This window comes from Parafrankia irregularis (assembly GCF_001536285.1).
Classification (GTDB): Bacteria; Actinomycetota; Actinomycetes; order Frankiales; family Frankiaceae; genus Parafrankia; species Parafrankia irregularis.
In genome coordinates, this window is record NZ_FAOZ01000027.1 from 1 (window position 1) to 57,241 (window position 57,241).

At 69.6% G+C, this 57,241-nt stretch carries 53 protein-coding genes (1 of these 53 cut by a window edge); 31 read left to right on the plus strand and 22 right to left on the minus strand.

Annotated features, from left to right (window positions below; all coding sequences use genetic code 11):
• From AWX74_RS29000 to AWX74_RS29010, 3 genes are all read left to right on the plus strand, one after another.
• Positions 1-427: HNH endonuclease (locus AWX74_RS29000; RefSeq protein WP_131799561.1), on the plus strand; the 427-nt coding region annotated here is incomplete at its 5' end.
• Between the two features lie 165 nt (positions 428-592).
• Complete coding sequence (locus tag AWX74_RS29005) at positions 593-1,342, plus strand: crotonase/enoyl-CoA hydratase family protein (RefSeq protein ID WP_091283526.1); 750 nt, start codon at positions 593-595, stop codon at positions 1,340-1,342.
• 67 nt (positions 1,343-1,409) lie between these two features.
• Entirely contained in the window at positions 1,410-3,053 is a 1,644-nt protein-coding gene (locus tag AWX74_RS29010) for an AMP-binding protein (protein ID WP_091283342.1), read from the plus strand.
• A 58-nt stretch (positions 3,054-3,111) separates the two neighbouring features.
• On the opposite strand, the gene AWX74_RS29015 is transcribed toward AWX74_RS29010, so the two are convergent.
• The 5 genes from AWX74_RS29015 to AWX74_RS29035 form a co-directional block, all read right to left on the minus strand.
• Positions 3,112-4,290 carry an acyl-CoA dehydrogenase family protein gene (locus tag AWX74_RS29015; protein ID WP_091283344.1) on the minus strand — a complete coding sequence of 393 codons (1,179 nt, stop codon included), beginning with the start codon at positions 4,288-4,290 and terminating at the stop codon, positions 3,112-3,114.
• Positions 4,280-5,458: an acyl-CoA dehydrogenase family protein gene (locus AWX74_RS29020; protein ID WP_226930931.1), complete on the minus strand. Its 1,179-nt coding sequence runs from the start codon at positions 5,456-5,458 to the stop codon at positions 4,280-4,282. Before AWX74_RS29020 ends, AWX74_RS29015 begins: the two co-directional genes overlap by 11 nt.
• 158 nt (positions 5,459-5,616) lie before the next feature.
• Positions 5,617-6,531 carry a cyclase family protein gene (locus AWX74_RS29025; RefSeq protein WP_091283349.1) on the minus strand — a complete coding sequence of 305 codons (915 nt, stop codon included), beginning with the start codon at positions 6,529-6,531 and terminating at the stop codon, positions 5,617-5,619.
• Positions 6,528-7,379, minus strand: coding sequence for an SDR family oxidoreductase (locus AWX74_RS29030; RefSeq protein WP_091283351.1), 852 nt, complete (start codon positions 7,377-7,379; stop codon positions 6,528-6,530). Before AWX74_RS29030 ends, AWX74_RS29025 begins: the two co-directional genes overlap by 4 nt.
• Before the next feature lie 90 nt (positions 7,380-7,469).
• Positions 7,470-8,027: a nuclear transport factor 2-like protein gene (locus AWX74_RS29035; protein WP_091283353.1), complete on the minus strand. Its 558-nt coding sequence runs from the start codon at positions 8,025-8,027 to the stop codon at positions 7,470-7,472.
• A 479-nt stretch (positions 8,028-8,506) separates the two neighbouring features.
• Here AWX74_RS29035 and AWX74_RS29040 point away from each other — a divergent pair, with 479 nt between their 5' ends.
• The 7 genes from AWX74_RS29040 (at position 8,507) to AWX74_RS29070 (ending at position 17,122) form a co-directional block, all read left to right on the plus strand.
• Positions 8,507-9,682, plus strand: a complete 1,176-nt coding sequence (locus AWX74_RS29040; RefSeq protein ID WP_091283354.1) for an Rv3169 family protein — start codon at positions 8,507-8,509, stop codon at positions 9,680-9,682.
• A complete protein-coding gene (locus AWX74_RS29045) occupies positions 9,679-10,896 on the plus strand; it encodes a cytochrome P450 (protein WP_091283356.1) in 1,218 nt (405 codons plus the stop codon). Before AWX74_RS29040 ends, AWX74_RS29045 begins: the two co-directional genes overlap by 4 nt.
• A 34-nt stretch (positions 10,897-10,930) precedes the next feature.
• The gene (locus AWX74_RS29050) at positions 10,931-12,034 is read left to right on the plus strand and encodes a phosphotransferase family protein (RefSeq protein WP_091283358.1); all 1,104 of its coding nucleotides are present in this window, start codon (positions 10,931-10,933) and stop codon (positions 12,032-12,034) included.
• A gap of 242 nt (positions 12,035-12,276) precedes the next feature.
• Entirely contained in the window at positions 12,277-13,884 is a 1,608-nt protein-coding gene (locus AWX74_RS29055) for a toll/interleukin-1 receptor domain-containing protein (protein WP_091283360.1), read from the plus strand.
• Between the two features lie 36 nt (positions 13,885-13,920).
• Positions 13,921-15,543, plus strand: a complete 1,623-nt coding sequence (locus tag AWX74_RS29060) for a toll/interleukin-1 receptor domain-containing protein (RefSeq protein WP_091283363.1) — start codon at positions 13,921-13,923, stop codon at positions 15,541-15,543.
• A gap of 199 nt (positions 15,544-15,742) precedes the next feature.
• Positions 15,743-16,333 carry a TetR/AcrR family transcriptional regulator gene (locus AWX74_RS29065; protein WP_091283366.1) on the plus strand — a complete coding sequence of 197 codons (591 nt, stop codon included), beginning with the start codon at positions 15,743-15,745 and terminating at the stop codon, positions 16,331-16,333.
• Between the two features lie 129 nt (positions 16,334-16,462).
• Complete coding sequence (locus AWX74_RS29070) at positions 16,463-17,122, plus strand: maleylpyruvate isomerase family mycothiol-dependent enzyme (RefSeq protein WP_091283368.1); 660 nt, start codon at positions 16,463-16,465, stop codon at positions 17,120-17,122.
• 92 nt (positions 17,123-17,214) lie between these two features.
• On the opposite strand, the gene fabG is transcribed toward AWX74_RS29070, so the two are convergent.
• Positions 17,215-18,000, minus strand: a complete 786-nt coding sequence (gene fabG, locus AWX74_RS29075; RefSeq protein WP_091283370.1) for a 3-oxoacyl-ACP reductase FabG — start codon at positions 17,998-18,000, stop codon at positions 17,215-17,217.
• A 340-nt stretch (positions 18,001-18,340) separates the two neighbouring features.
• On the opposite strand from fabG, the gene AWX74_RS29080 reads away from it, so the two are divergent.
• The 8 genes from AWX74_RS29080 (at position 18,341) to AWX74_RS29115 (ending at position 28,089) form a co-directional block, all read left to right on the plus strand.
• Positions 18,341-19,810 carry a coproporphyrinogen-III oxidase family protein gene (locus AWX74_RS29080; RefSeq protein WP_091283372.1) on the plus strand — a complete coding sequence of 490 codons (1,470 nt, stop codon included), beginning with the start codon at positions 18,341-18,343 and terminating at the stop codon, positions 19,808-19,810.
• 10 nt (positions 19,811-19,820) lie between these two features.
• The gene (locus AWX74_RS29085) at positions 19,821-20,300 is read left to right on the plus strand and encodes an SRPBCC family protein (protein ID WP_091283374.1); all 480 of its coding nucleotides are present in this window, start codon (positions 19,821-19,823) and stop codon (positions 20,298-20,300) included.
• Positions 20,301-20,311: 11 nt separating this feature from the next.
• On the plus strand, positions 20,312-21,883 hold the full coding sequence (locus AWX74_RS29090) for a class I adenylate-forming enzyme family protein (protein WP_165615816.1): 1,572 nt from the start codon (positions 20,312-20,314) through the stop codon (positions 21,881-21,883).
• A 122-nt stretch (positions 21,884-22,005) separates the two neighbouring features.
• Positions 22,006-23,499: an SRPBCC family protein gene (locus AWX74_RS29095; RefSeq protein ID WP_091283378.1), complete on the plus strand. Its 1,494-nt coding sequence runs from the start codon at positions 22,006-22,008 to the stop codon at positions 23,497-23,499.
• Between the two features lie 29 nt (positions 23,500-23,528).
• Positions 23,529-24,824 carry an alpha/beta hydrolase family protein gene (locus AWX74_RS29100; protein WP_242666468.1) on the plus strand — a complete coding sequence of 432 codons (1,296 nt, stop codon included), beginning with the start codon at positions 23,529-23,531 and terminating at the stop codon, positions 24,822-24,824.
• 91 nt (positions 24,825-24,915) lie between these two features.
• Entirely contained in the window at positions 24,916-25,917 is a 1,002-nt protein-coding gene (locus AWX74_RS29105) for a DNA-3-methyladenine glycosylase family protein (protein ID WP_131799562.1), read from the plus strand.
• A complete protein-coding gene (locus AWX74_RS29110; protein ID WP_091283385.1) occupies positions 25,914-26,606 on the plus strand; it encodes a nucleosidase in 693 nt (230 codons plus the stop codon). Before AWX74_RS29105 ends, AWX74_RS29110 begins: the two co-directional genes overlap by 4 nt.
• 736 nt (positions 26,607-27,342) lie before the next feature.
• Positions 27,343-28,089, plus strand: a complete 747-nt coding sequence (locus tag AWX74_RS29115) for an AfsR/SARP family transcriptional regulator (RefSeq protein ID WP_091283386.1) — start codon at positions 27,343-27,345, stop codon at positions 28,087-28,089.
• A 245-nt stretch (positions 28,090-28,334) separates the two neighbouring features.
• Here the strand turns inward: AWX74_RS29115 and AWX74_RS29120 are convergent, their stop codons facing one another.
• The 4 genes from AWX74_RS29120 to AWX74_RS29135 are packed head-to-tail and all read right to left on the minus strand — an operon-like array spanning position 28,335 to position 32,063.
• The gene (locus tag AWX74_RS29120; RefSeq protein ID WP_091283388.1) at positions 28,335-29,258 is read right to left on the minus strand and encodes an MBL fold metallo-hydrolase; all 924 of its coding nucleotides are present in this window, start codon (positions 29,256-29,258) and stop codon (positions 28,335-28,337) included.
• Positions 29,255-29,539, minus strand: coding sequence for an acyl carrier protein (locus tag AWX74_RS29125; protein WP_091283390.1), 285 nt, complete (start codon positions 29,537-29,539; stop codon positions 29,255-29,257). The genes AWX74_RS29120 and AWX74_RS29125 overlap by 4 nt, the downstream gene beginning before the upstream one ends.
• Before the next feature lie 20 nt (positions 29,540-29,559).
• The gene (locus tag AWX74_RS29130) at positions 29,560-30,798 is read right to left on the minus strand and encodes a ketosynthase chain-length factor (protein ID WP_091283392.1); all 1,239 of its coding nucleotides are present in this window, start codon (positions 30,796-30,798) and stop codon (positions 29,560-29,562) included.
• Entirely contained in the window at positions 30,795-32,063 is a 1,269-nt protein-coding gene (locus AWX74_RS29135; RefSeq protein WP_091283394.1) for a beta-ketoacyl-[acyl-carrier-protein] synthase family protein, read from the minus strand. The genes AWX74_RS29130 and AWX74_RS29135 overlap by 4 nt, the downstream gene beginning before the upstream one ends.
• A 289-nt stretch (positions 32,064-32,352) precedes the next feature.
• Between AWX74_RS29135 and AWX74_RS29140 the strand changes: the two genes are divergently transcribed.
• A complete protein-coding gene (locus tag AWX74_RS29140) occupies positions 32,353-33,879 on the plus strand; it encodes a DHA2 family efflux MFS transporter permease subunit (RefSeq protein ID WP_091283396.1) in 1,527 nt (508 codons plus the stop codon).
• 217 nt (positions 33,880-34,096) lie between these two features.
• On the opposite strand, the gene AWX74_RS29145 is transcribed toward AWX74_RS29140, so the two are convergent.
• The 3 genes from AWX74_RS29145 to AWX74_RS29155 are packed head-to-tail and all read right to left on the minus strand — an operon-like array spanning position 34,097 to position 35,851.
• Entirely contained in the window at positions 34,097-34,876 is a 780-nt protein-coding gene (locus AWX74_RS29145) for an SDR family NAD(P)-dependent oxidoreductase (RefSeq protein ID WP_165615817.1), read from the minus strand.
• Positions 34,877-34,904: 28 nt separating this feature from the next.
• Positions 34,905-35,408, minus strand: a complete 504-nt coding sequence (locus AWX74_RS29150; protein WP_091283400.1) for a MarR family winged helix-turn-helix transcriptional regulator — start codon at positions 35,406-35,408, stop codon at positions 34,905-34,907.
• Positions 35,405-35,851: an SRPBCC family protein gene (locus AWX74_RS29155; protein ID WP_091283401.1), complete on the minus strand. Its 447-nt coding sequence runs from the start codon at positions 35,849-35,851 to the stop codon at positions 35,405-35,407. Before AWX74_RS29155 ends, AWX74_RS29150 begins: the two co-directional genes overlap by 4 nt.
• 461 nt (positions 35,852-36,312) lie before the next feature.
• Here AWX74_RS29155 and AWX74_RS29160 point away from each other — a divergent pair, with 461 nt between their 5' ends.
• Together AWX74_RS29160 and AWX74_RS29165 are read left to right on the plus strand one after the other, a co-directional pair.
• Positions 36,313-36,498: a hypothetical protein gene (locus tag AWX74_RS29160; protein ID WP_091283403.1), complete on the plus strand. Its 186-nt coding sequence runs from the start codon at positions 36,313-36,315 to the stop codon at positions 36,496-36,498.
• A 6-nt stretch (positions 36,499-36,504) separates the two neighbouring features.
• Positions 36,505-36,846 (plus strand): hypothetical protein, encoded by a 342-nt coding sequence (locus AWX74_RS29165; RefSeq protein WP_091283405.1) that lies wholly within the window; start codon positions 36,505-36,507, stop codon positions 36,844-36,846.
• Between the two features lie 72 nt (positions 36,847-36,918).
• Here the strand turns inward: AWX74_RS29165 and AWX74_RS29170 are convergent, their stop codons facing one another.
• The 3 genes from AWX74_RS29170 to AWX74_RS29180 form a co-directional block, all read right to left on the minus strand.
• Complete coding sequence (locus tag AWX74_RS29170) at positions 36,919-37,743, minus strand: GOLPH3/VPS74 family protein (RefSeq protein WP_091283407.1); 825 nt, start codon at positions 37,741-37,743, stop codon at positions 36,919-36,921.
• Between the two features lie 191 nt (positions 37,744-37,934).
• The gene (locus AWX74_RS41635) at positions 37,935-38,243 is read right to left on the minus strand and encodes a type II toxin-antitoxin system antitoxin (protein WP_091283410.1); all 309 of its coding nucleotides are present in this window, start codon (positions 38,241-38,243) and stop codon (positions 37,935-37,937) included.
• 23 nt (positions 38,244-38,266) lie between these two features.
• Entirely contained in the window at positions 38,267-39,211 is a 945-nt protein-coding gene (locus AWX74_RS29180; RefSeq protein WP_091283412.1) for an SPFH domain-containing protein, read from the minus strand.
• A 1,167-nt stretch (positions 39,212-40,378) separates the two neighbouring features.
• On the opposite strand from AWX74_RS29180, the gene AWX74_RS29190 reads away from it, so the two are divergent.
• Positions 40,379-40,591 (plus strand): hypothetical protein, encoded by a 213-nt coding sequence (locus AWX74_RS29190; protein ID WP_091283414.1) that lies wholly within the window; start codon positions 40,379-40,381, stop codon positions 40,589-40,591.
• A gap of 200 nt (positions 40,592-40,791) precedes the next feature.
• Here the strand turns inward: AWX74_RS29190 and AWX74_RS29195 are convergent, their stop codons facing one another.
• Together AWX74_RS29195 and AWX74_RS41640 are read right to left on the minus strand one after the other, a co-directional pair.
• Entirely contained in the window at positions 40,792-41,883 is a 1,092-nt protein-coding gene (locus AWX74_RS29195) for a beta family protein (RefSeq protein WP_091283416.1), read from the minus strand.
• Positions 41,884-41,919: 36 nt separating this feature from the next.
• Positions 41,920-42,279: a YibE/F family protein gene (locus tag AWX74_RS41640; protein WP_278184663.1), complete on the minus strand. Its 360-nt coding sequence runs from the start codon at positions 42,277-42,279 to the stop codon at positions 41,920-41,922.
• Between the two features lie 430 nt (positions 42,280-42,709).
• On the opposite strand from AWX74_RS41640, the gene AWX74_RS29205 reads away from it, so the two are divergent.
• A complete protein-coding gene (locus AWX74_RS29205; protein ID WP_091283418.1) occupies positions 42,710-43,678 on the plus strand; it encodes an ATP-binding protein in 969 nt (322 codons plus the stop codon).
• A gap of 19 nt (positions 43,679-43,697) precedes the next feature.
• Here AWX74_RS29205 and AWX74_RS29210 read toward each other — a convergent pair whose 3' ends face one another.
• The 3 genes from AWX74_RS29210 to AWX74_RS29220 all read right to left on the minus strand — a co-directional run bounded on the left by AWX74_RS29210 (position 43,698) and on the right by AWX74_RS29220 (position 46,155).
• A complete protein-coding gene (locus tag AWX74_RS29210) occupies positions 43,698-44,951 on the minus strand; it encodes an MFS transporter (protein ID WP_207550437.1) in 1,254 nt (417 codons plus the stop codon).
• Between the two features lie 14 nt (positions 44,952-44,965).
• Positions 44,966-45,442 (minus strand): Chromate resistance protein ChrB, encoded by a 477-nt coding sequence (locus AWX74_RS29215; RefSeq protein WP_207550438.1) that lies wholly within the window; start codon positions 45,440-45,442, stop codon positions 44,966-44,968.
• 185 nt (positions 45,443-45,627) lie between these two features.
• Complete coding sequence (locus AWX74_RS29220) at positions 45,628-46,155, minus strand: hypothetical protein (protein WP_207550439.1); 528 nt, start codon at positions 46,153-46,155, stop codon at positions 45,628-45,630.
• Between the two features lie 162 nt (positions 46,156-46,317).
• Here AWX74_RS29220 and AWX74_RS29225 point away from each other — a divergent pair, with 162 nt between their 5' ends.
• The 3 genes from AWX74_RS29225 to AWX74_RS29235 are packed head-to-tail and all read left to right on the plus strand — an operon-like array spanning position 46,318 to position 47,512.
• Entirely contained in the window at positions 46,318-46,662 is a 345-nt protein-coding gene (locus tag AWX74_RS29225; RefSeq protein WP_091283421.1) for a hypothetical protein, read from the plus strand.
• Entirely contained in the window at positions 46,659-47,153 is a 495-nt protein-coding gene (locus tag AWX74_RS29230) for a MerR family transcriptional regulator (RefSeq protein WP_091283423.1), read from the plus strand. The genes AWX74_RS29225 and AWX74_RS29230 overlap by 4 nt, the downstream gene beginning before the upstream one ends.
• Complete coding sequence (locus AWX74_RS29235) at positions 47,150-47,512, plus strand: hypothetical protein (protein WP_091283425.1); 363 nt, start codon at positions 47,150-47,152, stop codon at positions 47,510-47,512. The genes AWX74_RS29230 and AWX74_RS29235 overlap by 4 nt, the downstream gene beginning before the upstream one ends.
• Positions 47,513-47,597: 85 nt before the next feature.
• Here the strand turns inward: AWX74_RS29235 and AWX74_RS29240 are convergent, their stop codons facing one another.
• The gene (locus AWX74_RS29240; RefSeq protein ID WP_091283427.1) at positions 47,598-50,243 is read right to left on the minus strand and encodes a sensor histidine kinase; all 2,646 of its coding nucleotides are present in this window, start codon (positions 50,241-50,243) and stop codon (positions 47,598-47,600) included.
• Positions 50,244-50,646: 403 nt separating this feature from the next.
• On the opposite strand from AWX74_RS29240, the gene kdpA reads away from it, so the two are divergent.
• The 5 genes from kdpA to AWX74_RS29270 all read left to right on the plus strand — a co-directional run.
• Positions 50,647-52,356 carry a potassium-transporting ATPase subunit KdpA gene (gene kdpA / locus AWX74_RS29250; RefSeq protein WP_091283429.1) on the plus strand — a complete coding sequence of 570 codons (1,710 nt, stop codon included), beginning with the start codon at positions 50,647-50,649 and terminating at the stop codon, positions 52,354-52,356.
• Complete coding sequence (kdpB, locus tag AWX74_RS29255) at positions 52,356-54,581, plus strand: potassium-transporting ATPase subunit KdpB (RefSeq protein WP_091283431.1); 2,226 nt, start codon at positions 52,356-52,358, stop codon at positions 54,579-54,581. Before kdpA ends, kdpB begins: the two co-directional genes overlap by 1 nt.
• A gap of 3 nt (positions 54,582-54,584) precedes the next feature.
• Positions 54,585-55,481, plus strand: a complete 897-nt coding sequence (locus AWX74_RS29260; protein WP_091283433.1) for a potassium-transporting ATPase subunit C — start codon at positions 54,585-54,587, stop codon at positions 55,479-55,481.
• A gap of 126 nt (positions 55,482-55,607) precedes the next feature.
• Positions 55,608-56,318 carry a response regulator gene (locus AWX74_RS29265; RefSeq protein WP_091283435.1) on the plus strand — a complete coding sequence of 237 codons (711 nt, stop codon included), beginning with the start codon at positions 55,608-55,610 and terminating at the stop codon, positions 56,316-56,318.
• A gap of 512 nt (positions 56,319-56,830) precedes the next feature.
• On the plus strand, positions 56,831-57,241 hold the 5' portion of the coding sequence (locus AWX74_RS29270; RefSeq protein WP_091283437.1) for a DUF6919 domain-containing protein. The gene runs 192 nt beyond the window's last position; only the first 411 of its 603 coding nucleotides appear in the window; it begins with the start codon at positions 56,831-56,833; its stop codon lies beyond the right edge, outside the window.

Genomic DNA, 57,241 nt, shown 5'->3' on the forward strand with positions numbered 1-57,241 from the left:
CGGCCGCCGCCACCGCTTCCCCACCAGCCGGCTACGCACCGCCGTCCACGCCCGTGACCACGGCACCTGTCAGTACCCGGGCTGCGACCACACCCGATGGCTGAACATCCACCACCTCACCGGCTGGGCCAACGGCGGCCACACCGACCTCGACAACCTCACCCTCCTCTGCGGCACCCACCACCGCCACCTCCACGACGAAGGCATCGTGCTCCGCAGAACCCCCGACGGCACCACCACCGCGCTGCTCCCCGACGGCCGCACCCTCACCCCCGCACCACCCGTCACACCCGGGGAACACCCCACCACCGCCCTCGCCGACGACACCGAACACGTCGCACCAGACGCCGTCACCACCCGCAACGGCGGCCGGCTCAACCTCGGCGAATCCCTCTTCGTACTCCTCCAGAACCACCCCGCCGCCTAGCGCGGAGATGCTGGCCGAGTCGGAGTCGCCCCTTTCGTCTTCGCGGGGTCCGGGAGACATCCCGGTGCGTTGCGAGGGGCGGGTTGGCCCGCTATGGTCAGGAACATTCGGATCGACGTCGATGTCGACATTGATGTCGGGGCCATTGTCCTCAAGGGAGCAGCCATGTCCGTCGACGTCGACCGGCGCGGTCCGGTCATGGTGGTCACCATCAACCGGCCAGAGGCGGCCAACGCGCTCGACGCGCCCACCATGTCGGGGCTCGGCCACGCGTTCGAGCAGGCGGAGAAGGACGACGAGGTGCGTGCCGTCGTCCTGACCGGTGCGGGTGAGCGGGTCTTCTGCGCGGGCATGGACCTGAAGGCGTTCCTGTCGGGCACCGTCGCCGACATCGACGGTCCCGGGATCGGCATCTTCACCCGGCGGGTGTTCCCGAAGCCGATCATCGGCGCTATCAACGGAACTGCCGTCGGTGGCGGCTTCGAGCTGGCACTGGCCTGTGATCTGCTGGTGGCCGCCGAGTCGGCCCGCTTCGGTCTGCCGGAGGTCAAGCGCGGCCTCATCGCCGCGGGCGGGGGCACCCGGCTGCCCCAGCGGATCCCGCTGCCGCTGGCCCTGGAGCTGGGGCTGACCGGTGCTCCGGTCAGCGCCGCCAGGCTGGGGGAGATGGGCCTGGTCAACAGGGTCGTCCCGGTCGCCGAGGTGCTGCCCGTCGCGTTGGAGCTGGCTGACCAGATCGCCGCGAACGGGCCACTGGCGGTGCAGGTCACCAAGGCGATGATGGTCGGCGAGCTGACCGCCGCCGACTGGGACGGCATCGCGGCGACCGTCGCGCCGGTGTTCGGCAGCGAGGACGCCAAGGAGGGGGCCCGCGCCTTCGCCGAGAAGCGTCCGCCGAACTGGGTCGGCCGCTGAGCCACGACGCTGCGTCCACGCTCCGTCCACCTGCCTGCCTGTCTGCCTGTCACGAGGAGGAGTCGCCGTGTCCGATCCGCGTTGGGTGACCAGGCCGGTTCCCGGCCAGCTGGCGGATCAGTGGCGAAGCCGCGGGCTGTGGGACGACACGCCGATGGGCGTGAAGATCGACGCGGCGCTGCGAGCCCACGCCGAGCAGACCGTCCGCATCCACTCCCAGGAACGGCCGTGGGCGGGGACGTTCGGTGACCTGCGGGCGCAGGCTCTGGCCCTGGCGGGCGGGCTGTCGGCGCGTGGCGTGCGGGAGGGGGACGCGGTCGCGTTCCAGCTTCCGAACTGGGTCGAGGCCGCGGCGGCGTTCTACGCCAGCACCTTCCTCGGCGCGGTGGTCGTGCCGATCGTGCACTTCTACGGCCCGAAGGAGGTCGGCTACATCCTGCGCCGGACGGAGGTCACGGCGTTCGTCACGGCCGCCGGCTTCGGCCGCCGTGACTACCTGGACGACCTCGAGAGCGTCTGCGCCAACGCGCCGTCGTTGAAGGTCGTCGGCGTGGTCGGAGCCTACGTCCGGCGGCTGCCCGCCGGTGCGGTCACCTTCGAGGAGCTCACCGGCGGGCCCGCGCTGGCCGAACCAGCCGCGCCTGACCCCGACGCGCCGGTGCTGGTCGCGTACACATCCGGCACGACGGCCGACCCGAAGGGCGTCATCCACTCGCACAACACCCTGGGAGCGGAGGCGCGCCAGCTCGGCGCGATGGGCGCCAACGGTGGGCTGCCGTCGCTGACCGGCACACCCGTCGGCCACTTCATGGGGATGATCGGCGCGCTGCTCATCCCGGTCCTGCGGGGCGACTCCGTCGACCTGATCGACGTCTGGGATCCGGCCCGGGTTCTCGCGACGATGCTCGAGTACGGGCTGACGGCCGGCTCGGGCGCGACCTACTTCCTCACCAGCCTGCTCGACCACCCGGACCTGACCGACGAGCATCTGCGCTACCTGCGGTTCGCCGGGCTTGGCGGTGCGGCGGTGCCCGTCGCCGTCACGGAGAAGGCGAAGGCCGCCGGGGTCTCCGTCGTGCGCATGTACGGCTCGACGGAGCATCCGTCGATCACCGGGTCGCGTCACGAGCACGACGAGCGGCTGCGCCTGCGCACCGACGGCGTCGCCCTCGACGGCGTCGAGCTGAAGCTGCTGGACGACGAGGGCCAGCCGGTCGCCGTCGGCCAGCCCGGCGAGATCTGGAGCCGGGGCCCGGACTGCTGCATCGGCTACACCGACACGGCGCTCACCCGCGCCACCTTCGACGCCGACGGCTGGTACCGCACGGAGGACATCGGCGTTCTCGACGCCGACGGCGCCCTGACGATCACCGACCGCAAGAAGGACATCATCATCCGCGGCGGTGAGAACATCAGTGCCGCGGAGGTCGAGGAGCTGCTGCTCAAGACCATGCCCGAGGTCCTGGAGGCGGCCGTGGTGGCGGTTCCCGACACCCGCCTCGGGGAGAAGCCGTGCGCGCTGCTGCGCCTGGCACCGGGATCGGCCGTGCGGGACGTCGACGACATCCGCGAGCTGCTGCTCGCCGCGGGACTCGGCCGCCAGAAGCTGCCCGAGTTCGTCGAGGTCGTCGAGGACTTCCCCCGAACCTCCACCGGAAAGATCATCAAGGCGCAGATCAGACGGCAGATCGCGCCGCGCTACACCGCGTAGGCCCCCCTGCTCGCGCGTACCGCCCGGACGTACGCGCGAGCAGGGGAGGCCTGGCTGCCTATGCTCGCGGCAGGCCGAGGAGCTGGCGGCCGATCAGGCCGCGCATGATCTCCGAGGCGCCGCCGGAGATCGTCAGGGCCCGACCCCAGAGGAAGTTGTGGTACCAGCGGTCGGCGACCGCCGCCCCGGCCTCGTCGATGGCGACCGACGAGGTGATGATGCCCATCGCGATCTCCGTCAGGGCGACGTTGGTCTCCGTGTAGGCGAGCTTGGCGACGGGGCCGTCGCTGGGATGCTCGTCGTCGACCAGGATCCGCTCCACGGTGTCGCGCACGATGAGCTTCACCTCCTCGACGCGGGCGAGCGCCTCGGCGAGGGTGGCCTGGGTGTCCTCATGCTCCAGCGCGGCGGTGCCGTCGGGGAGCCGGGCGGCGCGGGCCAGCGCGACCAGGTCGTCGAACATCCGCTCCAGCTGCAGCGAGTTCGCGCCGACGAAGGCGCGTTCGGACGCCAGCCCCGAGGTGACGACCTTCCAGCCGCCGTTCACCTCGCCGAGCACGTGCTCGGGCCCGAGGCGGACACCGTCCAGGAAGACCTCGCAGAACTCGGCGTAACCGGTCATCTCGCGAATCGGCCGGATCTCGATGCCGGGCAGGTCCATCGGGATGACGAACGCGGTGATGCCGGCGTGCCGGTTCACGGACGGGTCGGTGCGGGCCAGCAGCATGCCCATGTCGGCCCACTGGGCGTCGGTGCTCCAGATCTTCTGACCGGTCACGGTGAACCCGTCCCCGTCCCCGGCGGCGTCCGGCTCCGCGCGGGTGCGCAGGGAGGCCAGGTCGCTGCCGACATCCGGCTCGCTGAACAGCTGGCACCAGACGTGCTCGCCGGCGCGGATACGCGGCAGCAGCTGGGCCTTCTGCTCGTCGGAGCCGAACTCGATGATGGCGTGGCTGGCCAGCATCACCTGGTCGAGCGGCCGGTAGACATCGCCGCGGATGAGCTCCTCCATCAGCACCAGGTCGTGCTGGGGGAGATGGTCCGCGCGGCCACCCCACTGCACCGGCCAGCCGGCACCGAGGAAGCCGGCCTCGTACAGGGCCCGCAGCCATTCCCGGATCGCCCGCTCCTCGTCGGCGTCCGCGGGGACCCGTACCCCCTCGCCCTGCATCGGCACGCCGTGCTCGGCGATGAAGGCACGGACCCGGGCGCGGTACTCCTCGAGGTCAGTGCGCATCGGTCCATCCTTCGGTGTCGGCGAGCGAGCGGGCGGCCGCTCGCGGGTTCGCGGCGAGGCGGGCGTCCTGGTGCACCCGGCGCTGGTAGAGGTGCAGGCCGTACTCCCAGGTGAAGCCGATGGCGCCGGTCAGCTGGAGCAGGTCGTGCAGGATGTGGCCGGCGCCCGAGCTGACGCTCAGCGAGGCGAGGGCGACGGCCCGCCGGATCCGCCGCGCCCGTGCCTGCTCCTGCGCCTGTGACGGCGCGTGTGACGGCGCCTGCTCCTGCGACTGGGGCTCGGCGTCGAACTGCCGGGCCGCCTCATGGACGAGCAGCGCCATGCCGCGGACCCGCACGGCGTGGTCGGCGAGCCGGTGCTGGACGGCCTGGAACCCGCCGATCGGCCGGCCGAAGGCCTGGCGCTGGCCGGTGTAGGCGACGGTGCGGTCCAGCGCCCGCTGGGTGCCGCCGATCGCGTCGGCGGCGAGGAGCAGCTCGTACAGTGCGTCGGCGTGAACCGGTGCCGCGATGCGCTGCCCGCGGCCGGCGGTCACCGTGACATCCGCGCAGGTCCTGGTGATGTCGAAACCGTGCCGGGACGGTTCGCCGCTCCAGTCGCCAGGGTCGGCCAGGAGCAGTAGCTCGTCGCGGGTGCGGTCGAGGAGCAGCAGCGCGTCGGCGTCGGGTCCGCCGTCGACCAGCCGGGCGGTCCGACCGTCGGGACCGAGCCGGCCGAACGCGCAGATGCGTGCGCCGGCGGCGATGTCGTCGAGCAGCCCGCCCACGACCGGATCACCGCCGGTGCCGGTGGCCCCTGCGGTCTGCGCGGTCTCGGCGCTCTGCGCGGCCTCGGCGAGAGCGTGGGCACTCGCGGTGAGCCCGGCGAACGGGCTGGGATGCAGAGCGGCTCCGAGCTCCATGGCCGCGGTGACGGCGGCGTCGACCCGCAGGCCGAAGCCTCCCCGGGCCTCCGGAACGCAGAAGCCCGGCAGGCCGAGCTCGGCCAGGGGCTCCCACCGCTCACGCCAGGTGGTCTCGACCGTCGACGGAAGCTCCTGCCAGACGGTCCCCAGGGTCCCGCGCAGGGCGTCGCGAAGCGCGACGATGTCGTCGGAGGCGAAGGTGGTAGTCAGAACGGCGTCAACTCCTGTGCCTTGCCGGCTGCCGAGGCGTACCAATCTCGACATTGGTGTCAACATTGATACTCTTGCGCCCCGATGCCCCCCGTCAAGTCGCGGTGGCGGCCAGGCCGGCCCCGGCAGTCGTGATGTCGTCGCTCCAGTGACCGCTGCCCACCGAGGGCTGAGCGCACGCCAGGCCTGCCAGGGACGGTGCCGAATCGGCGCTATTTCACCGCCAACGGATTCAGGGGTGTCCCCACGCCGTTCGCGACCTTCAACGCCGGCGCTGCCAGGAGGAACTCATAAACTCCGTCGGCTGCGCAGTCCGCGGCGAGCGCCTCCAGGTCGAACATCTCACCGAGTGTCATCCCCATGTCCCTGATGAGGACGTAATGCACCGGCATGATGGCACCCGGATCGCCGGTCGGATACCGCTCGACCGCCCAGTTGTCGGCCGCCAGCGCCGCCACGTCGTGCTCACGAAGCCACTCGCAGCACTCCAGGGTGAGGCCGGGCTCGCCGCTCATGAACTCGGCGGCCGAGCCCTCGGTGAACCGCCGTGTCCACCCGGTACGCACGAGCAGGATGCTGCCGGGTGCCAGGGTGACGCCCTGGCGGTCGAGGGTCGCGTCCAGTTCGCCTGGGCTGATCCCGTGGTCCGGCGCCAGGCAGTCGACGCCGTGGAAACGCGCCACGTCCGCGAGCACGGCCGGCCCGATGACCCCCCGCGCGATTCGGTCGATGGCGAGCCTGTCAGCTCCCTGCGGGGTGATCGACGACGCGGGCACTTCGTTGTAGCAGAAGCCGTCGTAGAAGACATGCGCAAGGCCGTCCCACTGCGTGGCGCACTGCAACGGCATGACGATGAAGTCGTCCGCGAACCCCGCACCGTCGGGATACACGGACTGGCCCGTCATCGACATCAGATGGACGGGGTTCACCCGCCCGCCCAATCCGATCTGCGGGCCTTTGGAGGAGAGGGTGTACCCCAGATCGAACACACGTCCCGTCCGCGCCAGCGCCGCCCCCGCGGCGACCCGAGCCGGCGTGATCAGGTTCAGCGTTCCGATCTCGTCGTCCGCTCCCCAGCGCCCCCAGTTCGACAGGTCACGGCCAACCGCGCGGAAGTCCCTGGTCATCCTTTGGCGGGTGGCTCGGCGCGGCCGAGGGCGACCTCGTGACCGCCGAAGCGGGGCTCCACGACGGCGGACCAGTCCGGCCCCCGGCGGACGCTGGTGCCGCCGTCGATGTTGACGATCTGGCCGGTGATCCGGCTCGCGCGATCCGACAGGAGGAACACGATCAACTGCGCGACGTCGTCCACCTGTGTGGCGCCACCGAGCGGGCTGTTGGCGTCATAGCTCTCGTAGACCGGTGTGCCGGGCTGGACGAAACCCATGATCTCGGTCGCGGTGAGACCGGGGCGCACCGCGTTGAAACGGATACCGGCCTCGCCGTACTCGTCCGCGGCGTTGCGGATCAGGGCTTCGACCCCGGCCTTCGCGACGGGGTAGGCGCCGAAGAACGGATGGGTGAGGTGCCCCGCGATGGAGGAGAGGCCGACGAAGGAGCCTTTGCCGGCGCGGGCGAAGATCGGCACGGCGTGCTTCGCGAGCAGGAACGTCCCGATCACGTTCAGGCTGATGACACGCTCGAACTCGGAGACCTTCTGCAGGTGCAGCGGGGCGAGGGCACCGCCGCCCCCGGCGTTCGCGACGACACCGTCGAGCCCGTCACGCCACTGCGCCGCCGCCGCCACGACCCGCTGGACGTCCGACTCGTTCGTGACGTCCGCGACGTGCCAGGTCACGGCCTCGCGGCCGACCTTCGCGTTGATGCCCTCCGCGGCTGATTCCAGGGTTGCCTGGGTACGCCCGCAGATGGTGACCCACGCACCCTCGTGGGCCAGTGCGGCCGCGATCCCTGAACCGATCCCGGTCCCGCCGCCGGTTACCAGGATGGAATGCCCCTCGACCGAGCCAACCATGTCGCCACCCTCCGACCCGGAAACCAGTTGCCGCCGTACGACGACAATGACGGCCAGACCGGGAGCTGGCCGCCGCCTTCGACTGTTTGACTATTTGACGTTTACGTTCGTGCCGGTGCCGGTGCCGGTGCCGGTGCCGGTGCCGGTGTGTCTTGTGACGACCGTGGCGCTGTTGTCGGCATAGGTCACCTCGCGGGCGATCAGCCCGTCGCGAAAGGTGACATAGATGGCCATCGGTGTGCTGGCGAGGTAGTCCGACGACGGATCGTCGACGGAGTCGGGGTACATCGCCGCCGCGGCCGGGCCACGAAGCACCATGCGCATCAGGCCGTCCGCGGCGATGGTTCCGGTCACCGCGTCGACGGCGAGATGGTCCCAGTCCATCCACAGCATGCGATAGGCGCGGGCCAGCCCGGCGGCGAAACCGGCCACGAACGCGTCGCGCCCCTCGCCTGTCAGCCCGCCGGCCGGATGGGACCTGAGTACGAAGTCCGGCGTCACGGCCGCGCCGAGGGCCTCGAGGTCACCGACGATCTCGGCGGTCACGCGGCGTTCCAGTACAGCGAGCATGGCGCGCTCGCGATCGTCCTGGGCTGCCGCGAGCCGGTCGCGGAGCCGGGCGATCGATGCCGCTGGGTCAGTGTCCATCCATCATCCCGGGTCCTGTTCCCTTCCGGATCGCCGGCGAGCGGTTGTCGCGAAGGGCTACCACTGGCTGGGGGCCGGTGCCGCGCGCTCGGAGGGCGTACGCGACAGAGCTAACCATTTGACCGACCATGTTACAAGTGGCACTTGATGTCCTACCCTTCGATGCCCGCGGACCGGCCGGGTGGGAGGAGGGGACGTCCGAGGTGAGACAAAATTGAGATTATGTGCCACCATGTCACGCATGGGTCATGGTGGCGCGGCACGGCCGCTGCGTCCATGCGCCCTGCCTGACGAGGTCCTGTCTGACGAGATGCCGCTCCGCCGCGGCGGGTGTGCCCCTGCCCGCCGGCATCGGCACCGAAGCGGCGCTCGTCACCGGGATCGAGTGCATCAGTAGCCGCAGTAGCTGTGCAGCGGCCGGCCGGCGCAGTCTCCGCCAGTCGCCAGCCGCGCCCATAGCTCTTGAGGGGATGAGCCAGATGGCACCGAAGGACATCGGAGCGCTGCGCGGCGCGGACGAGACTCTCACCCACCAGATCGTCGACACGTTCGCCACGGTGTCCGAGTCCGACCTGGCCTGGACCGAGAAGATCTGGGGTTCGCTCGCCAGCGTCGACGGTTCGCTGCAGGTCGACTTCGGCCTGGGGAAGTACCAGAACCGTGGCATCATCGACGGTTTCGCCGGCGTCTCCCGGGGCCGCGAACAATGGACCGTCCGGGGTAGCCGCGAGCTGCGCACCGCGCCCGAGCTGATGGGTATCGGCCCGATCGAGTACGAGATCATCGATCCGCTGACCAAGGTGCGGTTCCGGCTGGCGGAGAACGACATCCAGCCGATCTCCTTCGACCTGGTCCTGTCCGGGGTGACGCAGCCGTTCTTCGAGGATCGCAACCTCGTCCGCAACCGGCACACCGGCCGCGTCGACGTGAACATCGTCCGCTATCACCAGGGTGGCTGGGCTTCCGGCACGGTCACCGTCAACGGTGAGACGTACGAGGTGCGCCCGGAGACGTGGTTCGGCTACCGGGATCATTCCTGGGGTGTGCGGCAGGCCGTCGGCGCCGCCCCCACCGATCTCGCGCCACGCCGCTCAGCCACGCCGAAGCCGGGCGCCGCCCCGGTGAAGGGGCTCATGAAATGGGCGCCGGTGTTCCTTCGCCGCGCCGACGGAACGTACTACGAGACGGCCATCTTCATCGCCGGCGGAGCCTGGGGCTACACGTCGGCCTACGTGAACGAGGCGGGCGGGCGGCAGAACGCGGTGCGCCACGCCGAGCCGCACATGGCCTACGACCCGCGCACCCGTTTCGTGAAGGGTGGCGAGCTGCACCTGACCATGGAGTCCGGTGAGCAGCGGGTCATCGAGGTCGAGGCGCTGGGGGAGTCCGGCTTCTTCCTCAAGACCGGGCTCTACGGCGAGTGGAAGGGCCAGATCCACGGAAGCTGGAAGGGAAAGCTGCACCTGGACGGCGAGTACATCGCGGACTGCTGGTCGGACGAGTCGCTGCGCGAGCTCGGCCAGTTCCGCGACACGCCTGTCCGGGTCCGGGAGGGAGACGCGGTGGGTTACGGAATCATGGAAAGCATCATCGGCGGTGAATGGCCGGAGCTCGGCCTCACCGCCGACTCGGACCACCAGGTGTCGTACTCATGACGACGGCGGCCGTGACCGAGACCGAGGGCGACTTTGTGCGGCGGATCAACGTTCTGGACCCGGAGTTCTACGTTGATCCGTGGGATGCCTACCGGTGGTTAAGGGAGCAGGCGCCGGTCTTCTGGGATCCGGTGCAGCGGCTGTGGGTGATCTCCCGCTTCGAGGATGTCGTCACCGTCGAGAAGGACGGGGTGCGTTACTCCTCCTACGAAGGCTCCCGCCCCCACATCGACCTGCGCGAAGAACTGTCCATGATCAATATGGACGACCCTGGCCACCAGGCGCAGCGCAATCTCGTCGCCAGCCAGTTCACCCCGCGCGCGGTGCGCCGGCACGAGCAGCACGTCCGCGACGTCGTCACGGAGATCCTCGACGCGGTGACCCCGCTCGGGGAGTGCGAGGCGATCGAGGCGATCGCCTCACGCCTGCCCGCCATCATGATCAGTGATCTCCTCGGCTACCCGAGGGACCAGTGGGAGCGGGTCCGGCACTGGTCCGAGCAGATCATGCTGCTCTCCGGCCAGACATCACCGGACGGGCCACCGCACGTCACACATCCGGAGATCCCCGCGCTCATCAAGGACTTCTACGAGGGCACTCTCGAGGTCGTCAAGGCCCGGCGCGCCGAGCCACGCGACGATCTCATCTCGGTGTGGGCGAACCGTCCCGACTGGAACACCAAGAAGGTTCTCGACGAGATCCTCCTGGTGCTCGACGGCGGGGCGGAGACGACCCGCACCGTCATCGGCACGATGATCCGCGACCTCGCCCTGCAGCCGGACCAGCGGGCCCTGCTGCTCGAGCGGCCCGAACTGCTGACGTCCAAGGCCGTCGAGGAGTTCATCCGGTGGGTGTCGCCGGTGCTCAACATGCGGCGCACCGCGACCGAGGACCACGAGCTACACGGCCAGCACATCCGCCGCGGCGACCAGCTCCTGCTGCTCTACCCGGCGGCGAACCGCGACCCGCGGGTGTTCGCCGACCCGGAGACCCTGGACGTCGCCCGGACCGCTCCCCGGCATGTGGCGTTCGGATTCGGCACCCATGTCTGCCTGGGCGCGCATCTGGCCCGCCTCGAGCTGCGGGTGATGTTCGAGGAACTGCTGCGCCGGATGCCGGACTGGGAGCTCGTCGACCCGACCGAGCCGAAAGTTCTCCCCGCCACCTTCACCCGGGCGTACGACCAGATCCGCATCCGGTTCACCCCGAGCTGACCAGCCGGCGGGGACGACAAGAAACAGGTGCACCATGCGGGACGACTACGGTCTCGAACGTTTAGCCGCGTGGCTGCGGGACCAGATGCCGGCAGCCACCGACGTCCGGATCGAGAACGCCGACCGGGTCACGTTCGGCTATTCGGCGGAGATCAGCGTGCTCACCCTCGCGTGGCACGCCGGCGGCGCCGACCACCGCCGGGAGGTCGTCCTCCGGCTCAGCCCGCGAAGCCCCGGGCTGCTCGAGCCGTACGACATGGAACGGCAGTTCACCATTCTGCGCGGGCTGGAGAACAGCGCTGTCCGCAGCCCGGCGGTGCTGTGGCTGGAGCCGTCCGGCTCCGTGCTGGGGCGCCCGTTCTACGTGATGGAGCGGGTGCCCGGCGAGGTATACGAGGACCGAATACCCGCCGAGCTCGACGCGAGCCCCGACACCATCCGCCGCATGTCGGAGGGGATCGTCGAGCAGATCGCCGCGATCCACCGGGTCGACCTGCGGGAAAGCGGCCTGGTCGCGCTCGGAGACGGCCGGACCTACCTGGACGACGAGCTCGGGCGCTGGGCATCCGAGCTGCACCGGGTGCGCAAGGACCGGCTGCCGGCCCTGGAACGGCTGCTCGACGTGCTGCGAGAGCAGCAGCCCGCGCCCTCGGAGACGGTCACCCTCGTGCACGGCGACGTGAAACCGGGGAACTTCGCCTTCGTCGACGGCGAGGTGACCGGCGTGTTCGACTGGGAACTCACCGCCCTCGGCGACCCGCTGGCGGACCTCGGCTACCTCGAACTGTTCTGGGCGACGCCGGTCTTCATCACCGGCCGGCCCGGGGCGCTCACCTTCGACGAGGCCCTCGCCTACTACGAGAAACTGACCGGCCTCCCGGTCCGGCACCGGGAGTGGTACAAGGCGTTCCAGACCTTCAAGACCTGCGTGATCCTGCTCGTCGGCGCGATGCTGTTCGACAGCGGAGCCAGCGACGAGCTGCGTTTCGCGCAGATGGGCCTAGCCATTCCGCATTTCACCCGGGCCGCGCTACACGACCTGGGCGTCGACGAGGACCTCGAGACCGGCCCGGTACTGGCCGGCCGCGAACGCTATCGCGAGGTCCGCGACCGCCTCGCCGCGGGTTCGTCCGCCTGAGTTTCGGATGGGGCTGCGGATGGTCTGCGGTGCGATCAACCCCGCAGTGGTTTCTGTGATGGCCGCCGTCCGCGCCGGATATCGCCCCATACGAACTACCTGACCGAGGTGGAGACAGACTTTCCTCCGGACGCGCCGGTAGGGAAGATTCCCGGGGTCGCAGCTCGCGCGACACACTGGCCGATTCTCGCACGCAAGTACGTGATGTGATCGCGAGTCGTTGGATCTGGCATGATCCGCGCATGGGGGACGGAACTGCCAGACCTTCGCTTACGGCCGCGCTGCGTGAGCCGGTCAAGCTGCTGATCTCCTATGCGGAGGAAGATCGGGATTGGGCTGCTTGGATTGACCACCAGATGGAGGACCTTCCCTGTGAGGTCCTCAACAGAAGTGGTGACTTCCTTCCGGGAGTGAACCGCCGGAGGGCGTCGCTGCGTGGATTGGTCGAGGCCGATGTGGTCTTGGTCGTGCTGTCCTCGGCCTACCTCGATTCCGGCTGGGCGGCGGATGTCGCACGGTTGAAGCGGCAGCGGGTCGGCGCACCGCGACTACGCGGTGTCGTGGTTCTGGTGCGGGTGGAAGACGGTGTTGTGCCTCCCGGGCCGCTTGGCCGATCGCGGACCCCGATGGTCGACTTGTTGAGCCGGAGCGACAGTTCGGCGGGCGCCGCCCTCGTATCGGTGGTCAGTGCTGCGATCGATGCGTCGCCTGTTACCCGAAGCGGGTCGCGGCAAGGCCCGTGGTGGCGTACTCCGCGAGGCAGAGGGAAAGGTCTGGTAGCAGCGGCGGTGATGGCGGGCGTTGCCGTCATCGTAACGATCATCATGCCACGGCTCACGGCCGGCGGTTCCCAGAAGTCGGGCTGTGGTGTGCGGCTCACCGAGGTCGGCGTGATCGATACTGGTGGTGCCCGGGTTTACGACGCCGTGACGGCACCGGACGGTCGGTTGCTCGCCCTCCGCCGGAACGATGGTGTTGTTTCACTGTGGAATGTCGCCGAACCCGCTCGGGCGGTCGAGGTGGGCGAACTCTATGTCGCCGGCGCCGGTGTGGTGGGTGGCATGGCCTTCGGTCGGGACGGTCGAACTCTGGCGGCGGTCACCGGTGATGTTGCGACCGTGGCGTGGTGGGATATTTCAGACCCGGCGGCTCCAGTTGTTTCGTCGACGATGGCCGGCCGGATAACCATCGTCTATACGATGGCGTTGTCCGCTGACGGTCGGATTCTCGCGATCGGCGGTCTGGCGGGGGCTGTGAAAGCCGTGGAGTTCTGGGACGTCACTGATCCGTCGAGGCCGTTCCGGGCCGGTGCGCTGGAGGACGCCGTGCAGGACGGCACCGTGGACTCGGTGGCTTTTTCTCCCGTCGGCCGGGTCCTGGCAGTGGCTGGTAGGTTAGGTGACTCCGCCGGGCTCTGGGACGTCACCGACCCTGCTCGGCCGGTGCGTCGGTCGACCCTCGTCGGTCGTCCGGCCAATCTCGGTGACATGGTGGCGGTGGCGTTCTCCTCGGACGGACGGACACTCGCGACAGCGGGTCGGTTCGGCGACGAGGTGACCTTGTGGGATGTGACCGATCCGGCACGACCACGCAGGCACGGGTCAGTCGTCGGATCCACAGCAGACATCGCCTCGCTGGCGTTCTCCTTCGATGGGAGGTTGCTCGCCTCGGCGAGCAACGGCAGCGACGAGATCGTGTTGATGACCATCGAGAAGGGCGTGGCGAGCCGGGCGAGCAGCATCGACACGGGCGAACAGGAAGCCGACTTCGCCGCGTTCGCTGCGGCTGGTTGCCTGCTGGTGACGGCCAACGCCGATCCTGTTGTGCGGCTGTGGACTGCAAGTCGGTGACGTCGGGTGGGCCGCGATACAGGAACCGGGCCAGAGATGGCGTCCGAGCCGCTGTTGGCTCATCGGGTTTTCTTCATCTCCTACACCAGAGCTGACCAGGCCTGGGCCGAATGGGTGGCCTGGGAGGTCGAGTCGATGGGCGGTAAGTCCATCATCCAGGTGTGGGATTTTGTTCCAGGCACGGTCTGGACGCAGCGGATGATCGACGGCGTGGCCAGTTCAGACCACGTGCTGGCACTGCTTTCTGCCCGCTATCTCACGTCGGTGTACGGCCAGGCCGAATGGGAGGACGCTCACCGGAAGGATCCGAGGGGGTTCGATCGCAAACTGATACCGATCCGGCTTGAGGACTGCGAGCGTCCGGGACCGCTGGGTGGGATCGTTTCCTTCGACCTGTTCGGTTGTGAAGCACACGAAGCCCGGCTGCGGCTGCGGGACAATCTCACGTCGCTGGTTTCCGGACGGTTGAAGCCGCTTGCACCACCACCCTTCCCCGGCCCGCGCCCCGCCCGAGGTGATGGGGCGCGCTACCCCGGAGATGGATTCACCGTCCCAGCCGCCGGTCTGTCGCGACGGAGAATTCTTTACACCGCCACCGCAGGTACTGCTGCGGCCATGGCCGGCGGCGCGACGGCCGGGATCGTCCTGGCCGGGGTGTTCGGCGGCGACGGCGGAGCCTACGAATCGACGCCGCCGTCGAGCATGCTCGCCGGTCACACGGCCGGCGTCACGGGGATTTCCTTCTCGCCGGACGGGCGTACGCTGGCGACCGGTAGCCAGGACGGTTCGGTGATCCTCTGGGACGTGGTCGACGCCGCAGCACAGGCGGCGCCTGCCGCGGTCGTCGCCACGACGTTGGACGGACACTCCGACGGCGTGAACGGGGTCGCCTTCTCCGCCGCGGGTGGGCTGCTCGCCTCGGCGGCTGGCGACGCCACCGTCGTGCTGTGGGACACCTCGGACCCGGTCCGCTCAACGGCCTTGGTCACGCTGATAGGGCACGAGGACGTCGTGTATACCGCAGTGTTCTCTGCGGATGGGCGCTTGTTGGCGACCGGTAGCTACGACGAGAAGGTGGCATTGTGGGATGTCACCGGGGCACTTGCATCTGCGGCCGGTGGCCAGGCGGTATCGGTGCGTCCGCTGGCCGTGCTGACCGAGCACACTTCGCCTGTGCCGGCCGTGTCCTTCACCTCGGTCGGGCGCACGCTCGCCACCGGCAGTTGGGACGGGAGCGTAATGCTCTGGGATGTTCGCGACCCGACGAGTCCGCAACGCCTGGCGAACCTGCGCCAAGGAGGCGGCTACGTGCACGCCATCGGGTTCTCGGGCGATGGACGACTGCTGGCAACGGGGATCGACGACCGAAACGCGACGGTCTGGGACGTCTCGAACCTCGCGAAGCCGACGTTCGTCGACCTCGCAGACCACACCAGCTCGGTCAACGCCGTGGTTTTCGCGCCAGACGGGCTGACGTTGGCGACCGGTAGCGGGGACGCAACGGTCATTCTCTGGGACGTCACTGCTCCGGACCGGCCCAGCAGAAAGATCATCCTGCCCACCCGATCCGGCGGGGTGGCCGCTTTGGCTATGGCGCCGGACGGGCGGACGCTCGCCGCTGGTACGAACGGCGGCGCGATGCTGTGGCGGCTACGTTGACCACTTTCGCGGGCTGACCGCCCCGGTCCGCACCGATCCCGCGGTCCGCGTTGGGCCAGTTGCGTGTGGTGGGATGTGTGGACAAAAAGATGCGCTGCGCTGTCGAATACGTGATCCAACAGAGCCAAGGCGTAGGCGTGGCGTCTCGCGACCACCACTACACTTGCGGTGAGATCTACTATGGATGTAGTGTGCCGTCGTGGCCAGTCGGCGGGATGACCTTCTTGACGCGGCGATCGGCCTGCTCGGGGAGCAGGGCGTTCGGGCGTTGACGCATCGCGCGGTGGATGCCGCCGCAGGCCTGCCCGCGGGGTCGACGTCCAACTACTTCCGGACGAAGGAGGCGCTGTTCGACGCGATCGTGGAGCGGGTACCGGCACGGGAGCGGGCGAACTTCGAGGAGCTGGCCGCGCACCTGGCGCCGCGGACGACGACGGACCTGGCGAAGGCCCTGGCCGCCTTCGCCCGTGACAGCGCGGGTCGTGAGCGGGCGCTGACCTTGTCCCGGTACGCGATCCTCGTCGAGGCTTCCCGTCGGCCTGAGCTGCGGGAGCGGCTGGCGGATTCAGGCGCCCGGGTGAACGCCTGGTTCACCACCTGGCTGCGCCTGGTGGGGTCGACGGACCCCGACCACCACCTCCATGTCGTCGGCAACTACCTGACCGGTCTCGTTCTCCACCAGTTGGCGATCCCCGACCCGGACTTCGACCCGACGGCGCACCTCGACGCGCTGCTGAGATCACTGATCCAGACCCAGCATGAGCAGGGCTCACAGGCCAGCGGCTCCTGATGAGCTCGGGTGCCAGGCGCCCGGCGCACCATGACCGATCTCGGTGCCGGGAACTTCCCGAACACCTTGTCTCGCCATGCCTCCGCGGGGTCGCGGCGCGGAGACCCCACCAAGCGTTTGGGAACAGACATGAACATCGACGACGCCTGGCAGGCCATCGACACCCAACGGCTACGGGTCGCTGATCTCCTGGAGGAACTGACCGACGAAGAATGGCGCGCGCCCTCGCTGTGCGGCGGCTGGACGGTGCGGGATGTGGCGGCCCATCTGACCCTGCAACAGACAGGGCCGGGCGCGGCGCTTCGCATGGCTGCCCGGTCACCGGGCGGGATGAAGCGGGTAATCCACCGCTCGGCGTGCCTGCGCGCGGAGATGCCGATCGAGCAGATGATCGCCGAGATTCGCGGAATGGTCGGTTCGCGAAAGCACAACGTGGGCGTCACCTACCGGGAAACCCTCATCGACATCCTGGTGCACGGCCTGGACATCGCCATTCCCCTCGACCGGCCCCTCGAGACATCCACCGACGCCGCGGCCGTCGCCGCCGACCGGGTCTGGTCCGTTGCCTTCCCGTCCTTCGGCTACCCCTTCTTCCCCAGGAAACGACTCAGGGGACTGCGACTCACCGCGTCCGACGCGGACTGGAGCGTCGGGGAGGGTGTGCCCGTCGACGGTCCCATGGACGCGATCCTGCTGCTGCTCACCGGCCGGACGGCCGCGGTGGAGTGGCTGTCCGGTGAAGGAACGCGGGTCCTGCGGGACGGGCTCGTGCCCACCCAGGAGCCCTGATGACACCCCATCGCCGCCGGGACGACTGAGCCACTTGTGGTGACCCGTCTGCATCTGTCACGGGGGGCAGATGCAGACGGTCGCCCGGCGGCTCAGTAGTTGCCGAGGCCGCCGCAGACGTTGAGGGCCTGCGCGGTGACCGCGCCGGCCGCGTCACTGACGAGATAGCGCACCATCGCGGCGACCTCGTCCGCGGCGACGTACCGCCCGAGCGGAACCCGGGTGGTGATCCGCTCGTGCACCTCCGTCGTCTCCACCCCCCAGATCTCGCTGTAGTGCTCCCGGACCTGTGCGGCCATCGGTGTCTCGACGAATCCCGGGCAGACCGCGTTGACGGTGATTCCGGTTCTGGCCAGTTCCAGGCCGAGCGCCTTGGAGAAACCGACCACGCCGTGCTTGGACGCCGAATAGGGCGCTGCGTGCACCACGCCCTGCTTTCCTCCGGTCGACGCGATGTTGATGATCCGCCCATAGGGCTGCCGCGTCATACCGCCGATGGTCAGCACCCGCTTGGTCACGAGGAAGACGCTCGTGAGGTTCGTGTCGATGACGTCGCGCCAGAGCTCGTCGTCGATCTCGGCGGTCGCACCGCCCCCGGGCCTGCCGGCGTTGTTCACCAGGATCTCGATCGGGCCGAAACGCTCGACACAGGCGGAGACCAGGCGGTCGACAGCGGCGGGCGACGTCACGTCGCAGGCATCTCCAGCGACCTCCCAGCCCTCCGCGGCGAGCTTCTCCACGGTGACGGCGACGGCCTCGGCGCGGCGCGAGCAGACGTAGACGCGGTGGCCCTCGGCGGCGAGAGCGCGGGCAGTTTCCAGTCCGATTCCACTGGTGGCTCCGGTGACAAGGGCGACCCGCCGGGCACTGGCAACCATGTCTGCTCCATTCCTTCGGACCGGTCCGGACCGGGCCGCGTCGGATCCGGTTCTTCGTGACCGGTGTCGGTCGAGCCGTTTGTAGGCGGGCCCGCTCAAATCGTGCTCAAGCCGCCTCCGTGATCGCCGGCCCGGCACTGGACGCAGCCATGGAGTGCGTTCCGACCGGCCTTCGAGAAACCAGAGCGATCGTGGCGTCGGCCGCGCTGGAGCGCGGCGGCACCACCCGAACGGCCCGAAAGTCCAACGCTGAGCCCCTTCCATCTCACGGCCGACGGTCAGGGACGCCGCACGTCCGAGTCGACGATGGAAAGGCTCACTCTGCGCGAGGAGCCGGCAGATGACACTGACAGAGCACGAGGAACGCACTGATCCGTATCCCCGCAAGTGCTACCTGCCGTTCATCCTCTACCCGCCGGGAATGCATCGCACCACCGGTGGGAAGGAGTGGCTCGAAAGCCACATCGACATGCACCAGGACGGCGGTGACTTCGTCCTTTACATCGGCGTCCCGTTCTGCCGCACGCGCTGCAAGTCGTGTCCCTACTTCGCGAGCCTGCTGCCCGAGAACGACTCCCGTGGCCGCGAGGAGAGGTACGTGGACGCGCTGGTGCGGGATCTCCGCCACTGGGCGTCGTACCGGAAGTTCGGCACCGGTCGCATCCGCACCATCTTCATCGGCGGGGGGACGGGCAGCATCCTGCGGACCAGCAGCCTGCGCCGCCTGGTCGACACCGTGCACGAGCTGTTCGAGGTCGCCGACGACGCCGAGTTCACGCTGGAGGGAAACGCGCGCGACTTCGACGACGAGAAGATCGAGTACGTCGCGCAGTCGAAGATCAACCGGTTGAGTCTCGGTGTCCAGTCGTTCCAGCCCGAGATTCTCGGGGTCATCGGGTCGCCGCACGCGGCCGAGGACAGTGCCCGGGTCATCCGGGCGTTCCAGGCCAGGGGCTTCCGCAACATCCAGCTCGACCTCATGTACAACATGCCGGGGCACACGCTCGACATCTGGAAGCGTGACCTGGAGACGCTGGCGACGCTCGACGTGCCGCACTTCACGATCTACCTCTACCGCATTCACCGGGACACCATCCAGGACAAGCTCATCAGCCGGGGCCGGCTCAGCGCGCCGAAGGACCCGGAGGGCCCGATGGTGAAGGCGATGTATCGAGAGGCCGTCGAGATAGCCGAGCAGATGGGTTACACCATGTACATGGTCGACCATTTCTGCAAGCCCGGCTACGAGAACATGTACAACCACTGGAACTGGAAGGTGTACATCGACACCCTGGCTGTCGGCCCCGGCTCCTACAGCTACTTCGACGGCTACCGCCTGGGCACCGAGACCGATGTCGAGAAGTACATCGACGCCGTGGAAAGCGGTGACTTCCTGATCAGCACCATCACCGACGAGCTCTCGCCCCGGGTCGAGCGCGAGCGGTACGTCGTCTTCGCTCTGCTCTACTACGAGATCGAGTACTCCTTCTACCGGGACAAGTTCGGGACGTCTTTCCTGGAGGACTTCACCGACGAACTGGCGCGGCTCGAACGCAAGGGACTCGTCGAGCTGACCGACGACCGGATGCGACTGACCCAGCTCGGGCTGATCTGGCACACCAACGTCATTCTCGAGTTCTTCAACCCGTCGTTCTGGAACGACTCGGACTCCCTGAACGAGCCGAACTGGTCCCTGAACGGCGTCATGGTCGAGGTCGGCGCGCACAGCCGCGAGTACTGGCTGGGCGACCGGGGCGTGACCTTCTTCCCGGCCGCGCCCGACGCGGACCCGACCCTCGCGACGGCGTAGGAGGCCGACGATGACCGACGTACGGGAACCCGAAGCGCCGGAGTCAGGCGCAGTGAGGGCCGGAACCCAGGACTTCCTCGCGTCCGCGACGGTGACGGTCGGCGCGAACATGCATGACATCTGGGCGGTGTGGGTCGATGTCAACGCCTGGAAAAGCTGGGACACCGGCATCGAGAGCACGAAGCTGCACGGCAACTTCAAGGCCGGCAACACCTTCACCCTCACCCCGGCCGGGGGCCAGCCGATGGAGGTCACCATCACCTCCGTCACCCAGGGGGAGGAGTTCTCCGACGAGACCGTCCTGCCGTTCGGCACGATCCGGACGAGTCATCGCATGGAGCCACTCGGCGGGCTGGTACGGCTCACCCATGAGGTCCGCGCGGAGATCGCCGAGGACGCGGTGGAGATGTTCGGGGTGAAGATCTGGCCGCATCTGCAGAGCGGCCTGTCCACCGCGCTCAACGAACTCGCCGAGATCGTGGCGAACTGAGGCCATCCGCGGTGTCTCCCGACAAGCTCGTGTCCCTGCTGGACCGGGGCACCCGCCCCGGCGTGTTCGGCGCCTGCGTCCAACACGCCGGGGCCACCCACACGGCACGTCAGGTGCGCGCGGCGGTCACCCGACGCGCGCGCCGGCTGCTGGACCACGGTGTCGCCGCCGGCGACCGGGTGCTGCTGGTCTGTGACCACGACCTGGATGCCGTGGTCACCCTGGCCGCGGCGAGCGCGCTGGGGCTGCGGGTGCTGATGCCCTACAACCTGGCGGCGGCCGCCGTGCCCGAGTGGCGGTCCATCGCGACCGCCGCCGGGCCGGACGCCGTCGTGCACCAGCGCCGTGACGGCGTCGGCCTCGCCGATCTGCGGGCGGTCTGTCCGCGCCTCGTCGGCCTGAGCGACCTGGGTGCCCTGAGCGACCTGGATGCCCCGAGCGGGCACGACGAGGACGACGAGGACGACGAGACGCTTCCCATCGCGTGTCCCGATCCCGTGGACGGATTCCTGGTCCTGTTCACCAGCGGCACCACCGGCGCTCCGAAGGCCATCAGCCTGAGTGAGGACGTCGTCGCCCGCCGGGTGATGGCCGTGACGGAGCGGCTCGCGTTCGGCTCCGACGCGCGGGTGTTCATGTCCGGTCTGCTCAACAACACGACCGGCGTCATCTTCTCCTTCGGCGCGCTGGCGCACGGCGCGACGCTGATCATCCCGGACGGCCGGGACGTCTCCACCTGGCCCGCGCAGGTCGCCCGGTCACGTGCCAGCCACATCATGCTGCGGCCGGTGGCGATGGAGCGGTTCGTGGCGGCCGTGGTCGCCGGCGGCACGGACCTGTCCTGCCTGCGGGTCGTCGCCTACGGAGCGGCTCCGATGCCACATCGGCTGCTGGAACTCGGCCGCCGGCTGATGCCGTGCGACTGGGTGCAGGGCTACGGCCTCAGCGAGACTTACGGCCCGTTCTGCTGGCTCGACGAGACCGCGCACCGGCAGCGACGATTCGAGGACACCTACTGCGTCGGACGGCCGGACCGCACCGTGGGGGTCCGCCTCGAGCCACTGCCGGGCCATCCCGACGGCGTGGGAGAGATCGTCGTGCGCGGCGACCTGATGATGGACGGCTACCTCGACATCACGACCGGTCGCCTCGACCCGCCGGGTCCCTGGCTGCGCACCGGCGACATGGGCGCCTTCGGCCCGGACGGTGATCTGCTGCTCAAGGGCCGTATCGGAACCAGCGTGCTCAGCCAGGACGGCCACCGCATCTATCCGGAGGAGGTCGAGACCGTCCTCGCCGGCATGCCGGGTGTCGGTGAGGTCGTCGTCGTCGGCCTGAGCGGCGGCGGCGAGAACGATCACACCCGGACGCCGGTCGCCTGCCTGTGGGGGCCTGTCACCCACGACGGCCCGGCGGCGCTGCGCCGGGCGACGGCCGAGTTCCTGATTCCCCGGCTGAGCAGGGAGAAATGGCCTGATCTGATCTACGCGAGCGCGGATCCGTTTCCCAAGAGCGGAAACGACAAGATCCTCCGTGCTGAGACCGAGCGGGCGATCGACCGGCAGGCGCTGTTCCCGCTCTGAAACGCCGCGTTCTGAGCGCAGGCCCCCCGGAGGCCCTGTGCTCCGGGGCCCTGTGTTCCGGGGGCCCACGCTCCGACCGCTCACCGTCGACCAGACCAAGCCCGTCCTGAGGGAGACCAGCCGTGCGATATCACGCCAGCCACTCCATCGTCTGCGACACGCCTCCAGAACAGGTCTACGACGTGATCCGCCGCAGCCGGGACTGGCCGACGCTGCTTGAGCCGTGCCAGTCCGTCACCGTCCTGTCGGAAGAGCCCGACGGGGAGCACATCGAGATCTCCGCGCTCGTGGGCGGCGAACCGATGACCTGGCAGTCCCACCGCCGGTTCCACACCGACCTGTTCGGTGTGTCGGCCACCGTCGTCGTGCCCATGCCGCTGGTGAAGGCGATGACCACCACGTGGCGGGTGATAGGAGTCAACGCCACCCAGTGCGTGCTGCTCCTGGAGCATGACTACGACCTGTGCGACGACATCGGCGGCCAGGTCGAGGGCGTGACGACCCATGATCAGGCCGAGCGGTTCATCGGGGCGGCGATCGACGCGAACTCCCGCACCGAGCTGGGTAACCTCCGTGGCGCGGCGCATCGGGCGGCGGCCGGGGCGGCGCAGGCGGATGGGGGAGACGCGATCGGACTGGACGGCTTCCTACGTCATTCGGTGGTCCTGCGGGCGGATCCGGACACGGTGTACGGGCTGATCCGCTCGACCGACTCCTGGCCCCGCCTGTTCGCCGCCTGCGTCGGCACCTCGGTGCTGGAGCGTTCCGATGACCAGGAAACGGTCCGCGTCGAGGCGGAGCAGGACGGAAGGCCGGTCGCCTGGAACACCCGCCGCCGCTACGTCGACTCCGTGCGGCGGGTCGAGTACGACCTTCCGGTGCCGATGCCCTTCCTGGAGTCGATGCACGGTGTCTGGCGGGTCGTGCCGCTGGAGAACGGCCGCTGCCTGCTGACGGTGGACCGCCACTGGCGGCTGCTGGCCGACGTCCGCGGTATCCGTGACGGGATCAGCACCCGGTCCGAGGCCGCGGCGTTCGTCCGTGACTTCGTCGACGGGAACGCCGCCGCCGAGATGCTCGCGATCCGGGCCTTCGTCGAGGAGAACACCGAAGCGCTGGTGTCGTTGACCAGCCGCTACCGCCTGCCGCACAGCCCTGACCGGGTTTTCGCGCTGCTGGCCGACATCGGTGGCTGGCCGGCGATGCTGGATCATCTCGACTCCCTGGACGTGCTCTACGACGACGGCGCCCACCAGGAGTTCACGATGAAGGTACGAACCGCGCCGGGTACGGCAGGGTCGGCCGGTGAGCTGGAGTGCATCCGCAGCGTCCGGCACTGTGACGAGCGGACGCTGTCGATCACCTACTTCCAGCCACAGCCACCGCCGGCCATGCTCCGCCATGCGGGCCACTGGCAGGTCCGCGGCATCGCGGGCGGCAGCGAGGTGATCTCGCACCACACCGTGGTCCTCGATCGCGACGGCTCCGCGGAGGTGTCCGGTGCGCATGAGCTCCGGCGGCGGAAGACCCTGGTCGCCGACCTGTTGGAACGCAACAGCCGGGCGACGGTGGACGCCTGCGGGCGGGCTCTGGACCGCTCCGCCGGCCAGCCGTGAGCAGGGCCGCCCCGGCCGGCGGGACGGGCGTGCCCGAAGCCACGGCGGCGAACGGCTCGGGTGCCACGGCCGCGGTGCCTGGCCTCGGCGGCTCGCCGGACGTCCGGCGAGCACGTCCGGCGCGGGTTCCCGCCGCCGTGATGGAGGCCTGCGGGTACTTCCTTCCCCGCCTCATGTTTCTGCAGGCCCGGTACGCACCGCAGATCCACTGGGGTGATGTCGCGCTGGCACTCGACGGCTTCGGGCTCACCGAGATCGATCTGGGCTCGGCCGGGTTCTGGGACGAGTGGAGGGCCCGCTGGACCGCGCGGGCCGAGGTCTACGTGGCGGCGGCCGTGGCCTCGACCACTGCCGCCGGGCAGGCCCGCGCCTATCGGGGTGCGGCCGCCTGTTACCACTGGGCGGAGTTCATGGACTTCGGTGACCGGGCCCGCAAACTGGGCCTGCGCCACCTGGTGCGGACCTGCTTCGAACGCAGCCTGACCAGTCCCGATCCGGCGCAGGACGGCCTCGGCGACCTGGGCGGCGACCTGGGCGGCGACCTGGGTGGAGGCGTGCGCCGAGAGGCGAGGGCCCTCCCGGCGGGGAGCGTTTCCGCGGAACCGGTGCCGTACTGGCTCTACCTTCCGCCGCGACGGGCGCGCGATGCCGATCGGCCGTTGGCGTGTGTCGTCCTGTCCAACGGGCTCGACTCGATGACGGAGGTCGAGATCCTCTCGTTGGCGGAGGCGTACCTCGACCGGGGGATCGCGGCTGTGCTGTTCGAGGGCCCGGGCCAGGGCCTGGACGCCGGTCAGACGCCCCTGCGCGTCGATATGGAGAGCGTCGTCGCGGCGCTGCTGGACGCGCTGCGCGCGGACAGTCGCCTCGCGGCCGATCGGATGGCCTTTCTCGGCGTCAGCTTCGGTGGTTATCTCGCGTTGCGGGTGGCTCGGACGCTCGGGCCGTCACTGCGATGCGTGGTCAACTTCTCCGGTGGCCCGCGTATCGCCCCGTTTGCGACCCTGCCGCGCCGGCTGCGCGACGACTTCCGCTACACCTTCGGCGGCGGCGAGCCGCTCGACGACGACGACATGCAGCACCGCTTCGACGCACTTGCGTTTCCGCCAGATCCCGCACCGCATACCCGGGTGCTCAGCGTCCACGGCGCGCTTGACGACATCTTCCCACTCGCCGACCTGGTGGAGCTCGACCGGGCATGGGGTACCGGACACGAGTTGGTGACACACGAAAGCGAAGCACACGTGTGCCTGAATATGATCAACCTGTGTGGAATCGAGATAGCGGACTGGGTGGCACACCACCTGCGGCCCGATCCGCGCTGAGTCGGATACCCCGCGACATGTTCCGTGCCGGCGCCCTGCTCTGTCGGTGTGGTGCCAGTCCTGTACCGCTGCCCCGGAGGATCCGGTGAACATGAGCCCACCGAGCCAGCCCCTGCCCGCGTCGCCGTCGGCACCTGCCGCCGCGGTCGGTACCAGGGTGTGGCACCGCTTCCGGATACCGGCGCGGCCGCCGTTCCGGTGGGACCATTCCCTCGATTTCGTCTGCGGCTTTCCAGCCACCCGAGGCGAGCAGGTCGTCGCCGGAGCGCACCTGGTGAAAGCCTGGCGTATCGACGGCTGTTTGCTCCTTACCAGGATTGGCCCGTGGCCGGCCGACGACGAGGGCGCAGGCGCCGACCCTGGCGGGGGCCCGGGTGTGGGCGGTGATGGTCCCGGTGTCGAGGTGACTGTCGCCGCGCCGCATTCGCCATCCGAGGACGTTCTCGACGCGCTTACCGACCGGCTGCGTTTCTACCTCTCCCTGGATGACGACCTGACCGCCTTCGCGGCGGCCGCGGCGGCCGATCCTCCGTTCGCCCGGGTGGAACACCGTCTGCACGGTTATCACCAGGTCAAGTTCCCCTCGCCGTACGAGAACATCGTGTGGGCGATCCTTGCCCAGCGGACCCCCATCACCGCTGCCCGTGCCGTGAAGCTACGGCTGATGCAGCACCTCAACCCGCCGTTGGCGGGCTTCGGGGCCGAGGTGACACCGTTCCCGAGTCCTGACCAGCTCGCCGAACTCCCGCTCGAGGTTCTCACCGGGATCCTGGGAAACAGCCGCAAGGCGGGGTACGTGTCCGGCTCGGTCCGGCGTCTCCTGGAGATCGAGGAGACGTTCCTGCGCACCGGCGACGTCGACGAGGTGGAGCGGTTCCTGCTGTCGCTGCCCGGAATCGGACCGTGGTCGGCGACGTTCGTCATGATCAGAGGGCTGGGGCGGATGGAGCGCCTGCCCACGGACACCGAGCTGCTCAAGGCCGGCCGGCGGGTGTACGGCGCGGAGGTGTCCGCGTCGGACCTGGTTTCCCTGGCGGCGCCGTACGGCGCCCAGGTCGGCTACTGGGCGCACTACCTGAGGGCGGGCGGATGAGAGGGCTGGACGGGGCACCGGGCTCGGAGTGGGCGCAGGCCGACATGCCTCCCCAGGTCGGCGCGGGCGAGATCGACCTGCAGGCACCGCCGGAGGACGGGGTCCGGAAGTGGCTCGTGGCGGCGGCGACCGAAGCCGAGGTCGCGGCACTTCCGCGCGACCATCCGGCGCTGCTCGCGGTGCTGATCACGGGAGCGGGCAAGACCGCCGCCGCCGTCGCTGTCAGCGCGGCGCTGGCCCGGCTCGACGACCCGACGTCGATCGGCGTGATCAACGTCGGTACCGCGGGCGGGCTGGACGAAACCGGTGCCCGGCTGCGTTGGCCGAGTACGGCCTGGGCCTGGGACCTGGATGCCGCGAGCCTCAACGCGCTCGGCATTCCGGTGCGCGGCCAGCTCGCGCTGTCCGGTGGCGACGGATCGGTGATCGCCACCGGCGACCGTTTCGTCGCCGGTGGATCCCTGCGGACCGCCCTGCAGGCGCGGGCCGCGCTGGTGGACATGGAGTGCTACTCGGTCGCCGCGGCCTGCCATGCCTTCGGGACGCCGGTTCGTGCCGTCAAATGGGTCTCCGACGCCGCGGACGAGTCGGCGTCGGACGACTGGGGCGTCGCGGTGCCGCGCGGGGCCGCCGTTCTCGCCGAGGCCACCGTCGACTTCCTCGATCGTTTCCGCCCGCACCCGGCCTGACTGGTCGGGATCGCCGGCATTCCCGCCGGTGACGGATATCCGACAGGAATGGGCTGCGTTGTGTTGTTCCTGTGCCGAGCCGGCCGGCCGCAGGCACCGCTAAACCAGTGCCAGGAGTCCGGCGGGCGGAGATTTTCCGCCATCCGGCTATTCGGTCCGATGGTCGCGGTTCAGGTGCGGACCACCCCGTTGACCAGAGCATTCTTCGGATCGGTGCCCGGAGCAACGGCCAACACTCCGCAGTCCGCGGGACGATACATCTACCGCAGCCAAAGGCCATCGCGCTCCGTTTGCGGCCACAACAACCTTCAAGATCCCGGTTGCTGTGATCCAGGTCATGTTTGCCGAGAATTCAGCGCTGGCGCGAGGCTTACTCCGGCAATGCGGAGGGGTTAGGATCAACTTCGAGAGGGGGCTGGGATCCTGAACCACGGGGCTGGGTATTATGGTCGGTTGGAGATCTCGGGGGAGGACCTTCTACATCGCTGTAGATGGTTGTCTGCCGGCATTCGCGCGTCGCAGGGGATCGGTGCGGAGCGGCTTCCCGTTCTCGTTCGGCTCCAGCGCCAGACGACCTGGCCGGGTGCGGCGTGCTCCACGCCCGGGCCATTACCTTCTCCGTCGGTCGGGGGTATTCCGCTGATTCCCCATGTCAGTTTCAGTCAGTCCCATATCTAGCGACACGAAGCCCGCGGCTCCGCCCGCACGCGTCGTGTCCGATTCGGACGGGGGCGATATGAAATTCAAGGTACTCGGCCGTGTCGAGATCGCGAACGGCACCGCCTCGACAGCGCTCGCCAGGTCGAAGATCGGCCATATGCTCTCGTTGCTCCTGGCCATGAACAACGAGACCGTCAGCGTGGACATGCTGATCGACGAGCTGTGGGGGGAGCAGGTCCCCCGCAGCGCGCAGGCCACGCTGCAGACCTACGTCTATATGGCACGGAAGATGTTCACCGAGAGTCTGCGGGTCCCGAACGCCCAACGCCTGCTGGTTACCCAGTCGCCCGGTTACATGCTCGCGGCCGACCAGGACGCGATCGACTCGGTCGTCTTCGAGCGCCTGGTCCGGGAAGGCAGCGAGAGCCTGGAGCGGGGTGACCCGGAATCGACCGTCGTCACGCTCACCGACGCGCTGAAGATGTCCCGCGGGTGCCCGTTCGCGGGCATGCCGACCGGGACGGCCCTCAAGGCGCACGTCACCTATCTTCAGGAACTCCGCCTGACCGCTCTCGGTCTTCGCATCGATGCCCGAGAACAGCTCGGGCGGCACCGGGACATCATTCCCGAGCTACGTTCCCTGGTGGCCGAACACCCGCTCAACGAGGGATTCCACGCCCAGCTGATCAAGTCGCTGCTGCGCTGCGGTCGGCGGGCGGAGGCGCTGCAGGCCTACCAGCGACTCTGGCAGATCCTGGACGCCGAGCTCGGACTCCAGCCGACGCCCGAGGTCCAGCGGCTGCACCACGAGGTCCTTGGGTAGGTCGGGGCAGGCCGGCCCGGCCCGCCGGGGCCGGGCCCCGGCCCTGGCGCGGTGCGGCCCTGGCGCGGTGCGGCCCTGGCGCGGTGCGGCCCTGGCGCGGTGCGGCCCTGGCGCGGTGCGGCCCCGGCGGGCGACCGACATTCGGCGAAGGCGCAGTGTTCTTTTCGGATCGTTCGGGCAGGCCGGGCACGCCGGCCGCAGCGATCACGCTGTCAGCGGCGCGCCCGATCCGCCCTCGGCGGTGCTCAGGCCAGGCAGGTCGGCAGACGCCCCCGGTTGTACGCCACCATCTCGGCGAAGACCGGCCCGACGTCCAGCGGCGGAGCGTCCGGTCCTCCGACCACCTCGGCGTACGCGCGGTGCAGGTTCCCGACCACCCGCTCCGGGTCGAGCAGGTGACCGAACTCGCCCGGCCCTGCCGCGCGGGCGGCCCGGCTGATCGACCAGCCGGCCGCGACCCCTTCGGCGGCGATCTGTTGAATCCAGCGCAGGTACGCCACGTTCTCGGCGAACACCTCCGGCCCGGCGACCGCTCCGTGCCCGCAGACGACAGTGGCCGGTTCGAGGGCGCGCAGACGTTCGATCGCCGTGAGCGATCCCGCTACCGAACCCATCAGTGTGAACGGCGTGCAGCCCGACAGGACGACGTCGCCGGTGAACAGGACCCGCTGTTCGGGCAGCCAGGCCACGATGTCGTTGCTGGTGTGCGCCGGCCCGACGTGGATCAGCTCGACGCGGTGCCGACCGACCGTCAGCGCGACCCGGTCGGCGAAGGTGAGCGTCGGGGCCGGCACCTGGAGGTCGCCCCAGTCGACGTCCGGCCACAGGCCGGTCAGGGCGAGACCTGTGCTGGCCAGCTCCTCGGCGGCCCGCTCGTGCGCGATGATCTCGGCCGCTGGTCCGAACACCTGATTGCCGAACGTGTGATCGCCGTGGTGATGGGTGTTCACCACCGTTCGGCGCGGCCCCGCGCCGAATCCGTCGACGGTCTCCCGCAGCTTCCGGGCACGGTTCAGGGTGGCGAGCGTGTCGATGACGACGACCCCGTCGGGGCCGACGACCAGGCCCGCGTTGCTCACACACCACCCACCGGGCAGCTGGGTGTAGGCGTAGACGTCCTCGGCGACCTCGACCAGCTCTGATCTGGTCGAGGTCGCCGCTGCTGTCACGGCCGCGCCGCCACGGGGGCGGGGAGCTCGCCGGCCCCGGGTGCCCCGTTCACGAGGTCGAGCAGGTCACGTGGGGTCTGCATCTCGAAGATGTCGGCGTCGGGAATACGCACGCCGTACTCCTGGGCGATGCGTGCGGCCGCCTCCATCAGGGCCAGGGAGTCATACCCGAGTTCGGTGAACTCGGTGTCCGCCAGGTCGGTCGACGCCACCTCGGCGATCGGTTCTCCGGCGACCGCCACCAGCAGGTGGCACAGCTCGTCAAGGGTCATGGCAGCCATGAACGTTCGTCCTCTCGGTGTCAGGGTGTTTCGCTGCCCGGTCGCGGGCTTCGACGGACGACGACGGCCGAGTTGAACCCCCACCGACCGCGCCCCAGCACCAGTGCATGGGCCAGGTCGGCTGGTCTCGGAGCGTCGCGCACGAGGTCGATCCGGTAGCTGTCGGGGACCCTGTCGGTGGCAGCGGTCGGAGGGATCAACCCGTCACGCATGGCCATCAGCGCGACGGCCACGTCGACCGGTCCGCCGCCCGAATACAGCCGGCCCGTGACCGCCTTCGGCACGGTGACCGGGACGCCGCACGCCCCGAACAGCTCGGTGATCGTCTCGGCCTCGCTGCGGTCCAGCTCGGCGACGCCGGCGCCGTCGGCGAAGACCACGTCGACGTCGGCCGGGCCGATACCCGCGTCCTCGAGCGCCAGCAGTGCCGCGCGGCCGAGCGCGGGCCGCCCACCCGACCAGGGCGGCGGGTCGAAGGTCGACCCGTAGCCGGCGATCTCGCCGTAGAGAGTCTGGGCACCACGAGAGGCAGCCGTGCCGGCGTCCTCCAGGACCAGAATCGCCCCGCCCTCGCCTGGCACATATCCGCGTGCGTCCGTGTCGAAAGGCAGATAGGCCCGATCCGGATCGGTGGCGGTACTCACCTGACCACCTGAAAGCTGGGCGGCCCATCCCCACGGATCGAGGGCCGAGTCGGCCCCGCCGGTGAGCATCATCGGCGTCCCGCGCCTGACGGCCCGGCAGGCATGACCGATCGCGTCCAGCCCACCGGCCTGCTCGGCCACCAGCGCGCCGCTCGGGCCACGCAGCGTGTTGCGGATGGAGATCTGACCGGTGCTCACCGCGTAGAACCAGGCGAAGGACTCGTAGACGCTGACCGCGGCCGGGCCGGTCGTCCACAGCTTGCGGAACTCACGGTGCGTGAACTCGAACCCGCCGCAGGCGTTGGACGTGATCACACCGGTCTCGTAGTCGGTGTAGGTGCCCGGCTCGACCTTGGCGTCCCGCAGCGCCCAGTCCGCCGCGATCAGTACGAACCGGGTGGATATATCGGTCTGGACCAGCAGGCGGCTCGGCAGCAGCTCCGCCGGGTTCAACCCGGTGATCTGGCCCGCGAGCCGAGCCGGAAACCCGGATGTGTCGAACCGGGTCAGCTCGGATATGCCAGAACGGCGATCACAGACGCCCTCCCAGAACGGTTCGAGGCCGAGACCGCCGGGCGCCAGTACCCCGATCCCGGTGACGACGACGGCGCTCATGCCGGGGCGCCCGTCGTACGACGCAGCACCATGGCGCTCTGGAAGCCACCGAACCCGCTGCCCACCGTGAGCACGGCGTCCAGGCGCGCGTCGCGCGCGGTGATCGGAACATAGTCGAGGTCACATTCGGGATCACGTTCGTACAGGTTCGCGGTCGGTGGGATCACGCACCGGTCGATCGCCAGCGCGCAGGCGGCGATCTCGATCGAGCCGATCGCGCCGAGCGAGTGACCGACCATGGACTTGATCGAACTGACCGGTACCCGGTACGCGTCGTCTCCCAGGACCCGCTTGTAGGCGGCGGTCTCATGCCGGTCGTTCTGCCTCGTGCCGGAGCCGTGCGCGTTGATGTAGTCGATGTGCCCGGGGCCCACCCGAGCGTCGTCCATCGCCACCCGGATCGCCTCCGCCATCTCACGGCCGTCGGCCTTCAGACCGGTCATGTGATAGGCGTTGCAGCGCGAGGCGTATCCGGCCACCTCCGCGTAGACGCGCGCTCCACGCGCCCGGGCGTGCTCGTAGGATTCCAGCACCAGCACCGCGGCGCCCTCGGCGAGCACGAAGCCGTCCCTCGACCGGTCGAACGGCCGCGACGCATGCTCGGGATCGTCGTTCCGTGGAGTGGTCGCCTTGATCGCGTCGAAGCAGGCGACGACGATCGGGGTGATCGGGGTGTCCGCCGCGCCGGCCAGTGCCACATCGGCGCGGCCCTCGCGAATCAGCTGACAGGCATGTCCCACGGCGTCGATGCCCGATGTGCAGCCGTTGGAGACCATCGCCACCGGCCCCTGCGCGCCGACGGTCCAGGCGACTTCCGCCGGCATCCGGCTCGGTATCAGGTAGTCGAACATGTGGGGCGACACCGCGTCGTTGTCCACCACCCAGTCGCGACCGCCGTGAGAGACGGCGAGGTATTGCCGTTCCAGGCTGGTGGCGGCGGCGACGGCGCTGCCGATGCTGACGGCTATGGCGGCCGGATCCACGCGATCGACGTCCAGACCGCTGTCGCTCACCGCCTCACGCGCGCACACCACCGCGAACTGCGCGGCCCGGTCCATGCGCTGCGTCTCCTGCGCCGTCAGCCCGTCCACCGCCGGATCGAACGACGCCTCGGCGGCGACCTGGGAGCGGAAGGGCGACGCGTCGAACATGGAGATCGTCCGGGTGGCCGTGCGCCCGGAGGCCAGCATTTCCCAGAATGCCTCGCGGTCGCCGCCGCCCGGCGTCCGCACGCCAATTCCCGAGATAACGACCCGGCGGTTCACGTGCCCGCTCCACGGTCGCAGAAACCAGACCAGGGAACCATCGTCAACCTTTCCTTCAGGCCCGGCCGTCCAGGGTGCGAGCTGCCTCCCCGAAACTTCTCCGTCCGGTGCCACACGGTAGGTTGACGACTGGTTCTCGAACATCGCTGAGCGCCCGGTCGCGCACGAATCAGACGATCTCCGCCGCATCTTTGAGTGGAGATTGAGTACGGCCCCAGACCGCCCTGATAGGACGTCCTGAACACCTTTTCCACGCACGTCCAGGTATCTCGCGTCGGATGGAGGCAGCATGTCGTCGACACCGGTCGACCTCACGGGCGACGAGGCGGCGCCGGGGAGCGCCGCCGGACCACCCCCGATATCGGAAGCGGCCGCGGCCGAGGACGCCACACCTCCCGATCGCCAGGAGGCAGGTGCCGACGACCAGGTGGTGGGGCGACACGTATGGCTCGTCTCCGGCGTCGTCGTCGTCGGCGCGTTCATGACGCAGCTCGACGGTGCCCTGGTGAACGTCGGACTGGCGACCGTGGCCCAGGACCTCGGCGCGAGCCTTTCGACCGCCCAGTGGATTGTCAGCGGGTATCTCCTGGCCCTGGTGATCGGCCTTCCGCTGTGCGGATGGGCCAGCCGGAGAATCGGGGCGGGGTCACTGTGGCTGTGGGTGCTCACCGGTTTCACCGTGACCTCGGCGCTTTGCGCGGCAGCACCGGACATCGGCTCCCTCGTCGCCGCGCGCGCGGCACAGGGGTTCGCCGGTGGTCTGCTCCTTCCCGCCGGTCAGACAATCATCGCCCAGGTCAGCGGCAAGAAGCTGATGGGCCGAGTGATGAGTACCGTCGGAATGGCGCTCGTGCTCGGCCCCGCGCTCGGACCGACAGTCGGCGGCCTGCTCATCGCGCATGCGTCCTGGCGGTGGCTGTTCCTGGTGAACATTCCGGTGGGCGTCGTGGGCCTGTGGCTCGGCCGCAGGCTCATCCCGCGCGGTGACCGGGCGCCAGGCTCGAACTTCGACCTCACCGGCTTCGCCCTGATCGGTGTCGCCCTGCCCGCCCTCACCTTCGCGGTCAGCTGGTCCAGCGACCACCACGGACGGTCGCTGCCGCTGATCGCCATCCCCCTGCTGGTCGGAGCGGTGGCGCTCGCAGCGTTCGTCCGGCGCGGCCGGCGCGTCCAGACGCCGCTGCTGAACACCCGCCTGCTCACCAGGCGGGTGTTCGCCGCGGCCGCGGCGTCCAGCTTCCTCGCCGGAGTGATCCAGTTCGGCGCGCTGGTGATCTGGGCGCTCTACTTCCAGCTCGCGCGCGGGTACGACGTCGTCGAGACGGGCCTCGCGATGATCGGTTTCGCGGCAGGCGCCGCGGTGTTGCCGGTGGCCGGCCGGCTGACCGACCGGTTCGGCGGTGGCCCGGTGTCCCTCGCCGGCGGGTTGCTGACCACCGTGGCGTTCGTTCCGGTGGCGCTGCTCCCGGACGGCATCGACATGATCGTCATCGAGGGCTGTCTGTTCGTACTGGGTGTCGGCAACGCACTGTCCGTCGTTCCGTCCTCCACCGCGGCGTACGTCGCGGTGGAACCGGCGCAGCTCCCGGATGCCGTCACGATGATCAACGTCTTTCTCCGGCTTGGTGGCGCGGTCGGGGCGGCCCTGCTGGTCACGGTGCTCAGCTGGTCCGCGGGCACCGACGTCACGGCGGCAGGCAGCACCGGGAGCGCGACCTTCCACGCGCCGTTCTGGTGCCTGTGCGCGCTGTCGGGGCTGTTCGTCGCCTCGGCGAGCTGGCTGGTGGCATCCACGGGGCGACCGGCCCGGCGGTGATCGGACGTTGATCAGACGGAGATGATCCGGCGGACCGCCGCCGGCCCCGTTGTCCTCGGCGCCGGGTCACCCGAGGGGGCGGAGCCGGCGGCGGCCTCGCGCGCACCAGCCGCGAGCCGGGCGGTCGAAGTCCTGGGGCCGAACACGATGAGCCCGAAACGTTCCCGTCGAGGCGGGCGTGACGGGCGTGACGGGCGTGACGGGCAACCGCGAAGAATCAGGCGGTTGCCCCGCCGTCGACGCTGATCACCTGGCCGGTGATCCATCTGGCGGCGTCGCTCACCAGGAACGACACGACATCGGCGACGTCCTGAGGCTGGCCCGGGCGCCCGAGGGGCGACGGATGGGCCGGCGCTGCCCCGCTGTCGGCCGGCACGACGTCGGCCGGCACGGCGCCCGACGTCGTCGGGCCAGCCGTCGTCGGGCCAGCCGGGTCCGCCGGACCGATGCGCAGCGAGTTGACGGTGATACCGCGGGTACCGAACTCCTTCGCGGCGACCTTCCCCAACGTCTCCCTTGCGGCCATACTCGCCGCGAAGGCCGCCGAACCCACTGTCGGAGCCGCCACCACGGTGGAGGAGAGGATGACGATCCTTCCCCACTCGGCGAGGCGGCTGCTTGCCTCCCTCAGCAGGTGCACCGTGCCCCGGACGTTGACGGCCAGGGTCTGGTCGAGGACGTCGGTCTCCAGTTCGGCCACCAAACGTGCCGTGCCGTCGGTGGGGTTGCTGACGACGAAGTCGACCCGCCCGTAGTCGGCGAGCACCTCGCCGAACAGATCAGCGACCTGGTCGGCCCTCGTCAGGTCGACCTGGCGCATGCTCGCCGAGCAGCCGGCGGCCGTCAGCTCCGCCACGAGACCGCGGGCCGCCGCCGCGGCGGGGGCGTGATGGGCGACGACCACATGATGACCATCGGCGGCGAGCCGCTGGCAGATGGCCGCGCCAACACCGTGTGTGCCTCCGGTGACGACGGCCACGTTCCCGGTGAGCTCCACGCCCCACGACACCTTCCGTCAGGTCGGACTATCCGGCTTCGCGGTCGGTGCCGGCACGCTGGACGTCGCCGGCGCCGCCCGCGGCATCCGACGTGGCTTCGACCCCGAACTGGGCCAGCCTGCGCAGCTCCGCCATGAGCGGACCGGGGGCGTCGCCGAAGAAGGCCTCGTCGGCGTCCTCGACGACCTTGAACGCACGCAGCGCCAGGGCGGCTCCCGCATCGGTCACCACGATGACCTTCGCCCGGGTGTCCCGGGTGTCGGGACGCCGTTCGACGAGCCCGCGGCTTTCGAGGCGGCGAAGCACCTCGGAGGTCATCTTCACATCCGTGGCGGCCTGCGCGGCGATCGTGACCTGGTTTGGCTGCTGGCCCTGCCTGTTGAGCCACCAGGCGCACGCCAGCAGCACGAACTGAACGTGGGTGAGCCCCAGCGGCCCGAGTGCGTCGGCCACGGAGCGCTGCCAGCGCAGAGTGGTCCGCCAGAGGAGAAAGCCCGGGCTGTCGGCGGGGCCGCCAGCGAACCGGGTCACGGTGTGGGTGTGCCCTGGGGGACGCTCCCGGAAGACGCCGCGGTGAAGAGGTCGGCCATGGCCTCCGGGAAGTCCTCGCTGATCTGCGGGCCCAGCTCCGGCCCGACGTCGTCGGATCCCGGGCCGCTGATCTCCAGGTGGTGCGTGACCTTCGTCCGGCCCGGCTCCAGCGGGATGAGCACGTGCCGGAACAGCAGGGTCAGCTCGCCGAACTGGGTCTGGTCGGCGTAGACCTTCGGCTCGTCAAGCTCGACGATCTTCGACCGGAACGTGTCCTGGCCGGCAGGGGTCACCGAGAGCTCCGTGCCCACGACGAAAGGGCCGTGGAGCTCGAAGGTGTCACTGCGATCGCTCAGTTTCACGCCCGAATGCAGGTCACGCAGCGCGGCCCAGACCGCCTCGGGGGCGGCATCCGCAACGGCGCTGTACTCGGTGGTCCACATGGCTGTCCCCTCGTCGATTGACTACGCACAGATTATCTGTGCGTAGATGGTCGAGACAAGGATTATGTCGTCCTGTCGAGGGCGAGCGTGTCGCAGCCCGTGTGTGACCATCCGTCTCGAACCAGTGACGTTCCTGAGACTCGGATGTCGACGAGGACCTCGAGACCGGCCCGGTGCTGGCCGGCGGCGAGCGTTACCGTCAGGTCCGCGACCGGCTCGCCGCGCGGTCCTCCGCCTGGGTTCGGTGGACGTCGCCGCGGCTGTCTGGGTCGGCTGGGGCGACGACGTCACCGGACCACCGCCCGGACCCGCTCGGCTCGGGGTGGCGACCTTCGGCCTGAAAGGCGGAAGGTCGGCGGTTCGACCCCGCCCCTGCCCACTCTCCCCCTCTGGCCAGCGCAAACGTCGACCGGCCGGTTCAACCGTCCGTCGCACAGCGCTGGAACAGAGGAAAACTTTCGATGACGGCTTCCCGGCCCCGGCAGCCCAAAACCTTGATCGCTGGCCCGTTCCAGCCCGTGATCAACTCCTTCCGGCTCCACCTGAGCGCCGAAGGCAAGTCCCCCAAAACGATCCGCACGTACGTCGAGGCGGCGCAGTGGTTCGCCGCCGCGCACCTGCTCGCGCACACCTCGCACACCGACTAGGAGGACGTGACCGCGGACGACGTCCGCGCGTGGCTGGTCTACCTTCTCGATCACTACTCGGATAGCTATGCCAACAACCAGTTCCGGGCGTTGCAGCAGGTCTTCAAGTGGTTCGCCGAGGAGGAAGAGGTCGGCAACCCGATGGGCCGGCTGAAGCCGCCCAAGGTCGCAGAGAAGATCGTCCCGGTCTTCACCGAGAGGATCGGGGATGGTGGGCTGGTGGTTCGAGTTGTGCGCCTTGAGCAAGTAGCTGGCCTGGTCGGCGCTGAACCCCCGGTGCACCTTGTAGGTGCGGTGGTGAGTGCTGCTGCTGGCCCGCCGGTGGCGGCGAGGACATGGATGGGGTAGGGGTAGCCGTTGTGGCGTACCGTCGGCCGTGTGCTGGAAGTGGCGGTCCAGGCGGCGGCGAGCTCACCTCACTCAGCCGGCGGCGGCCGCGGATTGTTGTGAGCGCACCGCGGCACGTAGAGCCGGAACGGCCGGGCCCGCGACCATCTCCACAGCGGCCAGGCGGTGCCGCAGTTCGCGGCGCACCCGCCGGCCGCGCAGTGCGCCGATCTGGCCGGCGGCGAGCAGCGCGGCCAGGCTCGCCGGGGCCGGATCGGCAGTGTGACCGGCGCCGGCAACGGCGGCGCGGCCGGGACTGCGGCTACGGCTGCTGCCAGGGGTGCCGCGGAGGGCTTCGTCTACCGCGTGTTGGAGGCGGAGCACCATCACCCGGTCGCGCACCGTCACACCCGTCGCCGGAATGATTCCGATGATTCGGCGGTGCTCCAGCCTGATCCAGCCGCCGTCCGCGAGGTGCTGCCGCACGATCCGGTCGGTGCCGCGAGGCCGCCGACCCACCCAGTATCGCCAGGACCGCTCGCGGCCGGACGCCGCGATCTCGGTGATCAGCTTCGCGTGCAGCGGGTCGGTGGACGAGGCGCCCGCACTGCTCGGTGGCCGTCCTGGACGGGCCGAGCTGGGCTGCGGGCCCCGTCCGTGCGGGCTCCGTCCGCGCTGGGTTGCGCCGCGCCGAGCCGGGCTGTGCCGGGCTGGGCCGTGTGCGGCGGAGGTGCCGCCGGAGGGGGTGACGAGCAGGACCCGGCCGTTGTCGTCGGCGATCACCCCCTGGTGCAGCAGGTCGGTGAGGGCGGCCGCACGCAGGGAGAGGCCCAGGTAGGGCGACCTGTGCATACGGTTGTGCTCCAGGTCGTAGGCGAGTAGGAACAGCTGGGCAGGCAGGGACGACGGCGGTTCCACGGATCTCTTCCTCCTTGGTCGTGTCCGGCGGGTGGTCGCGGCCCGGCGGTCGCGGTGTCGGCCGATCCGTCCGGCAGCGGTGAGGCCCTGCTTTCAGACCGCCTTCATTTTTCTCAGCCGGACGGGCGCCCGCAGGCGTGCAGCGGAGGGGTATGCAAGCGGGCGGGTTCGTGTGGACGGGCGTGCGCCGGCTAGATGTGATCTGGCGGTTCCTGCTCCGCCGCCCGGTCCTGCTCCGCATTCCGCTCGTGCTCCGCATCCTGGTTGCCCTCTGCCGCCCGGTCGCCGGCTTCGGGATGGGTGGCGGGCATGCGTGGAGGGCGACCGCGGCGGGGGAGGGCGCTGACGTCCCGCGGTAGCCGGCCTCGGTCGGCGAGTGCCGCGCGGAGCAGGTGTTCGATCTGGGCGTTGGTGCTGCGCAGCTCGTCCGACGCCCAGCGTGCCAGCGCGTCGTGCACGGCGGGGTCGAGCCGCAGCAGGATTTTCTTTCGTTCAGCCACGGGCTCTCACTGGCTTTCCTCGCTCAGGTGTACAGCGATCCGGCGTTGATGACCGGCTGGGTCGACTGTTCGCTGCACAGAACGACGAGCAGGTTGCTGACCATGCTCGCCTTGCGTTCGTCATCCAGGTCGATGATGTTCTCCTGGTCGAGGCGGGTCAGCGCGGCCTCGACCATGCCCACCGCGCCCTCGACGATGCGTGACCGGGCCGCCACGACCGCTCCGGCCTGCTGGCGGCGCAGCATCGCCTGGGCGATCTCCGGTGCATAGGCCAGGCGGGTGATGCGTGACTCGATGACCTGGACTCCGGCGGAGGCGACGCGGGCCGCGATCTCGCCCGAGAGTTTCGCGGTGATCTCCTCGGCGTTGTCGCGTAGCGACATGATCTCGGGTGCGGCGTCGTAGGGGTAGCTGGTCGCGATGTGCCGGACGGCGGTCTCGGACTGGATGGCGACGAACTCGACGAAGTCGTCCACCTCGAAGACGGCCTGGGCGGTGTCCTCCACCTGCCAGACGACCACGGCGGAGATCTCGATCGGGTTGCCGTCGGCGTCGTTGACCTTCGCGACACCGCTCTCGTGGTTGCGGATCCGGGTGGAGACCTTGTGCCGGGTGGTGAACGGGTTCACCCAGCGCAGGCCGGTGGTGCGGATCGTTCCGGTGTACCGCCCGAACAGTGCGACGACACGCGCCTCACCCGGTGCCACTGCGGTGAGGCCGCACAGGGCGACGATCGAGGCGATGAGGCCCAGCAGGCCGACGACGATGAGCACCACCCCCGGTGCGGGGTGTCCACTGGCGGCGACGACGATGCCGACAACGGCGGCTCCTAGGCAGATCAGCGATCCCGCCAGGCTCAGTACCAGGGCAAACAGCCCGGAGACGTCGTGAGCGGGATGTTCACGGACGTTCGGTTCGGGCATGTCGACAACGTGATCGGTCCCGCTTCGTGGTGCCTCGGTGGTCATCTTCGCCTCCAGGCGTGGCTGGTCGAACGTTGTGGGGACGCGCCCGTAGCGCCGGCCCTACCGGACGCACTTTCTCGTCTGTCCGGGTGACTGCGGGCCGAGGCGTGGCCCTGTGACCCGCCCCGTGATCCATCCGGTGATCTGCCTTGTGGCCCGCCTCGTGACCACTCTGATATCAAAGTGATATCACTTTAACTCGCCGCGATGACGTCGTCCACCATGCGGAGGGCAGCCGGAGGTGACGGATGGCGGACAGGCGGCTGGAGATCGACGGGGTGCGCAAGCGCTACGGGGAGGTCACCGCCCGCACCTCGGTTCACCATGCTCGACCACCGCGGCGCGGGTGATTCCATGACAGCCGGTGTGGCGGCCGCGCTGGCCCGCTGCGCTGACCTGGGACCGGGCATCGCGGCTTGGTGCCGCGGCCGGTGCGCTGAACACCACCCGGCACGGGCTCGCCACCGGCGAACGGGACCTGATCGAACGCCTGGCCACACGGGTGGACGTCCGCCCGGCCAACGGGGCGTACCCGAAGTCTCGGAAAAGGCTGGCCCATGCAGCGACGTGGAGCTGCTCCGCCGGGGCTGGGCAACGGCCACGGCTCTCGCTGCACCCGCGGCGTCGGGTGTCGTGGATCTCGCAGGGCTCGCCGGCGACGCCGATACCTGAACGTGGTCTGGATGCCTGAACGTGACCTGCAGCCGTCCCTGGGCGCGGGCCGAAGGCCCCGTCGAGAGTTCCACGTGGTTCACCTGCGTCGGGTGGCGCGGCCCCGTCCACGATCAGCGACCACGTCCCGTCGCCTCGATTCACGTCGCCTCGCATCGCGTCGCCTCGCATCGCGTCACAGATTGGGCCAGCGGCGCCCGTCGCGGCACCGGAAACACCTCCATTCCCGCCATTTCTGTGATCACGCTCACGATTCATGTGGCCCGTGATCGCTGAACCCTCGGGCATTCGAGTGACGTGTCAGATGTGTGGGGCCCCGCGGGGCCGAGATCGAGGTAAAGGAGATTGACGAAGAATGCGAAGGCTATTTTCGGCGCGCCGCGTCGTCGTTCTGGCGGCGCTGGCCCTCCTGGCCGCACTGGCTGGACCTGCGACAGCGGCGTCGGCCGCCGCCCCCGGCCAGCTCATTCTGTGCTCGAACGGGGGCTACGATTTTTTGTGAGCTTCCCCGGTCGGGGTGGCCTGTCCACTTTCATCATCCCGAACGGCAGCTGCCACTCCACCTCGCTGGGCGGGAACTACAACGAGCAGATCGACGTCTACCGGTGGGACGGAGGTGAGCATTACCTCGGCTCGACCATCTACAACGGTTCGGTCGGCCTGGTCGTCGTGACCATCGGCGGGCCCAGTTACTACGCCTACGTTCCCTGACGGCGGATCCTGCCGCCGGAACGTCCCGGAGGCAGGCTGAGTCAGCCGGCCGGCCGTTTCCGAAGGCGTCGGCGTTCGCACGTGGCGATCTGCCCGTGAGCACCGCGGCGCTGTTCTCCGTCGCGGCGGCACGGCGGCGGTCACATCCGAACGCCTTCCGGCTCCGGGTGTGCTGAAGACCGCGATGACGTGCACCCGATTCAGGAGCCGAACAGGCCGGCGAGCTGTTCGCTCACCGTCGTCAGATGGTGCAGGGTCCCGTACCGGCGCCAGGTCTTCCCGTTTCCGCCCGTCGCCCGGCCTTCGGCGACCCCCGCGATCCAGCGGTCGGCAGGACAGTGCTCACGGCCGGCGAAGTGTGGCGATCTGTACAGTAGGCCGGCGACCGGGCTCATCGCGACCGCGCCTTTGCCTATTCCGTGGCGGCCCCGGAACAGGTCGATACTCCGACCGATGATCCACTGGCCGTCACTCGTGTAGCGCAGTGTGGCCTTCTGAGAAGCCCACCGAGGCGGCGGGTCGGCGTCCGCGTCCGGGTTCGCGACGGCATAGTCGCCGAATGCCAGCGGCCGGTCGGGCAGGCTCGCCACGACTGCGCGGTAGGCCGCCCACTCCGTCCGGTCGATGGGTGAGAGGCCGGCGGGCACGTGCGACAGGCTCGAGGGGAAAGCCGTGCCCGCGATGGTGGCACTGCGCCAACCAGTGGGAAACGGAAGACCGAGCAGCTCGGACCTGAACGCGTCCGACAGCGGGCCGGGATCAGCCTTGACGTGTGTGCCCAGGTCAAGGACGAGGTCGACCTCACCAGGTGCGACTCGCAACAACGCCAGGAGCTTGGTCAGCCTGGCCCCGTTGTCGACGGACGGCCACTCGTCCGGCGGCAGTCGGAGGCAGACGCCCAGCCCGTGTCGGTGATTCACCTCGGCGACGGCCGCGTTGTAGAGCTCGGTCTGGTTCAGAGACGTCGTTGGGATGGGCTCGAGGCCGAACTGGGCGAGGTCGTCGACAAAGGCCCCGAGGAGGTGGGTGCCCACACCCGACCGTTCGTTCCGGAAGTGCCTGAGATCGACGAACGCCGGTCCGGTCCAACTGTCGGCGATGCCCAGGAGCAGGTTATCGAGGTGCTTGCCGACCGTGTTCTTCGGCTCCTTCGTCTTGAAGTCCCTCGGCACGGGCGGGGCCACCAGCATCGGGATCATTCCCGAACGCGTCTGGCGGGACGCCTCCCGGAGAGCTTCCCGCTCACCACCTCTCGCCAGCAGGATCGGCACATACCGCAATCCACCAGCCACAGGAGATCTCCCGTCGCGTTCGGGGATCAGGTCTACTCATCCAGTAACAGGATTCCACGCCTTTCGTGACGGCTCTGCCACTTCTGGTATTTGGCCCCCGGGTCGACCTTTTCCTCGTCGACGGCGCCGGGCTGGCTCTCGTCTACGACGCGACCCGATCCGCCCGCGATCTTGCGACCTACTACGTCGCGGGGTCAGGGCGACCGCGACGGGAGAATGCCCGTCGAGCAGGGACGGCAGCGTGAACCTGACGATCACGAGATAGCTGAGGACGAGGCCGACGAGCGCGGCCAGCCCGCGCCAACGGGCAACCGCGACAACCACGGCGGCGGCGAGGAACGCGATCCAGCCGATGGGCGCTCGCCTCGGTACCCCTAACCACCGCGATCGCCGCACGCCGCCTCACGACGACACCCCCCAAGCGCACAATCCCCTCCGGCCGTCGCGGACACGGCCGACACGGCTCCTGGTGTCACGTCGACACCGACACCCAACCCCTCCCTATCGGTCCACCCAGAAGACCGGGCGGTTCCGCCCGCGGGCCGGCCGGTTCTTGCCGCGGGCGAGGGCCCGGCCGGGGACGGCGTCGGCCGGATGCCCGGCCCGTCCCTGTTCCGCGCCGGCGGTCGCGCACCTGTCGGGCTATCGAAAATGAATACCGTTATCCTTGCGGTGAGTGCGCGCCACGGGGCGCTCGCGGGCGGCCCTGGCACCGTGCGCTCCGGGCGGGCCTGCCGGCGTCCCTGGCTCCCTGTTCGTCCGACCTGATTCGTGTTCGTCCGACCTGATTCGCGGCAGCGCCGCCACGACATCGAGGAACATCGCCATGAAGATCGCTTTCGTCGGCAAGGGTGGCAGCGGGAAGACCACGCTGTCCTCGCTCGTCGCCCGCCACCTCGTTGGCCAGGGCCGCGCCGTGCTGGCCCTGGATGCCGACATCAACCAGCACCTGGCGGTTGCTCTCGGCCTCGACGAGCACCTCGCGGCGTCGATACCCACGCTTGGCGACCATCTCGACCTGATCAAGGATTACCTGCGCGGTGACAACCCGCGTATCCCGTCCGCCCGTGAGATGGTCAAGACGACGCCGCCCGGCCACGGCTCACGGCTGCTCACCGTCACCGGGCCCAGCCCGATCCACGAGCGGCTCAGCGTCGACGCGAACGGGGTCCGCCTCATGGTCACCGGAGCGTTCACCGAGGAGGACCTCGGCGTGGCGTGCTACCACTCCAAGGTCGGCGCGGTCGAGCTCCTGCTCAACCATCTGATCGACGGGCCCGACGAGCATGTTGTCGTCGACATGACCGCCGGTGCGGACGCGTTCGCCTCCGGGCTGTTCACTCGTTTCGACCGGACCTTTCTCGTCGCCGAGCCCACCCGCAAGGGCGTCGCCGTCCACGAGCAGTACCGCCGGTATGCCGCCGATCACGGCATACCGATCTCCGTCATCGGTAACAAGATCCATGACGAGCGGGACGTGGCGTTCCTGCGTGACCATGTCGGCGACGATTTGCTCGTCCACCTGGAGCAGTCGGCCGCGGTCCGGGCCCAGGAACAGGGCAGCCCGGCCGGTGCGGTCGCTCTGGAAGCCGCCAACGTGGCGGCCCTGGACTGCATCGTCGCCGCCATCGAGGGCACCAAGCGCGACTGGGACCGTCTGCACCGGCAGATGATCGAGTTTCATGTGAAGAACGCCCGCTCCTGGGCGAACGACGCGGTCGGCACCGACCTGTCCTGCCAGATCGACCCCGACTTCAGGCTGGACGCCCGGGCCGTACTGACGGCGGCCGTCTGAGCGAGGACGATGGCCATCTCTATCGGAGGAAGTTCCTGCGGTTCGACGGCCGTAGCCGATCAACGGACGGTGTCAGGCCATCACCTTTCGGCCCGGCGGGGGCCGAGCCGCCGCGGTGGGCCAGGGCGAGTGTCGCGCCGGCGGCGAGGAGGACCGCGAGGGCAGCGAAACCGTAGGTGAGGGTGGTGAGGGAGGCTACGGCGGCGACAAGCAGCGGGCCGCCGGCGTCGCCGAGTTCGCGGCCGAGTTCGGCGGAGCCCATGGTCTGGCCGAGGCGTTCGGTGGGGGCGCCTGCGGCCAGCGCGGCGAAGCCCAGCGGCATGATCAGGCCGGTGCCCACGCCGATAAGGGTGGCGCCGGCGAGTACGCCCGTCAGGCCGGGCAGCATGGCGGCGGCGAGGCCGGCGGCGGTGATCGCCAGTCCCGCGGCCAGGCCGGCGCGGGTCGTGAGACGTTTCTGGTCGAGGGCGCGGCCGGCCCGTGGCTGGGTGAGCGCGGCGCAGGCGGCGAGCACGGACACCGCCGCGCCGGTGGCCAGGGTGCCCAGCCCGGCCGCCCGGCCTGTGACGGGCAGGAAGCCGACCCCGACGGACAGGGCCGCGGTCGCCGCGGCCAGTGCTCCGGTCGGGGCGAGAAACGTCGGGTCGGCGAGCCGCCGGGCGAGATCGAGTACCGTCTGTCGGGTCTTGGGGAGCGGCGGTACGACGGGCACGGCCAGCGCGGCCCACAGGGCGACCGCCGCGCCGAGCGCCGCGAGGACCGCGAACAGCAGCCGCAGGCCGCCGGCCCACACCAGCACTCCACCGAGCAGTGGGCCGAGGGTGTAGCCGATCGACTTGTAGAAGCCGTAGGAGCCGAAGGCCCGGCCGTGTCTGGCGGCGGGGTTGAGCCGGGCGACCAGGGCGGAGGCCGACGGTGAGAAGGCCGACGCCGCGGCGCCCTGGCCGAGGCGGGCGGCCCACAGCCAGCCGGGGCTGTCCGCGACGGCGTACAGCGCGGAGGCGAGGGCGAAGGCCACCAGGCCACCGAGCAGCACTGGGCGGGCTCCAATGCGGTCCGCGAGGCTGCCGAACAGAGGCTTGAGCAGCACCTCGGCGCCGTCGTACAGGGCGAGCAGCCCGCCGAGCACCAGCAGCGAGGTGACCGCGTCGTCGGAGAAGCCGCCGAGATTGGCCGCGATGCCGTGGGCGCCGAAGGCGGTGGTGAACCCCGCCGCGTACAGCGGCCACATCTGCCGCGGGGGAGCCGGATGCGCGTGCGCTGGCGGGGTCATCGGTGCTGGCCGGGTCATCGGTCGTGCAGGGCGCGGAAGACGCGCTCGGCGTAGTCCTCGCAGGCGGCGGCGCACTCCCTGAGCCGTATGCCGGCCTGGGCCGCCTCCGGCGCGCCGAAGACGTCGCGCGCGGTCAGGTCGCGGTGCCAGCGCCGCAGCCGCTCCAGGGACTGCTCCTCCTCCTCAAGCTCGGCCAGAGTGAACTTGGCGGTGCTGATCTCCCTGGCCAGCTCTGCGCCGTACTTGTCGCAGTCGGCCAGGAACTCCGCCCAGTCCGCGGACCGTGCGGCGGTGAACAGTGCCTGGAAGCGGGCGACGTCCTCGGGGCCGCGCCCGGCTGCGTTCAGGGCCAGGGCCTGCCCGCCGGCCTGCTTGGTCTGCGCGAGAGCGTTGGCGATGCCATCGGCGAAAACCGGTACGTCCGGCACGGCCCACACGCCCTGGCCGAGCAGTAGCGCGCCGATCCTGCGCAGTTCCCGCCAGACTGCCACCCGATGCCGGGATGGTTCCGCCGGCATTTTGATCACAAGGACGAGCCAACGACTCTCCCGATCGGCATCCGTCACGCTTCAAAATGTATCAGCGGTTACAAAAACGATCAGTGCTGTCGGATAACTGGTAGGCCCTGAGTGTCCGCTTCCCGTTAGCGACAGCGGAAATCGCCTGGCCAAGGTCGTCACGGCGGTCGCGGGGCCGGCGCGGCTGACACGCGCCCGCCGGTAGGGAGCAGCCGCGGAACGACGCGGACGTAGGCGGCCATGCCGACGAACTCGACGAGGGTCTGGGTGACGACAGCGACGGCGGCCAAGGCGAGGTGGTCGGGCAGAGCGAGGGCGAGTGGGAGCACGACGAGGGAGTTGCGGGTGGCGCCGGTGAACACGATCGCCCGGCTGGCGGGGACGTCGAGACGGAACAGGCGGGCGACGGCGAGCCCGGCGCCGGCCACCACCAGCAGGAACAGTACGTAGAAAGGCACCAGCCCGACGAAAGGCACCAGCCCGACGAGGTCGGCGAGGTTGTCGTCCAGTTCAGGAATCTGGGAGGCGACGACGGTGACCAGGGTGGCGACCATCAGCGGCACCATGAGTGTTCCCGCCCCGGCCATGACGGCTCGTCCACTGCGGCGGCGGGCAGCCCACGCCTGGACCGTCCAGGCCAGGCCGAGTGGCAGCACGATGAGGACGGCGAAGGCTGCGAGAGGCACCGTCCTGCCCGGCCCACCACAGCTGTCCGCTCATCCTGACCCGGTCGTCCCCGCGCTGAGACCGGCAGGTCCGCGGGCTTGCATCCGGTACCCGGGTACAGCCTTACCGTCGAGGCGTGAACGCCGGCACACGGCGCGACCAGGCCTGACAGGAGAAGCCCGATGTCCTCCACCGGAGATGTGCCGTACATGGACGCCTGCACGCTGCCGAGTACCGCCCGGCCGCTGCGGATCGCCGAGTTCGACGCCCTGTTCGCGGCCACCCTGCACCGGACGGAACGCGTCAACGCCCGCCATCTGCGGCTGACCCTGACCGGACGTGACGGGCTGAAGGAGACCGTCCGCGACCTGACTGACCGGGAAAGCCGGTGCTGTTCGTTCTTCACCTTCACCGTGACTCCCGCCGGCGACCAGGTCGTCCTCGACGTCGAGGTGCCTGACACACAGACCGCGGTACTCGACGGCCTGGCCACGCTTGCCGCCGAAGCCGCACCTGCGGCCCGATGATCGGGGAAGGGCTGCGTTCCGGTGAGCTGGCCGCCGCGGCCGGGGTGAACCCCCAGACCCTGCGCTACTACGAACGGCGAGGGCTGCTCGCCGAACCGGAACGAACCCCTGGCGGGCACCGGCTCTACCCACCTGACGCGGTGACCCTGCTCGGCGTGATCAAGGCCGCGCAGCGGCTCGGGTTCACCCTCGACGAGGTCGCCGACCTGCTCGACACCGGCCGCCGCCGACATCCCGCCGGGGCGCTGAAGGAACGCGCACTGGCCAAACTCGACGAGATCAACAGCAGGATCCGCGACCTGGAAACGATCAGAGCCGCGCTGGTGGGCGTGGTCGAGGCCGGCTGCGACAGTCTCACCGACTGCACCTGCCCGGACTGCCCCCTGCCCTACATCGAGATCGCCCGACGGCCACCCGGCCGTTCCGAAACCATCCCACCGGGCCCAGCCATCTCGCCCAGCCCCGCCGCCCGCACGAGGAGCGAACCGTGACCGCCACACCCACCGACCCCCGGACCACCGTGTCGCCGACCGCCGCGGGACCGTTCGAGATCCGGACAGCCTCGGAGCAGCCCTTTTCCTCAGCCCGATCCCGGACGTCGCGCCGGGCTGCCATGTCGATGCGGCTGGCGATACTCGCCTGCGCCGCGTGCTGCTCGCTGCCGCTCCTGGTCGGCGTGGGACTGCTCACCGCCGGAACCGCCGCCGCGATCAACCAGACTCTGAGCGGCGCCGCGATCGCATTGGCCGTCCTCGCGGTGCTGTTTCTGGGATGGCGCCAACGCCGCAGGATCGCCGAGCGAACCGCGGCCGGCAGGTCCTGTGGCTGCGACGGAGGACGCGCCTGCTGACCCCCGACAGAACCGTACGGGGTCGTCGGGCCGTCTGCGGATGAGGGGTGACGCCTGCCGCGACCAGCCCGCCGACCACCGCTCCTCACGGTCCGACGGACGGTTCCGGTTCCTGCGCGGGTGGTTGGCCGGGGGCGTCCTGCGGTGCCATGACCGGGTTGGGGGCGGCGGGCAGGGACAGGACCATGGTGAGCCCGCCGCCGGGTGTCTCCTCAGGGGTGAGGGTGCCGCCCATGGCTTCGGTGAGGCCACGGGAGAGCGCGAGGCCGAGGCCGACGCCGGTGGTGTTGTCGTGGTCGCCGAGGCGTTGGAACGGCTGGAAGACGTTGTCGTGCTGGGCGGGGGGAATGCCGGGCCCGCGGTCGATGACGCGCAGCTCGACGCGGCCCGCGAGGGCGCTGGCGGTGATGATCGGTGGGGTGCCCGCGGGGGCGTGGCGCAGGGCGTTGGCGACGAGGTTGACGATCACTCGTTCCAGCAGGGCCGGGTCGGCATGGACGGCGGGCAGGTCGTCGGAGACCTGCACGATGATCTTGTTGGCGGGTGGGCCGATCTCGTCGAGCGCAGGGGGGACGATGTCGTCGAGGCCGATGGGGCGGGGGAAGACGCTCAGCGCGCCGGCCTGCAGGCGGGACATGTCGAGCAGGTTCTCGACCAGGCGGGTCAGCTTGTCGAGGGATTCGTCGGCGGTGGCGAGGAGCTCCGCCTGCTCGTCGTCGGTGAGGGTGATGTCGTGGCCGCGTAGTCCGCTGATGGAGGCCTTGGCTGCGGCGAGTGGGGTGCGCAGGTCGTGGCTGACGGCGGTGAGCAGGGCGGTGCGGACCTTGTCGGCCGCGGCGATGGGCGCCGCTTCGGCTGCGGCCTCGCGGAGTCGGTGCTGGTCGAGGGCGACAGCGGCCTGAGCGGCGAAGGCGGTGAGGATCCGCCGGTCGGCGGCGGGCAGTGACCGCCCGGTCAGCGCGAGGCACAGGTCGTCGCGCACGGGAATGTTGACGCGGTCGCCGTCGTGGCGGGCGCCGGTCCCCGCCGGTGCCTGATCGTCTCCGACCGTCATAACGGGGCGCCACTCGCTGCTGGTCTGGTCGTCGTCGGTGCGTTCGAGCAGCGTGACCGAGGTCATCCCGAAGGTCTCCTGGGCCTGGGCGAGGAGGGCGGGCAGGGCGTTCTCACCGCGCAGGACGCTGCCGGCGAGCGTGGAGAGGGTGGCGGCCTCGGCGGAGGCACGCACGGCCTGCCCGTAGCGCCGCGCGGAGGTGGACACGACCCGGCCGACCAGCCCGGCGACGAGGACGAAGCCGAGCAGGGCCAGCACGTTGTCGCCGTCCGCGATGCTCCAGGTGTTGATCGGCTCGGTGAAGTAGTAGTTGAGCAGCAGCGAGCTGGCGATCGCGCAGAACAGCGCGGGGCCGAATCCGCCGACCAGCGCCACCGTGACGGTGATCAGCAGGTAGGCGAGCATCTCCGTGGTCAGGTTGAACGTGCCGCGGATGCTGGTGAGCCCGGCGGTGAGCGCCGGGACGAGCGCCAGAGTGAGCAGCGTGCCGAGGATCCGTCGGCGCGGCTCCAGGGCCGACCGGCTGTCCGGCAGCCGCCAGCCGCGGATTCGGCGGGGCGCCTCCTCCTCGGCGCCGGTTCGGGCCGGTCGGTGGCCCCAGGCCTCGGGATGGGTGACCAGGTGGACGTCGATCGGGCCGGACAGGCTGGTCGTGGTGACGCCGATGCCGGGGCTGAGCATGTGGGCGAGGCGCCCGCGGCGGCTGGCGCCGAGTACGAGCTGCGTGGTGTTCTCGGCGCGGGCGAAGTCGAGGAGTGCGGTGGGGACGTCGTCGCCGATGACCTGGTGGTAGCTGCCGCCGAGGCTTTCGACGAGCGTGCGTTGGCGGGCGAGTGCGGAGGGGTCGGCGCCGGTGAGGCCGTCGGAGCGGGCGACGTGGACGGCGAGCAGGTCGGCGCCTTTGCTGCGGGCGGCGATCCGGGAGGCGCGGCGGATGAGGGTGTCGCCCTCGGGGCCGCCGGTGAGCGCGACGACGACGCGCTCGCGGGTCTCCCAGGTGCCGCCGATGCCGTGGTCGGTGCGGTAGCGGTCGAGCTGGTCGTCGACCTTCCCGGCGAGCCAGAGCAGGGCGAGCTCACGTAGCGCGGTGAGGTTGCCGACGCGGAAGTAGTTGGCCAGGGCGGCGTCCACCTTCTCGGGGCCGTAGATGTTGCCGTGCGCCATCCGGCGACGCAGTGCCTCGGGGGCCATGTCGACGAGTTCGACCTGGTCGGCGCGGCGGACGACCTCGTCGGGCACGGTCTCGCGCTGCGGGACGCCGGTGATGGTCTCGACGACGTCGTTGAGCGATTCCAGGTGCTGGACGTTGACGGTGGAGATGACGTCGATGCCGGCGGCGAGCAGGTCCTGGATGTCCTGCCAACGCTTCTCGTGCCGGCTGCCCGGGATGTTGGTGTGGGCCAGTTCGTCCACGAACGCGACCTGGGGCTGGCGGGCGAGGATGCCATCGAGATCCATCTCGGTGAACGAGCCGCCCCGGTACTCCAGGATCTGGCGCGGAACGATCTCCAGGCCGTCGAGCATCGCGGACGTACGCGGCCGGCCGTGGGTCTCGACGAAGCCGACCACGACGTCGGTGCCCCGTTCCGCGCGGCGGTGGGCCTCGTCGAGCGCCGCGTACGTCTTCCCGACCCCGGGCGCGGCACCCAGGTAGATCCGCAGAGTTCCTCGTGTCACCTGCCCATGGTGCTGTCGGCGGCACTCTCCCGGAAGGCCCCGCGACCGCCTCATCCGGCAATTTTCATGATCGCCGTTAGTGTTCTGTTAGAAAGTGCCGCGTCCCCGTTAGAAACCTGTGAGTGATCGCCAAAACCGGGACCGATCGCGCTTTACTAAGCGACGCCGCGCGCCCGGCCGTCCGTTCGTGGCGGTCCGGGCGGGAACGGCCTTTGTCGCTGTAGAGGAGGGCTTGTGCTCGACGTGGTGTACGTAGCGCTGACACTTGGGTGTTTCGCGCTGCTGGCGTTTGTTCTGCGGGGGGTCGAGCGGCTGTGACCGCGGAGAACATCGCCGGTCTCGTTCTGGCGATAGGGCTGGGCATCCTCATGATCGCGGCTTTGCTGTTCCCGGAGCGTTTCTAGTGTCGACCACGACCGCGGGAATCCTGGTTGTCGTGCTGCTGGTCGCCGCGCTGGTGGCGACGTATCGGCCTTTCGGCGACTACATGTACCGGGTGTATTCGAGTGAGAAGCACCTGCCGGTGGAGCGGGCGATCTACCGGCTGACCGGCGTGAATCCGAACGTGGGCCAGCGGTGGACCGTCTACGCCCGCAGCGTGCTGGCGTTCTCCGCCGTGTCGGTGCTCTTCCTGTACCTGATGCAGCGTGTCCAGGACCATCTGCCATGGGATCTGGGCTTCTCCGGAGTCTCGCCGGCGCTTGCCTGGAACACGGCCGTCAGCTTCACCACCAACACCAACTGGCAGGCCTACTCCGGTGAGTCGACGATGTCGCACTTCACCCAGATGGTCGGCCTGGCGGTGCAGAACTTCGCCTCGGCCGCGGTCGGGATCTCGGTGGCGATCGCGGTGGTCCGCGGATTTGCGCGCCGCCGGGCACCCGTCGCGGCCGGGCCGGGCAGCATGGACAGCGTCGTCGGCACCGGGGATGAGATCGGTAACTTCTGGGTCGACCTGACCAGGACGATCGTGCGCATCCTGCTGCCGATCTGCGTGATCGGGGCGATCGTTCTGATCGCGGGCGGGGCCATCCAGAACCTGCACGGCACCCGGGTCGTGTCGACCCTGGCCGGCGGCGAGCAGGCGATCACCGGCGGGGCGGTGGCCAGCCAGGAGGTCATCAAGGAAGTCGGCACGAACGGCGGCGGCTTCTACAACGTCAACTCGGCGCACCCGTTCGAGAACCCGACGACCTGGACGAACCTGTTCGAGATCTACCTCCTGCTCATGATCAGCTTCTCGCTGCCCCGCACCTTCGGCCGCATGGTGGGCGATCGTCGCCAGGGCCTGGCGATTGTCTCGGCGATGGCGGTCATCGCGCTGGGTAGCCTCGCGGTGAACATGGCCTTCCAGGGAGCGCACCACGGCACGGTCCCTGAGGCGGTCGGTGCGGCGACCGAGGGCACGGATGCTCGTTTCGGCGTCGCGAACTCGGCGTTGTTCGCCACCGCCACGACTCTGACCTCTACGGGGGCGGTGAACTCCTTCCACGACTCCTACACGAGCCTGGGAGGTGCGACCCTGCTGTTCAACATGATGCTCGGCGAGGTCGCGCCGGGCGGCGTCGGATCCGGGCTTTACGGAATGCTCGTCCTCGCCGTGGTGACGGTGTTCGTGGCCGGCCTGATGATCGGCCGGACCCCCGAATATGTCGGGAAGAAGATCGGTGCACGGGAGATGAAGTTCGCGTCGCTGTACTTCCTGACGACTCCGATCATCGTGCTGCTTGGCACCGGAATCGCCATGGCGATGCCGGGTCAGCGGGCCGGCATGCTCAACAGCGGAGCGCACGGCCTGTCGGAGGTTCTCTACGCCTTCACCTCGGCCGGTAACAACAATGGCTCCGCGTTCGCCGGAATCACCGTGAACACGACCTGGTACAACACGGCGCTGGGCCTGGCGATGATGTTCGGGCGATTCCTGCCGATGCTCTTCGTACTCGGTCTGGCGGGCTCCCTGGCCCGGCAGGCGCCGGTTCCCGTCACCGCCGGGACGTTGCCGACGCATCGGCCTCAGTTCGTCGGGATGCTCGCCGGCGTCACGCTGATCATCGTCGCGCTGACCTTCTTCCCCGCGCTGGCTCTCGGGCCGTTCGCGGAAGGGATTCACTGATGAGCACCACCACTCTCGCCGCGCGCGCGGAGACCGCGGGCGACAGGCAGCAGCCCTCCCCGGACCAGCCACACCGGGTCGGCGGCGGCCTGCTCGACCCGAAGCAGATGTGGAAGTCGCTGCCCAGTGCGCTGCGCAAGCTCGACCCACGCACGCTATGGCGTAATCCGGTGATGCTGATCGTCGAGGTCGGCGCGGCGTTCACCACCATCCTCGCGATCACCGACCCGTCGGTGTTCGGCTGGCTGATCACCGCCTGGCTGTGGCTTACCGTCGTGTTCGCCAACCTGGCCGAGGCCGTGGCCGAGGGCCGCGGGAAGGCGCAGGCCCAGGCGCTGCGCCGGGCAAAGACCGACACCCAGGCCCGCCGGCTCGTCGGCTGGGCGCCGGGCAGGCCCGCCGAGGCCGTGGCCGAGGAACTGGTTCCCGCTCCCCGGCTGGCCCAGAACGACGTGGTGGTCGTCGAGGCGGGGGAGTTCATCCCCGGTGACGGCGACATCGTCGAGGGCATCGCCAGCGTGGACGAGTCCGCGATCACCGGCGAGTCGGCGCCGGTGATCCGCGAGTCCGGCGGCGACCGCTCCTCGGTCACCGGCGGGACGAAGGTGCTCTCCGACCGCATCGTCGTGCGGATCACCCAGAAGCCCGGCGAGAGTTTCATCGACCGGATGATCGCCCTGGTCGAGGGGGCGAACCGGCGGAAGACGCCGAACGAGATCGCGCTGAACATCCTGCTGGCCGCGCTGACTGTCATCTTCCTGTTGGCCGTCGCGACACTGCAGCCGCTGGCGATCTACTCCAAGGCGCAGCAGCCCGCACTGCCGGACACCTCGACCCTGACCGGTGACGGGATCACCGGGATCGTGCTCGCGTCGCTGCTGGTCTGCCTGATCCCGACCACGATCGGGGCACTGCTGTCCGCGATCGGCATCGCCGGGATGGATCGGCTCGTGCAGCGCAACGTGCTGGCGATGAGCGGCCGGGCCGTGGAGGCGGCGGGCGACGTCAACACCCTGCTGCTCGACAAGACCGGAACGATCACCCTTGGTAACCGGCAGGCGAGCGCGTTCCTCGCGGCCGCCGGTGTCAGTGAGGCGGAGCTGGCGGATGCCGCCCAGCTCTCCTCGCTGGCGGATGAGACACCTGAGGGGCGTTCGGTCGTCGTGTTCGCGAAGGAGCACCACGGCCTGCGCGAGCGCACCCCGGGGGAGCTGCGGCACGCGACGTTCGTGCACTTCACGGCGCAGACCCGGATGTCCGGCGTCGACCTCACCGCCGAGCCCACCGACGGGTCCGTGTCCGGCGCCACCGCGGGTGCCCGGCAGGTTCGTAAGGGTGCCGCCAGCGCGGTCACCCGGTGGGTGCGGGAGAACGGCGGGCAGGTCCCGGCCCAGGTCGGGGAGATCGTGGACGGCATCTCCGCCTCGGGTGGCACCCCGCTGGTCGTCGGCGAGGTCATCGAGTCCCCGTCGGGCCCGGTCGCGCGGGTCCTCGGGGTCATCCAGCTCAAGGACGTCGTGAAGTCCGGCATGCGGGAGCGTTTCGACGCGATGCGGCGGATGGGCATCCGCACCATCATGATCACCGGTGACAACCCGCTGACCGCGAAGGCGATCGCGGACGAGGCCGGCGTCGACGACTTCCTCGCCGAGGCCACCCCGGAGGACAAGCTCGCGCTGATCCGCAAGGAGCAGGCTGGCGGCAAGCTCGTCGCGATGACCGGCGACGGCACCAACGACGCCCCCGCCCTCGCCCAGGCCGACGTCGGCGTCGCCATGAACACCGGCACCTCCGCCGCCAAGGAAGCCGGCAACATGGTCGATCTCGACAGCAATCCGACGAAGCTCATCGAGATCGTCGAGATCGGCAAGCAGCTGCTCATCACCCGCGGAGCGCTGACGACGTTCTCCATCGCCAACGACGTCGCGAAGTACTTCGCGATCATCCCGGCGATGTTCGCCGGTGTCTACGGCGGGCTGGACAAGCTCAACATCATGCGCCTCGCCAGCCCCGAGTCGGCGATCCTCTCCGCGGTCATCTTCAACGCGCTGGTCATCATCGCGCTCATTCCCCTGGCACTGCGCGGGGTGCGGTACACACCGGCGAGTGCGTCGAAGCTGCTCAGTCGCAACCTGTACATCTACGGCCTCGGCGGGATCGTCGTCCCGTTCGTCGGCATCAAGATCATCGACCTGCTTGTGCAGTTCATCCCGGGAGTGGGCTGAACCATGTCAACGCTTCCATCCTGGATCCGCCAGCATCTGGCGGCGCTGCGGGCACTACTCGTCCTCACCGTGCTCGTCGGCCTCGCCTACCCGCTGGCGATCCTGGCCATCGCGCAGATCCCAGGTCTGAAGGGCAAGGCGGACGGCTCCTTCGTCACCAACGCCGAAGGCCAGCGTGTCGGCTCGTCGCTGATCGGTCAGTCGTTCACCGACGCGGACGGGAACGCGCTGCCGGCCTATTTCCAGAGCCGGCCCTCCGCCGCCGGTGACGGCTACGACCCGACGTCCACCTCGGCGTCCAACCTCGGCCCCGAGGACGTCGTCGACAGCATCGACGACCCCGCCACCCCCGACGAGGACGAGAGCGGGCAGAGCCTGCTCACCCAGGTCTGTGAGCGCAGCCTGGCGGTCGGGGAGCGGGAAGGGGTCGACGGCAGCCGCAGGTACTGCACCGCCTCCGGTGTCGGTGCCGTCCTCGCCGTCTACCACGCCGGGCCCGGGTTCGAAGGCGCCATCACCCGCGTCGTCAGCGTCAACGAGGCGTGCCCCGCCACCCCGTTCCTCGCCAGCTACCAGGGCGTGGCCGTCGAGTGCCGTACGCCCGGCGATGACATCGCCGCCGGTGAGCGGGTTCTCGTCCGTGGCGACGCCCCGGAGAAGCCGGTGGTGCCCGCCGACGCCGTGACCGCCAGCGCCAGCGGCCTCGACCCCGGCATCAGCCCGGCCTACGCCGAGCTGCAGATCCCCCGGATAGCCCGGGAACGAGCTCTGCCTGTCGACGAGGTCCGTGACCTCGTCGACGAGAACACCACGGGCCGGGCACTGGGCTTCATCGGCGCACCGAACGTCAACGTGCTGGAGCTGAACCTCGACCTCGACCGAGTCAAAGCGGCCCCTTGAACCGAGTCATAGCGAACCCCTGAGGGGTGGGCTGAGCCCTTGACCCGGCTCAGCTCTCTGGGACCCGCTGGACTCCGGTCGGGGATGCGCTGAACGGAGCCGGCGGCCAACGGCAGGAGCAGGCTGATGCGAAGCGGACCTGATTCACACCACAGCGGCCGCGTGCTGTTCGTCGAGGACGAACCACAGCTCCTGCGGGCGATGCGGATCACCCTGCACGCCAAGGGATACGAGGTCCGCACGGCGGTTGACGGCGGGCACGCCCTGACCGAGGCCGCCGCGCACCCGCCCGACATCGTCGTGCTCGACCTGGGCCTGCCGGACATGGACGGCATCGACGTCATCCGCGGTCTGCGTGACTGGACCAGCGTCCCGATCATCGTCCTGTCCGGCCGCACCTCCGGACACGACAAGATCGCATCCCTGGACGCCGGGGCGGACGACTACATCACCAAGCCCTTCTCCGTCGAGGAGCTTCTCGCCCGGCTGCGTGCCGTCAGCCGGCGCGGGGGCGGCGCCCGCGTGGGGTCGGTGGCCGACGTGGGCGACTACCGCGTCGACTTCGTGGCCAAGTCCGTCACCTCCAGGGACGGCGGTCACGAATCCGTCCATCTGACGCCGACCGAGTGGCGGCTGCTCGAAGCGCTGCTGCGCAACCCGGGCACGCTGGTCAGCAGCCGGGCCCTGCTCACCCAGGTCTGGGGGAAGGCCTATGCGGACGACACCTCCTCCCTGCGCCTGTACATCAACCGGTTGCGGCGCAAACTCGAACCGGACCCCACCCGACCTCGCTACCTCACCACCGAACCCGGGATGGGCTACCGCTACCAGCCGTAGCCGTGCCGGCCGGCTGACAACCTCCACGGCCAGTGGCCGTCAAACAGCCCACCCGAGCGTGTTCGGTTGTTTTGTCTTTCCTGCTCTGCCGCTCCTGATTGTTCGGCGGGAGCATCTGCAGCATGCCACTCGAACGGTGATGTTAAAAGGCTGTTGAAATTCGCCAAGTAGGTGTGAGAGTTCTGTGAGAAGCCCTTTCCATCTCCTCGCCGCGGGCAGTCCAATGGGGCTGCACCTCCTACCTCCCGCCTCTCATCGCCACAGGGCTTAGGGAAGGACCAAGCTCATGGCCGTCCTGCTGCCCCACCCTGCGACCGACATTCCCGTCCTGCTCGCGCTGAGCGCGGTCTGGCTGACCGTCTGGGCGGTACGGGAGACCTCTCTGCGGAGGGAGCCGGCGTTCCTCGGACCCTCTCATGGGACGGAAGAAACGGATTAGCAGTGCCGACCTGGATCTCTCGCAGGGCCGCCCCACAGGGCCCGGCCTCTGCCGCGCGGAGGAGCGCACCAAGGTGACAACCAGACAAATCGCACCTCTGAACTGGCTGACCGCTCGAAATCTCGCCGAGCTGGGCGAGCTGACCGCCCGTTGGCTCGAGGGCACCATCGCGACAGGGCCCGCCTACGGCGGGACACTGGACGAGGAGACCAGGACGATTGCCCCCGAGCTGGCCGCCGTCAATCGCCACGGGCTTGTCACACTGACTTCTCAGCCCGGTCGGCACATCGGGAGCGGGTGTGGCCAGCGCGCGTTCGTCGAGGGGTTCGCGGACGACGCCAGCACACAGATGATCAGGCAGGCGTTGCTGGGCACCGAGATCGTGCTGATCGTCAATCCGCCGGCATGGTCGGTGACCCGTGGCGGCATCCTCCCGCAGAGGCCGGTGGACATTGCCGTCAAGCTCCACCGCGGCGCGGCGCTC

What these genes read in the sequence shown, in the direction of transcription:
- AWX74_RS29005 (WP_091283526.1), top strand. Translation starts at nt 593, where the DNA reads ATGTCCGTCGACGTCGACCGGCGCGGTCCGGTCATGGTGGTCACCATC.
- AWX74_RS29015 (WP_091283344.1), bottom strand. Translation starts at nt 4,290, where the DNA reads ATGCGCACTGACCTCGAGGAGTACCGCGCCCGGGTCCGTGCCTTCATC.
- AWX74_RS29020 (WP_226930931.1), bottom strand. Translation starts at nt 5,458, where the DNA reads ATGTCGAGATTGGTACGCCTCGGCAGCCGGCAAGGCACAGGAGTTGAC.
- AWX74_RS29025 (WP_091283349.1), bottom strand. Translation starts at nt 6,531, where the DNA reads ATGACCAGGGACTTCCGCGCGGTTGGCCGTGACCTGTCGAACTGGGGG.
- AWX74_RS29030 (WP_091283351.1), bottom strand. Translation starts at nt 7,379, where the DNA reads ATGGTTGGCTCGGTCGAGGGGCATTCCATCCTGGTAACCGGCGGCGGG.
- AWX74_RS29035 (WP_091283353.1), bottom strand. Translation starts at nt 8,027, where the DNA reads ATGGACACTGACCCAGCGGCATCGATCGCCCGGCTCCGCGACCGGCTC.
- AWX74_RS29040 (WP_091283354.1), top strand. Translation starts at nt 8,507, where the DNA reads ATGGCACCGAAGGACATCGGAGCGCTGCGCGGCGCGGACGAGACTCTC.
- AWX74_RS29045 (WP_091283356.1), top strand. Translation starts at nt 9,679, where the DNA reads ATGACGACGGCGGCCGTGACCGAGACCGAGGGCGACTTTGTGCGGCGG.
- AWX74_RS29050 (WP_091283358.1), top strand. Translation starts at nt 10,931, where the DNA reads ATGCGGGACGACTACGGTCTCGAACGTTTAGCCGCGTGGCTGCGGGAC.
- AWX74_RS29055 (WP_091283360.1), top strand. Translation starts at nt 12,277, where the DNA reads ATGGGGGACGGAACTGCCAGACCTTCGCTTACGGCCGCGCTGCGTGAG.
- AWX74_RS29060 (WP_091283363.1), top strand. Translation starts at nt 13,921, where the DNA reads ATGGCGTCCGAGCCGCTGTTGGCTCATCGGGTTTTCTTCATCTCCTAC.
- AWX74_RS29070 (WP_091283368.1), top strand. Translation starts at nt 16,463, where the DNA reads ATGAACATCGACGACGCCTGGCAGGCCATCGACACCCAACGGCTACGG.
- fabG (WP_091283370.1), bottom strand. Translation starts at nt 18,000, where the DNA reads ATGGTTGCCAGTGCCCGGCGGGTCGCCCTTGTCACCGGAGCCACCAGT.
- AWX74_RS29080 (WP_091283372.1), top strand. Translation starts at nt 18,341, where the DNA reads ATGACACTGACAGAGCACGAGGAACGCACTGATCCGTATCCCCGCAAG.
- AWX74_RS29085 (WP_091283374.1), top strand. Translation starts at nt 19,821, where the DNA reads ATGACCGACGTACGGGAACCCGAAGCGCCGGAGTCAGGCGCAGTGAGG.
- AWX74_RS29105 (WP_131799562.1), top strand. Translation starts at nt 24,916, where the DNA reads ATGAGCCCACCGAGCCAGCCCCTGCCCGCGTCGCCGTCGGCACCTGCC.
- AWX74_RS29110 (WP_091283385.1), top strand. Translation starts at nt 25,914, where the DNA reads ATGAGAGGGCTGGACGGGGCACCGGGCTCGGAGTGGGCGCAGGCCGAC.
- AWX74_RS29115 (WP_091283386.1), top strand. Translation starts at nt 27,343, where the DNA reads ATGAAATTCAAGGTACTCGGCCGTGTCGAGATCGCGAACGGCACCGCC.
- AWX74_RS29125 (WP_091283390.1), bottom strand. Translation starts at nt 29,539, where the DNA reads ATGGCTGCCATGACCCTTGACGAGCTGTGCCACCTGCTGGTGGCGGTC.
- AWX74_RS29130 (WP_091283392.1), bottom strand. Translation starts at nt 30,798, where the DNA reads ATGAGCGCCGTCGTCGTCACCGGGATCGGGGTACTGGCGCCCGGCGGT.
- AWX74_RS29140 (WP_091283396.1), top strand. Translation starts at nt 32,353, where the DNA reads ATGTCGTCGACACCGGTCGACCTCACGGGCGACGAGGCGGCGCCGGGG.
- AWX74_RS29155 (WP_091283401.1), bottom strand. Translation starts at nt 35,851, where the DNA reads ATGTGGACCACCGAGTACAGCGCCGTTGCGGATGCCGCCCCCGAGGCG.
- AWX74_RS29160 (WP_091283403.1), top strand. Translation starts at nt 36,313, where the DNA reads ATGACGGCTTCCCGGCCCCGGCAGCCCAAAACCTTGATCGCTGGCCCG.
- AWX74_RS29180 (WP_091283412.1), bottom strand. Translation starts at nt 39,211, where the DNA reads ATGACCACCGAGGCACCACGAAGCGGGACCGATCACGTTGTCGACATG.
- AWX74_RS29205 (WP_091283418.1), top strand. Translation starts at nt 42,710, where the DNA reads ATGAAGATCGCTTTCGTCGGCAAGGGTGGCAGCGGGAAGACCACGCTG.
- AWX74_RS29210 (WP_207550437.1), bottom strand. Translation starts at nt 44,951, where the DNA reads ATGACCCCGCCAGCGCACGCGCATCCGGCTCCCCCGCGGCAGATGTGG.
- AWX74_RS29225 (WP_091283421.1), top strand. Translation starts at nt 46,318, where the DNA reads ATGTCCTCCACCGGAGATGTGCCGTACATGGACGCCTGCACGCTGCCG.
- AWX74_RS29230 (WP_091283423.1), top strand. Translation starts at nt 46,659, where the DNA reads ATGATCGGGGAAGGGCTGCGTTCCGGTGAGCTGGCCGCCGCGGCCGGG.
- kdpB (WP_091283431.1), top strand. Translation starts at nt 52,356, where the DNA reads ATGAGCACCACCACTCTCGCCGCGCGCGCGGAGACCGCGGGCGACAGG.
- AWX74_RS29260 (WP_091283433.1), top strand. Translation starts at nt 54,585, where the DNA reads ATGTCAACGCTTCCATCCTGGATCCGCCAGCATCTGGCGGCGCTGCGG.
- AWX74_RS29265 (WP_091283435.1), top strand. Translation starts at nt 55,608, where the DNA reads ATGCGAAGCGGACCTGATTCACACCACAGCGGCCGCGTGCTGTTCGTC.